Below are 56,181 nucleotides of genomic sequence, written 5' to 3'. Positions count from 1 at the left end.
ACGTCACACAGCGGCGACGTGTATAATAAGCCCGTATGTAGGACTTCTTCGTTAACACATACAAAAGACTCTCATGGCTCAAGGCACGCTTTATATTGTTTCTGCCCCTAGTGGCGCGGGTAAATCCAGCCTTATTCAGGCACTGTTAAAAACCCAACCGTTGTACGATACGCAGGTTTCTGTTTCTCACACCACGCGAGCACCGCGTCCGGGTGAAGTGCACGGTGAACACTATTTCTTTGTGAATCACGACGAATTCAGAGCGATGATTGGCAGAGACGCGTTTCTTGAACACGCAGAAGTATTCGGTAACTACTACGGTACTTCGCGTGAAACCATTGAGCAGGTTCTGGCGACCGGCGTGAACGTGTTCCTGGATATCGACTGGCAGGGCGCGCAGCAAATTCGTAAGAAAATGCCTGATTCGCGCAGTATCTTTATTTTACCGCCATCGAAAGATGAACTGGATCGCCGCCTGCGTGGTCGCGGCCAGGACAGCGAAGAAGTTATCGCGAAGCGTATGGCGCAGGCTGTTGCAGAAATGAGCCATTACGCGGAATATGATTACCTTATTGTGAATGATGATTTTGATTCCGCGCTGAGCGATCTCAAAACTATCCTTCGCGCAGAACGCCTGCGTATGAGCCGCCAGAAGCAGCGACATGACGCATTAATCACCAAACTGTTGGCAGACTGAACCCACTTTCAGTATCATGCCCAGTCATTTCTTCACCTGTGGAGCATTTTAAGTATGGCACGCGTAACTGTTCAGGACGCTGTAGAGAAAATTGGTAACCGTTTTGACCTGGTGCTGGTCGCCGCGCGTCGCGCTCGTCAGATGCAGGTAGGCGGTAAAGATCCGCTGGTACCGGAAGAAAACGATAAAACCACCGTTATTGCACTTCGCGAAATCGAAGAAGGTCTGATCAACAACCAGATCCTCGACGTGCGTGAGCGCCAGGAGCAGCAAGAGCAGGAAGCCGCTGAATTACAAGCTGTTACCGCTATTGCTGAAGGTCGTCGTTAATTAAACCTGCGGGTCGCCCTTGTATCTGTTTGAAAGCCTGAATCAACTGATTCAAACCTACCTGCCTGAAGACCAGATTAAGCGTCTTCAGCAGGCGTATCTCGTTGCACGTGACGCTCACGAGGGCCAGACACGTTCAAGCGGTGAACCCTATATCACGCACCCGGTAGCGGTGGCCTGTATTCTGGCCGAGATGAAACTCGACTACGAAACGCTGATGGCCGCCCTGCTGCATGACGTGATTGAAGATACCCCTGCCACCTACCAGGACATGGAACAGCTGTTTGGCAAAAGCGTTGCCGAGCTGGTGGAAGGGGTCTCTAAGCTTGATAAGCTGAAATTCCGCGACAAGAAAGAGGCGCAGGCCGAAAACTTTCGCAAGATGATCATGGCGATGGTGCAGGATATCCGCGTCATCCTCATCAAACTCGCTGACCGCACCCACAATATGCGCACGCTGGGCTCACTTCGCCCGGATAAACGTCGCCGCATCGCCCGTGAAACCCTCGAAATCTACAGTCCGCTGGCGCACCGTTTAGGTATTCATCACATTAAAACCGAGCTGGAAGAGCTGGGTTTTGAGGCGTTGTACCCGAACCGCTATCGCGTGATTAAAGAGGTGGTGAAAGCCGCTCGCGGTAACCGTAAAGAGATGATTCAAAAGATCCTCTCTGAAATCGAAGGGCGTTTGCAGGAAGCGGGCATTCCGTGCCGCGTGAGCGGTCGCGAAAAGCATTTGTACTCTATCTACTGCAAAATGGTGCTCAAAGAGCAGCGTTTTCACTCGATCATGGATATCTACGCATTCCGCGTGATCGTCCACGACTCGGACACCTGCTACCGCGTGCTGGGGCAGATGCATAGCCTGTACAAGCCACGCCCGGGGCGCGTCAAAGATTACATCGCCATTCCAAAAGCGAACGGATACCAGTCTTTGCACACCTCGATGATTGGCCCGCACGGCGTTCCGGTTGAGGTGCAAATTCGTACCGAAGACATGGATCAGATGGCGGAAATGGGTGTCGCGGCACACTGGGCCTATAAAGAGCACGGTGGTGAAAGCAGCACCACCGCGCAAATCCGCGCCCAGCGCTGGATGCAGAGCCTGCTGGAGCTGCAACAGAGCGCAGGTAGCTCGTTTGAATTTATCGAGAGCGTTAAATCCGATCTCTTCCCGGATGAGATTTACGTTTTCACGCCGGAAGGGCGCATTGTCGAACTGCCTGCGGGCGCGACACCGGTCGACTTCGCTTACGCCGTGCATACCGATATCGGCCATGCCTGCGTAGGTGCCCGCGTCGACAGGCAGCCTTATCCGCTGTCGCAGCCGCTCTTCAGCGGACAGACGGTGGAGATCATTACCGCGCCGGGGGCACGTCCTAACGCCGCCTGGCTGAACTTTGTCGTGAGCTCAAAAGCGCGCGCAAAAATCCGCCAGCTGCTGAAAAACCTCAAGCGCGACGACTCCGTTAGCCTGGGGCGTCGTCTGCTCAATCACGCGCTGGGTGGCAGCCGCAAACTGGCAGAGATCCCGCCAGAAAACATTCAGCATGAGCTGGAGCGTATGAAGCTCGCCTCGCTGGATGACCTGCTGGCAGAGATTGGTCTCGGCAACGCCATGAGCGTGGTCGTGGCGAAGAACCTGCAACAAGGTGAAACGACAGCCGTTCCTGCCACCACGCAAAATCATGGTCACCTGCCGATCAAAGGCGCTGACGGTGTGCTCATCACCTTCGCCAAATGCTGCCGTCCTATCCCGGGCGACCCGATTATTGCGCACGTCAGCCCGGGTAAAGGGCTGGTGATCCACCACGAATCCTGCCGTAACATCCGTGGCTATCAGAAAGAGCCTGAGAAGTTCATGGCGGTCGAGTGGGATAAAGAGACGGCGCAGGAATTTATCACTGAAATCAAGGTGGATATGTTCAACCACCAGGGTGCACTGGCGAACCTGACGGCAGCGATTAACACGGCCTCGTCCAACATTCAAAGCCTGAATACGGAAGAAAAAGATGGCCGCGTTTACAGCGCCTTTATTCGCCTGACCGCCCGTGACCGCGTGCATCTGGCCAATATTATGCGCAAGATCCGCGTGATGCCGGATGTCATTAAAGTCACCCGTAACCGAAACTAGCATTATGAATTCAAAACGTTACGAGCGAATCTGCGAAATGCTCGCCAGGCGTCAGCCTGATCTGACGGTCTGCATGGAGCAGGTCCATAAACCTCATAACGTCTCTGCTATCGTCCGCACCGCAGATGCCGTCGGCGTGCATGAAGTCCACGCCGTCTGGCCAGGCGCACGTATGCGTACCATGGCCTCCACCGCCGCAGGCAGCAACAGCTGGGTATCCGTGAAAACTCACCAGACTATTGGTGAAGCGGTCTCGCACCTGAAAGGGCGTGGCATGCAGGTTCTGGCAACCAACCTCTCTGCTAAAGCCGTGGATTTCCGTGAGATCGACTACACCCGTCCGACCTGTATTTTAATGGGCCAGGAGAAAACGGGGATCACGCAGGAAGCACTGGATTTGGCCGATCGGGACATCATCATTCCGATGATTGGCATGGTCCAGTCACTCAACGTGTCGGTCGCCTCAGCGCTGATCCTGTATGAAGCGCAGCGCCAGCGTCAGAATGCCGGAATGTACGAGCGCAGCAACAGTATGCTGCCGGAAGAGGAGCAGCAGCGCCTGCTGTTTGAAGGTGGCTATCCGGTTCTGGCTCGCGTTGCGAAGCAGAAGAAATTGCCTTACCCCCACGTCAACGCGCAGGGCGAAATTGAAGCCGATGCCGAGTGGTGGTCCACCATGCAGTACGCAGGGTAAATCATGAAAGGCCGCCTGCTGGACGCCATACCGCTCAACAGCCTGACGGGCGTGGGCGCGGCACAAAGCAGTAAACTGGCGAAGATTGGCCTGCACACCGTGCAGGATCTCCTGCTCCACCTCCCCCTGCGTTACGAAGACCGTACTCAGCTTTATAAAATTGGCGATCTGCTGCCCGCTATTTACGCCACCGTTGAAGGGGAAGTGCTGAACTGCAACATCACCTTTGGCGGACGCAGGATGATGACCTGCCAGATCAGCGACGGCACCGGTATTCTTACCCTGCGCTTTTTCAACTTCAATGCGGCAATGAAAAACAGCCTTGCCACTGGACGACGCGTACTTGCGTACGGTGAAGCCAAACGGGGCAAATACGGCGCGGAGATGATCCACCCGGAATACCGCGTGCAGGGCGATCTCAGCTCACCTGAGCTACAGGAGACGCTCACGCCGGTCTATCCAACCACTGAAGGCATTAAGCAGGCTACGCTGCGCAAGCTCACCGACCAGGCGCTGGAGCTGCTCGATACCTGCGCCATTAACGAGCTGCTGCCGCCGGAGCTGGCGCAGGGCATGATGAGCCTGCCAGAGGCGTTGCGCACCCTGCACCGCCCACCGCCAACGCTTCAGCTTGTTGATTTAGAGAGCGGTAAACACCCCGCCCAACGGCGTCTTATCCTTGAGGAATTACTGGCTCACAACCTGAGCATGCTGGCCCTGCGCGCAGGTGCGCAGCGTTTCCACGCGCAGCCATTAAGCCAGCGTGATGAGCTCAAAGATAAGCTGCTGGCCTCACTGCCATTTAAACCCACCGGCGCCCAGGAGCGCGTTACTGCCGAGATCGAACGCGATATGGCGCTGGATGTGCCGATGATGCGCCTGGTGCAGGGCGATGTGGGTTCCGGTAAAACGCTGGTCGCCGCGCTGGCCGCTTTGCGCGCTATCGCCCACGGCAAGCAGGTGGCGCTGATGGCACCGACGGAACTGCTGGCCGAGCAGCACGCCAACAATTTCCGTAACTGGTTTGCCCCGCTGGGAATTGAAGTGGGCTGGCTGGCCGGGAAGCAGAAGGGCAAAGCGCGCCTTGCGCAGCAGGAGGCGATAGCCAGCGGGCAGGTGCAGATGATTGTCGGCACGCACGCCATTTTCCAGGAACAGGTGCAGTTTAACGGCCTGGCGCTGGTGATTATCGACGAACAGCACCGCTTTGGTGTTCATCAGCGTCTGGCGCTGTGGGAGAAAGGTCTGCAACAGGGCTTCCACCCGCATCAGCTGATCATGACCGCCACGCCGATTCCGCGCACCCTGGCGATGACGGCCTATGCCGATCTGGATACCTCCACCATCGACGAACTCCCCCCGGGTCGTACGCCGGTGACAACGGTCGCCATTCCGGACACGCGCCGCAGCGACATCATTGACCGCGTGCGCAACGCCTGCACCCACGAAGGACGTCAGGCTTACTGGGTCTGTACCCTGATTGAAGAGTCTGAGCTGCTGGAAGCGCAGGCTGCCGAAGCCACATGGGAAGAGTTAAAGCTCGCCCTGCCGGAGCTGAACGTCGGTCTGGTTCATGGGCGCATGAAGCCTGCCGAAAAGCAGGCGGTGATGCAGTCGTTCAAACAGGGTGAACTGCATTTACTCGTTGCGACCACGGTTATCGAAGTGGGCGTGGACGTGCCGAACTCCAGCCTGATGATTATTGAGAACCCGGAGCGCCTGGGCCTGGCGCAGCTCCACCAGCTACGAGGCCGCGTGGGCCGTGGCGCGATCGCCTCTCACTGCGTGCTGCTCTACAAAGCCCCGCTGTCGAAAACCGCGCAGATGCGTTTGCAGGTATTACGCGACAGCAATGACGGCTTCGTCATTGCGCAAAAAGATCTGGAGATCCGCGGCCCGGGTGAACTGCTGGGCACGCGTCAGACGGGTAACGCCGAATTTAAAGTGGCGGATTTGTTGCGCGATCAGGCCATGATCCCCGAAGTACAACGCCTTGCGCGTCATATTCATGAACGCTACCCCGAACAGGCGGCAGCGTTAATTGAACGCTGGATGCCGGAAACCGAGCGGTATTCCAACGCCTGACGATCAGCCAAACATCGGCAGCATCAGGTAGAGCTTAATGACCAGCGCGTTGACGATATCAATGAAGAATGCCCCCACCATCGGCACCACCAGAAACGCCATGTGCGACGGACCGAACCGTTCAGTGATCGCCTGCATGTTTGCGATGGCCGTTGGCGTTGCCCCCAGTCCAAACCCACAGTGACCCGCTGCCAGTACCGCCGCATCATAGTTTTTGCCCATCATGCGCCAGGTAACAAAGATGGCATACAGCGCCATAAACACGGCCTGTACCGCCAGGATCGCCACCATCGGCAGCGCCAGCGAGGCCAGTTCCCACAGCTTGAGGCTCATCAGCGCCATCGCCAGGAACAGCGACAGGCTGACGTTCCCCAGCACGGACACTGCGCGCTCAAAGACGCGGTAGAAGCCCATCTGCGCCAGACCGTTGCTCAGGATCACCCCGATAAACAGCACGCAGACAAAGGTTGGCAGTTCGAAAGCCGTTCCCGCCAGCCATTGCGCAACGATTTTGCCCACGGTGAGGCAGATAGCAATCATGGCGATGGTTTCAATCATCACCAGCGAGGTGATACTACGGCCAACGTCCGGTTTTTCAAATGCGGTCGGCACCATTTCATCGTCTGGCCTGCCTTCCGGCGTGGTGGAGTGTTTCACCAGATAGCGCGCCACCGGGCCGCCAATCAGCCCGCCAAGCACCAGGCCAAAGGTCGCGCAGGCCATCGCCACTTCCGTTGCGTTTTCAAAGCCATAGCGTTCGATGAACAGCTTGCTCCACGCCGCGCCAGTTCCGTGGCCACCTGACAGGGTAATCGACCCCGCCAGCAGACCCATCAGCGGATCCAGCCCCAGCAATGACGCCATACCGATGCCGATGGCGTTTTGCATCAGAAGCAGGCCCACCACAACAATCAGAAACACGCCCAGCACCTTGCCACCCGAACGCAGGCTTGCGAGGTTAGCGTTCAGGCCGATAGTGGCAAAGAAGGCCAGCATCAACGGATCTTTCAGGGACATATCAAAATCGATTTCCCAGCCCATGCTTTTTTTCAGTACCAGCAGGGCCAGCGCCACCAGCAAACCACCGGCGACGGGTTCAGGAATGGTGTACTTTTTCAGAAAGGAAACACTGTGTACCAGCTTGCGACCAAGCAGAAGAACCAGCGTTGCGGCAACAAGGGTCGACAACGTATCGAGATGAATCATAAAAGGCTCCTGTTATGCGCGTATTCCATACACACGCGGCGTTATCCTGGGCCGGGTGATGCTCGTCATGAGCCGCCGGCGCGAAAAGTGTAATTTTTTTTTGCTGTTCGTTGTAGAAAAGCTGCTCACACCGGCAGATTTTCTCTCTTTTTTTTGCTGGCAATCGTTTGCTTTTACCAGGTGGTCAGCTAAAATGCCCGCTTTTCCACCGTGGGATTGCCGCCGATGTCTGTTAACACTCTGGAGTCTGCTGATGCGCAACCGATTGCGCAGAAGCAAAACAGCGAACTGATTTACCGCCTTGAAGATCGTCCCCCGCTGCCACAAACCCTGTTTGCCGCCTGCCAGCACCTGCTGGCGATGTTCGTTGCGGTCATCACGCCGGCTCTGCTGATTTGCCAGGCGCTAGGGTTACCGGCGCAGGATACGCAACACATCATCAGTATGTCTCTGTTCGCTTCCGGCGTGGCCTCCATCATTCAAATTAAAGCCTGGGGTCCGGTGGGTTCAGGTTTGCTGTCGATTCAGGGCACCAGCTTTAACTTTGTGGCTCCGCTGATCATGGGCGGTACGGCACTGAAAACCGGCGGCGCAGATGTCCCGACGATGATGGCGGCGCTTTTCGGCACCCTGATGCTGGCAAGCTGCACAGAGATGTTCATCTCCCGCGTTCTGCACCTGGCGCGCCGGGTGATTACCCCGCTGGTCTCCGGCGTGGTGGTGATGATTATCGGCCTGTCGCTGATTCAGGTGGGTCTGACCTCCATCGGGGGCGGCTACGCGGCAATGAGCGACCATACCTTCGGCGCGCCGAAAAACCTGCTGCTGGCAGGCGTGGTGCTGGCGATCATTATTCTGCTTAACCGTCAGCGTAACCCGTACCTGCGCGTGGCATCGCTGGTGATCGCCATGGCGGCCGGTTACCTGCTGGCGTGGGCGCTGGGTATGCTCCCGGAGAACACCACCCCAACCAACAGCGCGTTGATTACCGTGCCAACGCCGCTCTACTATGGCCTGGGCATTGACTGGAGTCTGCTCCTGCCGCTGATGCTGGTCTTTATGATTACCTCGCTGGAAACCATTGGCGATATCACCGCCACCTCCGACGTGTCCGAGCAGCCGGTCTCCGGCCCGCTGTACATGAAACGTCTTAAAGGCGGCGTGCTGGCGAACGGACTGAACTCGTTTGTCTCGGCGGTGTTCAACACCTTCCCGAACTCCTGCTTCGGCCAGAACAACGGCGTGATCCAGCTGACCGGCGTGGCCAGCCGCTACGTGGGCTTCGTGGTGGCGCTGATGCTGGTGGTCCTCGGCCTGTTCCCGGCGGTAAGCGGATTTGTACAGCACATTCCCGAGCCGGTGCTGGGCGGCGCGACGCTGGTCATGTTCGGTACCATCGCGGCCTCCGGCGTGCGTATCGTCTCCCGCGAGCCGCTGAACCGCCGCGCAATCATGATTATTGCGCTGTCTCTCGCCGTAGGGCTTGGCGTCTCCCAGCAGCCGATGATTTTGCAGTTTGCCCCGGACTGGGTGAAAAACCTGCTCTCTTCCGGCATCGCCGCGGGCGGTATTACCGCTATCGTGCTGAATCTCATTTTCCCGCCTGAAAAGAACTGATCCCCACACGGCAGGCTGTCAATGCCTGCCGTGACATCTCTTTACACCATTCCCGCCTTGAGCATTGCGCATAAATCGTGCATAACACCCTTATGTGCGTTTCGCGGGAAGGAAGACCATGAAATTTATTGGAAAGCTGCTTATCTATCTTCTGGTAGCCCTGCTCATTGTAGTGCTCGCCTTTTATTTTCTGCTCCAGACCCGCTGGGGCGCATCGCAGGTCAGCAGCTGGATCACGGTGAATACCGATTACGAGCTCAACTTTGACCTGATGGATCACCGCTTTTCATCCCCTTCTCACATCCTTCTGGAAAACGTTACCTTCGGACGAGATGGCAAACCGGCCACGCTGGTCGCTAAAAAAGTGGATATTGGCTTAAGCAGCCGCCAGATCACCGACCCGCTGCATATGGATGCCATCACCCTGTTCGATGGCACGCTGAATTTATCGCCGCAGACGGCGCCGCTGCCGTTCCAGGCCGACCGTCTGCAACTGAATAACATGGCCTTTAACAGCCCGAATACGGAGTGGGATCTCAGTGCGCAAAAGGTGACCGGCGGCGTCAGCCCGTGGCAGCCCGAGGCGGGGAACGTACTGGGGAAAAATGCGCAAATCCAGATGAGCGCCGGGTCGCTCACCCTCAACGGCATACCGGCCAACAACGTGCTGATTCAGGGACAACTCAACGGCAAAGAGGTGGCGCTGAATACCATCGGTGCCGATATGGCGCGCGGCTCGCTTACGGGCTCGGCTCTGCGTAATGCCGACGGTGGCTGGGTTATCAACACCCTGCGTCTGAATGAGATCCGCCTGCAAAGCGACAAATCGCTGCTGGATTTCTTCGCCCCTCTCTCCACCCTGCCTTCGTTACAGATTGGGCGGCTGGAAGTGACCGATGCCCGTCTACAGGGGCCAGACTGGGCGGTAACCGACCTCGATCTCAGCCTGCGTAACCTCACCCTGAGTAAAGGTGACTGGCAAAGCCAGGAGGGACGGTTATCCATGAACGCCAGCGAATTTATCTACGGCTCGCTGCATCTGTTTGACCCTATCCTGAACGCGGAATTCTCCCCGCAGGGCATTGCGCTGCGTCAGTTCACCTCCCGCTGGGAAGGGGGCATGGTGCGCACCTCCGGCAACTGGCTGCGCGAGGGTCAGGCGCTGGTGCTGGACGACGTTGCGATTGCCGGGCTGGAATATACGCTTCCGGAAAACTGGAAAACGCTGTGGATGGACCCGCTCCCGGCATGGCTGAACAGCGTGACGCTGAAAAAATTCGGCCTGAGCCGCAACCTGGTGATCGACATCGATCCGGCGTTCCCGTGGCAGATCACCTCCCTCGACGGTTATGGCGCTAATTTGCGGCTGGCGCAGGATCACAAGTGGGGCGTGTGGGGCGGTAACGCAACCCTCAACGGGGCGGCAGCGACCTTTAACCGCGTCGACGTGCGTCGCCCGTCGCTGGCGCTGAATGCCAACGCCGCAACGGTAAATATTACCGACCTGAGCGCCTTTACCGAGAAAGGGATCCTGGAAGCGACCGCCACCGTGTCACAGCTGCCACAGCGACAAACCACCGTGAGCCTGAACGGGCGCGGTGTACCACTCAACGTTTTGCAGCAGTGGGGCTGGCCAGTGCTGCCGATTGCGGGCGACGGCAATATTCAGCTCACCGCCAGCGGAAGCGTGCAGGCGAATGCGCCGCTGAAGCCGACGGTGAACGGGAAGCTGAGCGCGGTGAATATGGATAAACAGCAGGTGCAACAGACGATGACGGGTGGTGTGGTGTCGACGGTGGCTCCGGCACAGTAAATAGCCGGGTGGCGGCTTCGCCTTACCCGGCCTACGATCTCATGTAGGCCCGGTAAGCGAAGCGCCACCGGGCATTTTTACGGCTCAGAGGTGCACCACCACCTCATCCCCCTCCGCTTTCACCACCACACCCCACTCGCTGCCCGCATGTGAACCGCCTTTTACGCCGCCGACCTTCTGCACGTTGCGCAAGCACACCGACCAGTTTTGCGCATCTCCCGTGCCGGTAAAGGTCACGACGTCGCCCTGACGTGACGCCTTCAGCGTAAACAACACGGAACCGTCCGCCGCAGGCACTTCACTCACCGCCGTTGCGCCATCGCTCAGGTTGAAAAGCTGGAAGGCCGTCCCCTCGTGCCACGCATAGTCCGGCTTCTGGTTATTATTGCCGAGCGCCAGCAGCGTGTTGTCGCGCACATAGACCGGCAGGCTCATGAAATCGTGCTGCTGCTTATGCCAGCGGCTACCCTCGATTTCGTCGTTGTGCCACAGGTGCGTCCAGCGCCCTTCCGGCAGGTAAAACTGCACATCGCCCGCCTCGGAGAACACCGGCGCCACCATCATTGAATCCCCCAGCATGTACTGACGGTCAAGATAGTCACACGCCGGATCGTCCGGGAACTCCAGCATCATCGCCCGCAGCATCGGCGTGCCGAACTCACGCGCCAGAGCCGCCTGACGATACAGGTACGGCATCAGCTGGCATTTCAGCTGCGTGAAGTGGCGCACCACATCGCAGGACTCGTCATCGTACGCCCACGGCACGCGGTAGGATTTGCTGCCGTGCAGGCGGCTGTGGCTGGAGAACAGCCCGAACGCGCACCAGCGTTTGTAGACGTGCGCCGGAGCGGTGTTTTCGAACCCGCCGATATCGTGGCTCCAGAACCCGAAGCCGGACAGGCCAATCGACAGCCCGCCGCGCAGGCTTTCGGCCATCGATTCATAGTTGGCGTAGCAGTCGCCGCCCCAGTGTACCGGGAACTGTTGCGCACCCACGGACGCGGAGCGGGCAAACAGCACCGCCTCTTCTTCTCCCACCGTCTCTTTCAGCACGTTCCACACCAGCTCGTTATAGATGTAGGCGTAATGGTTGTGCATCTTCTGCGGATCGGATCCGTCGAACCACTGCACGTCCGTCGGGATACGCTCGCCGAAATCGGTCTTGAAGCAGTCGACGCCGATCTCCACCAGGCCTTTCAGTTTGTCCGCATACCACCTGCACGCGTCCGGGTTGGTGAAGTCGTAGATCGCCAGCCCCGGCTGCCATTTGTCCCACTGCCACAGGGAGCCGTCCGGGCGCTTCAGCAGGTAGCCCTTCTCTTTCAGCTCGCGGAAAATCGGGGATTTCTGGCCGATGTACGGGTTGATCCACACGCAGACCTTCAGCCCTTTCTCTTTCAGGCGGCGGATCATCCCTTCCGGATCGGGGAAGGTCACCGGGTCCCACTCGAAATCGCACCACTGGAAGGCCTTCATCCAGAAGCAGTCGAAGTGGAACACGTGCAGCGGCAGGTCGCGCTCGGCCATGCCGTCGATAAAGCTGTTTACCGTGGCTTCGTCGTAGTTGGTGGTGAACGAGGTGGTCAGCCACAGGCCGAACGACCACGCAGGCGGCAGCGCCGGACGGCCAGTGAAGCGGGTATAGCGGTTCAGCACTTCTTTCGGCGTCGGGCCGTCGATCACGAAGTACTCCAGATACTCCCCTTCCACGCTGAACTGCACTTTGGAGACTTTTTCAGAGCCGACTTCAAACGAGACGTTTTCCGGATGATTCACCAGCACGCCGTAGCCGCGGTTGGTCAGGTAGAACGGGATATTTTTGTAGGACTGCTCGGTGCTGGTGCCCCCGTCGCGGTTCCAGGTTTCGACCGTCTGACCGTTGCGCACCAGGGCGGTGAAGCGCTCGCCCAGGCCGTAGACCGTTTCCCCCACGCCCAGATCCAGACGTTCAAACACATAGTTGCGATCGGTATTGCTGTCCTGTACGTAGCCGTTGTTTTTCAGCTGGCTGCCGGTAATGCGCTGGCCGTTGCGCAGGAAATCCAGCGCCCAGAACTCGCCTTTGGTAACGCGCACGCTGACGCTGCCGCTTTTCAGCTCGGCAAATTCGGCGTTGTTTTCAATCTCAACTTTTGCATCCTTCAGAACGTTCAGCGGATAGTGCGGGCCGTTGTTCAGCGTGCCCTGGAAGTGCTCGATGCGCACCCCCACAATCCCTTCCTGCGGAGCAAACAGGCGCACCGTGAACATCAACGTGTCGAGCTGCCAGGTGCGTTCGCGCACGTCACGCGGCGCCACATACACCATCAGGTCATTGCCCTGCTGCTCCACGTCGAATACCTGCACCGGACAGGTCACGTTCAGGCCCGGTTGAATAAGCCAGTTTCCATCACTGATTTTCATGCTCTCGTCCTCTTAGTTCTTTAATTCTTTGCTGACCGGCAGGTTTTCAAACTCCTGCTGATTACGGCGCGCGCCCTGTGCCAGCTCGCCCAGGATTTTGGTCAGGAAGGGGGTTTTCAGCGTGTAGTAGCGTTTGGCGATGATGGCGCTCAGCACCTAGCAGACCGCCGGGGCCAGGGTAAACAGGCCGATAATGATGCTGATGGTCGCGCTGTTCTGGGTTTTGGCCGCCGCGTCGTAGCCGCCGCCTGCCAGCATCCAGCCGATCATCGCCCCGCCCAGCGCCAGGCCGAGCTTCAGCACGAACAGCGTGCCCGCAAAGCTGATGCCGGTCAGACGTTTGCCGTTGGTCCATTCGCCGTAGTCGACGGTATCGGACATCATTACCCACTGAATCGGCGTCACCAGCTGGTGCAGCACGCCGATAACGAAGATGAAGCCGAACATCAGCACGGTGGCATGCATCGGCACGAAGAACATCGCCACGCTGACCACCGCCAGCGCGGCGTTGGTCCACCAGAAGATGCTCACCTTGCACTTCCAGTCGGTGAGCGGTTTCGCCAGCGCGGAGCCGATCAGGTTACCGACGCAGTAGGTGGTGAGGAAGGCGACGAACACCTCCGGCGAGCCCATGATCCAGGTGCAGTAGTACATCATCGCGCCGCCGCGCACGCAGACGGCGAGGATGTTGAGGATGGTGAGCACGCCGACGATACGCCACTGGTCGTTTTGCCAGATGTCGCGCAGATCTTCACGCATGGAGGTGGTGCTCGGCGGCACCTGGATGCGCTCTTTGGTGGTGAAGAAGCAGAACGCCAGCATCAGGAACGCGACCACCGACAGCACGGCGATCCCGCCCTGGAAGCCGAACGCTTTATCGTCGCCGCCAATCAGGTTCACCAGCGGCATCATCAGCACCGTAGAGAGCATGCCGCCCGCCGTCGCCAGCACAAAGCGCCAGGACTGGAGGGAGATACGCTGCGTCGGGTCGTTGGTGATCACGCCGCCCAGCGCGCAGTACGGGATGTTGACCACGGTATAGAGCAGGGTCAGCAGCGTGTAGGTGATGGCGGCGTAAACCATTTTGCCGTTGAGGCTCAGGTCCTGCGTGGTATACGCCAGCACGCAGACGATGCCGAACGGGATAGCGCCAAACAAAATCCATGGACGGAACTTGCCCCAGCGGCTGCGGGTGCGGTCGGCAATCAGCCCCATGCACGGGTCGAAGATCGCATCCAGCGCGCGGGCCAGCAGGAACATGGTGCCGACAAACCCGGCGGGAATACCAAAAATATCGGTGTAGAAAAACATCATATAAAGCATAACGTTATCAAAAATGATATGGCTGGCGGCGTCTCCCATGCCGTAGCCAATCTTCTCTTTTACTGACAGTACATCGCTCATATTTTTATCCTTCACGCTGTAGGGGGCGCTGAGACCGGTTACCGTTTTTTAAACCATTGTTTCAGGAGCGGGTATTGCGTTTTCTGGTTAAGAGATTACGTTTCTTGTTTTTTGTGATCGGGATAAAAGTTGATGAGCACGAAATGCTAACCTGAGGATTTTCTTAAGAATTAGCTGAAACAGGGGGATTCAGGTCAAAAGAGAGGTGAAAAAAGTGGTGTGGGGTATGTGGTAAATGCCTGAAAGTAGCTATAATGCGCCCCGCCTCCATGTAGCAATGCAGGCGCGGAAGATCGTCATCTCCGGTGAGGTGGCTGGACTTCAAATCCAGTTGGGGGCGCCAGCGTTCCCGGGCAGGTTCGACTCCTGTGATCTTCCGCCAAATATTTTACCTACTTCAACGTATCATTCGTTTTGAGTTTTTAATTAATATTTTTACAAGCTCATCTAATTCTTTTCTTAAAGCAGCAGATTTTTCATCGAAAACAATTATGTCTATGGGCGGATTATTATATTGCTGCTGTATCATGAGACTGCCGAGTAGATTGGCTATTAAAGTATTATCTGCAAATCTCATTTTTAAAAGCTTACGCATACCAGAAGCCAAAAGATCTATAACTTGCAAACCGTCATTTTTCATTGAATCCTCATAGCTAATGTCATCCCGTAATATTTTTTGGATGTTAAAAGCGCGGCTATTAGCTAAGGATGTTTTTTTCTCGATCAGATAATTAGGTATCTCTCCTTCATTATAAATAAACTCTCTCATATATTTATAGTTAAAACCATTCACTATACCTAAAGGGTTTTCAAGGGTATACATTTGCAACAAAGCTGGTGAAAATTTTTCAAATATCAACTCATACTTAGTTTTGTGAGACGGCTGTTTTTGATCTAAACGCCATTTGAATTTTTTTAACGTCTGTGGTTGTCGTTGTGCATAGTAATTTACAGATTGGGAGATTATTGTATGCACTAATCTTATTTGGCACATCAACTGAATATAAAGTGGGAGAGATACAGACAATAATTCTTTTGCCATCAAATGTTGAGCAAGTTTCCCCTCGTGATAACGCATCTGCTCAATACTATTTACTATGGTTTTCACATGCGTATCTTTATGATTTTCGATAAAGCTTTTATTATTATAATATGAGTCTGTTACAACACAAAAAAGACTACCGTTCAGCTGCGAAATTTCTTGAAGAAACAAAATATAGTTACTTTCACTAATGTTAACTAATTTTATCTCTTGTCTGCCCAAACCATTCCTTTTTTTTAAATTATTGAGGGCATTCCTATATTTCCTTTTTTCAGTTTCTGGACAAATATAAGCAGCAACTACACTCCAAGAATTTTCTAGTTCACTTTCAGGAGTAAATGAACCTGATTCATCAATTAATATTTCCATATTTACTACTCTCTTTGGCTAGATAATAATCTTAACCTACAAGCCTCCTTCACCCATTTACTAAAATTCCCTTTCCCCGCCGCCTTCTCGATCTGCTCCAAAAGCTCATCCTCGAAACGTATGTTCTTCATCGTGCTCTTAGTGCGGTCAAAATTTGGTTTCTTTTTCTCTTGCATGGTAGGTACCACTTCGGTTAATTTATTCGCACGTGGTACCTACCACATGGATTCGGAATTTTGACAACGCCCAGCAGTGTTGGAGCACTAAAGGGCGTCTAACCTCACCAACTATCAAGGAGTTGATTATGGCTGATTCGCATTCTACCCCAGACACCGACCAATCCGGAACCGAGCGTTCGTTAATTGTGGGATACCGCCCGAATGTTTACGACAAATCTACGCCAAAAATCATCCTTTCCGGCAAGTGGCTGCGCGCGGCGGGTTTTGATACCGGACAGCAGGTCACGGTAAAGGTCATGAAAGGGTGCATCGTTCTGGTAGCGTATAACGAGCAGGAGCAAAGGATTCTGGACGATTACAAACGCACTAAAGCAAAGTTATGCCAGATCGAGAACACGCTGGCGAGCCTGCAATTATCATAACCGTTCCCACTGTTATCAAGTTGGCTGCTGGGCATGCAGCCAACATAAAAAACAATATAGAATGCCAGATTTCTTCCATAACATCCAAAAAGCAATCGAACCCAACATGTAATGCTAACTTACAAGTTCAATATTTGATGACATTCATCATTTCAATACCTGATGCTATTTTTACTTAGCATTTATCTTACGATGGCAACGAAATCATAATTCAATGTTATAATTTTTGTAAATATATTTGAGAAACTTATACATCGCAAAGAGCAATTTTAAGTCCCACTTCCATATTTTATTTTCTTTTCTATTTTGAAATAAATGTCACAATTTAAATCCATAATGAAGCGTAGTTTCCCTCAGTCTATAAAAGGAGATTGAGATGGCTATACCTGTTTACTTATGGCTTGAGGACGATGCAGGCCGGAGAATTAAAGGCTCTGTCGATGTAAAAGATCGCGAAGGCTCAATAGAAGTTATTGAATTTATGCACTCAATCGAACAACCTATTGATAAGCACTCCGGAAAAATCACTTCAAAACGTATTTGTAGCACCTATGCATTCATGAAAGAGATTGATTCCTCATCCTCATATCTATACAAGGCCTTGAGCACTGGACAAACACTAACAAGAGCAGAATTTATATTTTACAGGATCAACTATAACGGGCTCGAAGAGGCTTACTTTAAGACAACTTTAGAAAATGCAAGAGTAGTTCAAATTGAACCACTCATGTTTGACATTAAACTACTGCAAAACGAACGCTATACACATTGTGAATATGTTGATCTAACATATGAAAAAATAACATGGCATTACATGGATGGAAACATCATTCATTCTGATACCTGGAAGGAACGCGCTTAAGGAGAAAGTATGTCCTGGGAATATAATGTAAAAGAGCACAAATTTTATCTTGATGGTGTTTATCAGTTCGATGCAGATTATGCAGGAGCAAGTGGTTACAAAAACGATCCATCTCAAGAATGTGTAAAAAACAGTGGGCCTCTACCTCGAGGGAAATACACAATTGGTTCCCCTCATAATTCTGCCCACACAGGAAAATATACCCTCAGCCTCACGCCCTACTCGACAAATGATATGTGTGGCAGAGACTCATTTAAAATTCATGGCAAAAGCAGTTTGCACCCTGATGACTCTTCAGAGGGCTGCATTATTGCTCCTTTGAGTGCGAGAAGAAGCATCTGGAAAAGCAACGATACGGTGTTGATTGTCAAATGAAGCGTTTAATTTGTTCATTGCCATTACTCGTTGCAGTCAGTTCGCACGTCTCAGCATCAGAAATGACCGGCTTCGCAACACAGTATTACGATGAAGACGGCTCGCTGACGGAAATTTCAACCATAGTGCCCCTTTCCCCGACCATCACGATCGGCAAGAAAACGGTTCAGATGGAAGTTACTCATCTGTCTCAGATTTTCAGTACATACGTGGAGAAAGACAGCTCCGCGCACTGGATCTGCCTTCATGACGACGATGGCACCAATTATTGGTTCATTTCAGATAACGAAATGGGTGCAGGGCTGTTAACTGCGCTAGCCATATCCAGGGATGGCATCCATAAAGAGTGTGTGAATACAACGGAACGAGTCAGTGTCTCAGTCTCTGGCGTTCCATTGTTAAATGCCACTCACGGGGATTTAGTTGAATTGTTCGGCAAAAAAGCAATCGGCAACAGAAAAAAGATCCTGCTTTATCAGGAGACACCTGTACAGGATGGATTTGTTCAGAACAATACCGTCTCTTATTACTTTGATGGCGAAAAATTGCGCGGCGTAATTATCGGGCAAATAACCAGTAACTAGCTTGCAGGCTCCCTCTTTTACAGAAGAGGGCGTTAAGCCTGTCCACTCAACCGCATATGCAACAGCGGAAACGGATTCCCCTGCCCGTCCAGTGCCGAGCGCCCGACCTGCTCAAACCCCATATGACGATAAAACGCCACCCCCTGCGGATTCTGCTCGTTCACATCCACTTCATTTACGCCGAATTCTGCAATGGCATATTGCAGCAGCATTTTCCCGATACCCTTCCCCCGGCTCGCATCATCCACAAACAGCATTTCAATGCGATTTTTATCCACGCCCAAAAAGCCGTGAATAATACCCACGTCATCCCGGGCAATCACAACCCTGAGATTAGGCAAATATGCGTTGAGCAATAACGGACGCAGCGCCGCGATATCGCTTTCCTGCAAAAAGCGGTGCGTGGCGCGAACGGACGACTCCCAGACTGCGACGAGGCGTTCAAATTGTGAAGGGTGTGCGGCTTCTATTTTCATGGTGATATTCCGGTTGAGTAAAGTTTCAGGGCAGCAATGTAATGACATTCAGCTCTGCGACGTGCGCCATACGCCAGGCGTACAGCCATACTCCATCTGGAAATGACGAATAAAATGCGCGCAGTCGCTGAACCCCATCCGCTGCGCAATATCCGTCACGCTTTGCTGCGAGTTCTTCAGCAGCCAGCAAGCATAGCGCAGCCTGGCGCCGCGGATAAATTCGCGGGCCGTTTTGCCGAATTCTGCGTGAAACAGACGGTTGAGCTGGCGTTCACTCAATGCCACTTCTCGCGCAAGCCCGGCGGTGGTGAGCGGCCGGGTCAGGAACTGTTCAATCAGCATGACGGCGCGGCGCAACCGCGAGTCAGGGATAAGCGCAAGATTCGCCGGACGCGGGGTGGCAATTTCATGCGGAACGAGCGACAAACGCTGACAGGTGGTGCTGGCGATATCATCCCCGGCATGGGCGCGGATAAGCTCAGTTGCCAGCGTCAGGGTGGAAATACCGCCCGGGCAGGTCAGCACATCGCCATCGTCGATGAAATCATACCCTTGCTCAGCATAAACCAGCGGGAAAGCCTGCCGAAATGCATCAAGGTGGAAAGGATGGATGGACGCTCGTCGTTCATTCAGCAATCCTTCCTGTGCGAGGACAAAACTGCCGGTGCCAATGCCAATGAGCGGAACCCCGGCATGGTGGGCATGTGCCAGATACGCTTTATCCCCCTGATACCCTAAGTCCAGATACTGCAATTCACCGCCGATAACAGCAAGGTAGTTAAAACTGTCCGGCGGCGCATGGGTGGAATCCGGTCTCATGATAATCCCCGCATTGCTGATAATCGGGATATCAGGAAATTCACTTATCAGGCTGATTTTAAATGCTAATTTATCCTGAGCTTTCGCTGCATAACGCAGCGCCTCCAGCAATCCGGAGACGGCCAGGAGTGAATAACGGGGCCATAATATCAACCCAATATGCAGACACTTTTCCGGTACTGATTTTCCCCCATCGGAGGAGTCAAATACACTTTTCATTTACTTGCCAAATTTAAAATTAATTACATTATCGCAACATGATCTGTCGCACTTTATATTTCTAAGATAATGCTGATATTTTAAATCAAGCATAAATGAGACGGGAGGAAAATATAATGTTTTTCTCGTTTATATCATTCTTTTTTTGAACCACGACACACATATGTCGGTAATGTTCCTAAGGTAAAGATATAGTTACCATTATGTTGTTCATTGATCCGCATATAAATACTCTTGCCCGGATAGACAAAAAATTGCGGTTCATATTTTTCCAGCCAGCTGTCGTCAACATTATCGTCCGGGAACGTCATATTTTTTTCTGACGTCAGCAAATAGAGATGATCTTGTCTCTCCACCCGAAAGGAAATTTTCCTGTCGATGGTTTTACCCGGATCGCTCTTTGCCCGGCCATTCATGCTCAGGGTGCCGAATTTCCCGTCGAAGGTGTAATTCAGCCAGACCGTCAGCGTCTCATCCGGATGGTGCTGGACCAGATTAGCCTGGCATGAAAAAGGCTGAACGTAAGTTCGGTGCCACAGGTAATAGCCCGTCAGCACGCCTGCCATGACGAGGCCCGTCACGATGATATACAGCATCTGCCGAAAACGAGTCATGCTAGCTATCCTTCAGGAAATAATCAGATATACAGCGGTTCGGTTCTTTCATTGGCCGGTCGCAGCGAATAACCGATGCACGAGGAAGCAGAGCGTACCAGCTGATGTAAACCCAGGGATATTGCGCGCATTCAGCCTTGAATTGTTCCACATAGGTCAGCGCGGAAGCGCGTTCAGCGTGAGTCTGAATGTCGTTCGCAAGATAAACGCGACAGGCTCCGACGGATGCCGCAAAACGGTAATCCTCAACAAAACGGTTTTCTGTGGCGTTCATATATCCCGTCACGCCTGCCCCGGCCAGGACGATCAATAGCCCCATGACAACAGCCAGCCAGCGCGTGGGCTTCCTGGCAACGGGCGTTGCTGGCGCGGAGGATGCAGAGACCTCCTCGATCGCTGGCGCCTCCACACATTGTTCCTCTGCGGGTTGAGGCGCGACAGGTGAAGACTCTCTGACGGTTATTTGCGTGTCGCTTGCCAGCGTCAACCCAATCCGCGGAATGGTAACGATAGGGTCAGTTTCAAAACCAATCTTTTTGAGCCCTTTGCGCAGGATGGAGATGTTCTGGTAATAGGTATTGGAGGAGACAAGCATGCCGCGGCTTTGCCAGACAATATCAAGGAACTCTTGCTGAGTGACAATCGACCCCGCTCTGTCGATTAATAACAACAGGCATCGGCCTGCTGGCGAATTTAACACAACCACACGGTCAGGATTGTTGATATCACGTAACGTGCTGGCCGCAGGATGAAATTCGACGATATTATTTATAATGTAATGCTTATGCATAGGGGCAGTATGAATTCTCCGGTTAACAGATGTTGAACCTGGGTCACCGCATGTATGGGATGACATTCACGTCGGGATTAATGTGACTGATTAACGGCATGCTGTATATCTTCGCCATTGGCGAAAAATCTTAATTTATATTTCATCCCTTAAGCTTCACTGAACCTGCATAAGAACTCAACCCTTGTAGAATGCGGCTTGCAGAGCCACTTCATCCGCGATCATCCTCATTATGATGTTTTGTGAAGTGAATTTCCGCTCCACAGAAGTATCTGACTACCGGCAGCATCTCATTTATCAGAGCCTCACCTTTTGGCGCACTCCTCGCCTCTTGACATTGACAAATATCTACATAAAAAAAACATTGTACGCCACGGACATGCGTGTCTGAAATATTCAGCACCCTTAAGCCTTAAGTTTTCTCAACCTGACCAATATCAATAACTTATATGGTTTTTGTATGCTTTTCAGCCACCTTTCTATCAGTTTTTATCGATGATAACATTCGTAAATTGTTATTCCCCGTCAGCAACTTCACACCCGCACTGACACCAGACGACAAACTCCTTACAAAACATTTATCAAAGCTAAATTTTCATTAAAAATAGCGGCTATCATAATTTACAGAAAGCGAAGCGGAATAAGACCAATCAGAGGGAAGCGTCGTAACCGGTCTCGATCTTAGTAATTAATACAATTTTAGATTAATTCAGATTACCTCTTTATTGGCCGACGTATAGTAGGCCTACACTATGCAATACGTCATTGCTTCGAGAATACTGGCGATAACCTTATAAATAATTCGCCTGATTACTATTATAAATCGAGGAATAACATGACGAACAATAGCCAAATAACACAGCATATAACTGTTGCACTGATGGGCGGCGATCATTATGCAAGAAACGGCATTAAAACATTATTAAGCAGCATCCGCGACGACCTTCACATCATTATCATCGAAGGAGGTTATCAGCAACTGGATAAGGCGCTGTCGTCGATTCGTATCGATATCTTATTTATATCTGGCGCAGAGAAATACCATACAGGGTATGACTCACTGAAATATTTAAAAAAAATCAAAGCCACGCAGCCTGAAGTGATGATCTGCCTGTACTCAACCTCTGCCCATTCCCTGTTATGGGTCCGGGAAGATATTGATGCCTATATCTCGCTACAGAACACGGTTTATCAGTGGCGGATAAAGCTAGCAAAAATGGTCGATAGCCATTATCGGCCCCAAAAGCAGCCAGCGGCGTTATCGCTGACGCCTGGAGAAAGGAGGGTATTAAAGGAACTCAGGAACGGACTGGATATACGTTACATCGCAGAACTGGAGAAACTTTCTTATCGCCGCGTGAGCGCCTTAAAAAGCTCAGCGATAAGGAAACTCGGGCTCAGGAATAAGACAGATTTGCTGGTCTTTTTAACCAGTTAGACCTGCCGCTTTCAGAGCAAATCTCGTAATAAAAAAACCAAGGAACTATGAAATGAAAGCACGCCTTACTTGCCATTCTCTGCTGGCATTAAGCATTGCCGCCCTGCTGCCAGCGGGCTCAGCACTGGCCGCCACCACCAGCGGCGGCACGGTTAACTTCAGCGGTAAAGTGGTGACCTCCGCCTGTGCCATCAGCGCCGGTAGCGCCAATATCGACGTCGACATGGGGGAAGTGCGTACCGCCACGCTGGCTGCCGCAGGCAGTGAAGCCAGTACCGCAAAAGCCTTCTCCATCACGCTGGAGGATTGCGAAATCGCCGATACCTCCGCGTCCACGGAAAATAACCCCATCGCCGCAACGACCGTGGCTATCACCTTCACCGGTACGCCGGACAGTACCGATGTCAATAGCCTGGCCGCGGGAGTAAACGGCGGCGCGGGCTCGGCGCAGCATGTCGCTATCCGTCTTTATGACGAACAGGGCAACGTCGTCAGGCTGGGTGAGCCGGCAGCAGCGATCCCCCTGCGTGCGGGGGCGAACACCCTGAACTTCAGCGCGAAATATTACTCCCCACTGGGCAACGCCACGGCGGGTGATGCCAGCGCGGTCGCCACCTACACCGTGACCTATTCGTAATCTTCAGGCCCGGTCTGCTGGCCGGGTCTGACTCAGCTTTCAGGAGACGCACAATGCGCGTAAACACATGGATTTGTCTGGCTGGCACGTTATGTTCATCCGCCGTGTACGCAGGCGGCGTGGGGTTAGGCGCAACGCGGCTGGTCTACGCAGGCGCGGCTACGCAGACGATGATGCAGGTAAGAAATACCCACCCTGATGCCACGTTCCTGATCCAGTCATGGATGGAAGACGAGAAAGGGAGCCGTACCAACGACTTCGTCATCACGCCGCCGCTGTACGTCATGAAGCCCGCCAGCGAAAGCGCGGTGAAAATCATGTTCAGCGGCAACGCCCTGCCATCCGATCGCGAGACGCTGTACTGGATGACGGTCAAAGCTATCCCACAGCAGGTTAAAAACGGTTCCGGCAATTCGCTGCAATTCGCCTCTGCCAACCGCATCAAGGTCTTTTATCGCCCGGAGCGGCTCAGGGAAGGTGCAGGGGAGGCATGGAAAAACCTTGCCGGCGCCTACCGCGCGGGCAAGGTCACGCTGACCAACCCAACGCCGTATTACCTCACCACCATTAACGTGAAAATTGATGGCAGGCCGGTATCGCCCGTCATGGTACCGCCGAAAGCCAGCGTGATGCTGGCAGACACCTTCAGCCATGCGAGCAGCATGAGCTACCAGACGATTAACGATTATGGGGCCTGGACGCCCGTCACCCGCACGTCATTGTCCCAATAATAAAAACAGTAAGGCGTGACCACATGAAAATTAAAATCCTGTGCGCCACGGCGATCGCCCTGGTGATTCGGCAAGCCGTGGCTGCCGAAAGCGAGCTGCAATTTAATCCTGCGTTTCTCAACGGCGAGCGCGCCAACAGCGCCGATCTCGCCTGGGTCAACGCCGGGAGCGCGTTGCCGCCGGGCGAGTACAATCTTAACGTGTATATCAATACCCAGTTCGCGTTCACAGGTAACGTCACGTTTCGCGTCGCTGAAAGCACCGCTGGTGAAGCCCTGCCGTGCCTTACGCCTGCACAATTCGCCGCACTTGGCATCGACAGCCGTCAGGCTAAAGGGGGTGAGCTGCCGCCTGCGCAGCGCTGCATTTTTTTAACCCAGTCATTCGCCGATACCCGGTTTGATTTTGACCAGAGGACGCTTACCCTCAACTTCACCGTACCGCAAAGCGCGATGCGCGCTCTGCCGCGCGGATACGTCAGCCCGGAGAGCTGGGAGTCCGGCATCCCTGCCGCGTGGCTGAACTATGTGGTCAATGGCGCGAATAATGACTACCGGGGCGAGACGCGCACGCGGGAACAACAGCTGTTTGTGAGCCTGAACAGCGGCGCCAACCTGGGCGCATGGCGGCTGCGTGATTTCACCACGTGGACCAAAGAGAGTAACGAGCTCACCCACGTCCAGACCTGGCTACAGCGGGATATCCGCGCCCTGCGTGCCCAGGTTTACGCCGGTGAAACGTTCACCTCCTCGCAGGTGTTTGACGCCGTTGGCCTGCGTGGGATTGCCCTGAAGACCGATGACAATATGTTGCCCGCCAGCCTGAGCGGTTACGCGCCTGAAGTGCGCGGCATCGCGCGCAGCAATGCCACGGTGACGGTTCGCCAGAACGGTAACGTCATCTATCAAACCTCCGTTCCGCCGGGGGCGTTTGTGCTGAAAGATCTCTATCCGACCTCTTCCGGCGGCGATCTCGCGGTCACCATTCAGGAGAGCGACGGTAGCCAGACGCAATACACCCTGCCCTTTGCCAGCGTGCCGAATCTGGTGCGTAACGGTCAGGTCAAATATGCTCTGGGTGCGGGGAAATACCGCCCTGCGGGCAATCAGATCTCGCCCTCCTTCGCGCAGGGCGAGCTGTTCCTGGGCTGGCGATACGGCCTCACGTTTTATGGCGGGGCGCAGTTTTCCGATCGCTACACCGGCCTGGCCTTCGGGATCGGGCAGAATCTCGGCCGCTTTGGCGCCTACTCTCTCGACCTCACCCATGCCCGCAGCCAGCTGGCTGATAACCAGCACTACACCGGTGATTCGGTGCGCCTGCGGTACAGCAAGCTGCTGAACGATATCGGTACGCGAGTCAATTTCTTCTCGCTGCGTTACTCAACGGCAGGGTTTTATACCCTCAGCGATACCACTTACAAAGGCATGGCGGGCGGAGCGCCAGAACAGACCGTGGAAGACGATGGCACCGTCACCACTCACTACGACACGGTTTACAACCTGCATATGTCGCGTAAGGCAAAAAATCAGCTGCTGTTGTCGCAGCCGATGGGCGAATACGGCGCGCTGTCGCTGTCCTGGGATCAACAAACCTACTGGAATACGTCAAAAACCACGCAAAGTTTGCAGTTCGCGTGGAACGCGACGTTTCGTAACCTGTCGCTTGGCATCAGCGCCCAGCGTAGCTCTGGCCTGTACGACAACAAGAAAGACAATATCCTCGCGTTGTCCCTGTCGGTGCCGCTGGGTAATCCGGCGCTGTCGACCCGTCTCCGTTTTACCGCTACCCATGCGGATCCCGCTGGCACCACCGCCAGTACCGGTGTCAGTGGTTATCTGCCGGGGCAGGAGAATCTTTTCTATAGCGTCAACCAGCGCTACAGCGCGCAGCAGCACTACGGCGGCGATGCCGCGCTGCAATACGAGGGCGCGTGGGGAGACTATAACCTGGGCTACAGCTACGCCGGTGACTCCCGCAACCTCAGCTACGGGATGAGCGGCGGAGCGGTGCTGCATGAGGATGGTCTGACGCTGAGCCAGCCGCTCGGGAACACCAATATTCTGGTGAAAGCCCCGGGCGCCAGCCATGTCGCCGTGCTCAACCACAAGGGCATCAAAACCGACAGCCGGGGCTATGCGGTGATCCCGTACGCCACGCCGTATCGCGTTAATCAGGTTGCGCTGGATGTCACCACCGTGGGCAATGACGTGGAACTTGAGAACGCCATCGCCAATAAAATCCCCACCGACGGGGCACTGGTTCGCGCCACCCTCACCACGCGTCAGGGAGCAAAAGCGATGTTTATCGTACGTCACGCTAAAGACGTGCTCCCCTTCGGCACGCTGGTCTCGTCAGAGGATGACAAAGCCAGCGGTATCGTCGGCGACGGCGGCAGCGTGTATCTGACCGGCCTGTCAGCGCAGGGAACCTTGCATGCCGTATGGGGACGCGACAGCGCCCAGCGCTGCACGATCCGCTATGCGTTGAACCCGCAGAATTATCACGCCCGCACCGGGCTTTATTCCCAGGAGGCCATATGTCAGTAACCGTCCGTTTCCTCCCCCTGATCCTGCTGATGGTCATCACCGTCCCCGCGCGCGGCTATGACGTGCTGGTTTCCGTGACCGGCAACGTGATCGGCAATACCTGCATTGTCTCGGAAGATTCGAAGGAGCAAAACGTGCCGCTGGGCACCCTCGGCGTGAAGCAATTTAGCGAGGCGGGGGCGGTCAGCAATATCAAAACGCCCTTCACGCTCACCCTTGAAGCGTGCGGCCCCACCTTTGCTGGCGTGAAAATCCGCTTCAGCGGTACGCCGGATGACGAAAACCCGCAGCTTCTGAAAGTCGCTGACGGTGGCGCGACCGGCGTGGCAGTGCAGATTCTGGATAAAGACAGCGTACTTATCCCGCTGGACACCCAAACCGCTGCTTACGGCGCGGCGGGGGATGACAGCGTAAAAATGACCTTCTATGCGCGACTGACCGCCACGGGTGCGCCGGTCAATGCCGGAGACGTTTCGGCAGTGGCGACCTGGACGACGGAGTATCAATAATGCGTTTACTGTTTTTAGCCCTGTTTTTTATGTCCTCTCAGGCACTTGCCCTCTCCTGGACATCGGATATCACCCTTTCGCCAACACCCATGTCATGGTCCGGCCCGGCAGACTCCATCGTGCCTGGAAAGACGATCGGCTCTGAATGGAGCGCCTCTGCGAGCGTCTCGGAAGTGTTCTGGTGCGGCCTGGTATTTACCTGCTCCAAAGGGACGCTGGAGCCGAGCAGCAGTATAACCGCCACCGGCATCACGGTTATTCTTGATGGCGCAAATTACATGGTATTTGAAACGGGCGTGCCCGGCATCGGCTTCATTCTTGGGCTCAAAGATTATAACGGCACCACCTATGTGCCGATGCAGACGGGCATTACGCAGAGCTATCCGGCCGATGGGACTAACGGTTACGCCACCGCACTGGGCTGGTCAGCAAAAGTGACGTTTATCAAGACCGGCGTTCCGCTGAAATCCGGCGTATACCAGACCCCGACCATTAACGCGGCGATCCTGACGGCCTATAACAACGAAGTGAAAACCGCGCAGGTGATCATCAACCCCACCACCATCACGGTGACGGCAAGCGGCTGCACGGTAGGCACAAAAAGCGCCAACGTCGACCTGGGCACCATTGATGTTCACACGCTGCCCAGCGTAGGCAGCACCTCACCGTCGGGGGAGTTTAACGTCAGCCTGACCTGCGATGAGAACGTGGCGGTTAACGCAGTGATGACCGATCAGACCACACCGTCAAATACCTCGTCGGTCGTGACGCTGACCGGGGACTCCACGGCCTCCGGCATTGGCGTACAGTTTTTCTATAACGGTACCGGGCCGCTGATGATGGGGCCAGACAGCTCGGCCGCAGGCACGACGGGACAGTTTTTCATCCAGACCACCAGCGCAGCACAAACGCTATCCCTGCCGTTCCAGGCGCAGTACATCCGAACCGGAGACCTGGTCCCCGGCTCGGCCAATGCCCTGGCAAGCATCACCTTTTCGTATCAGTAGGTTAGTGCTTCACCCACACCAGCTGATCGACCCGGAAGCCCAGACCGCGTGCGGTGTTCAGGTAGTCCTGTTTTACCGCATCCGGAATGGTCGGGGTGCGCGATAAAATCCACAGGTAGTCACGGTTCGGGCCGCTGACCAGCGCGTACTGGTACTTATCGTCCAGCTTGATCACGTTATAGCCGCCGTAGAACGGGCCGAAGAACGATACCTTCAGCGCAGCCGTAGTCGGTTCGCCGGTAAAGTACGCCTTTCCTTCGCTCTCATTCCATTTGTTCTTCACCGGATCATAGCCGCGGTTCAGTACGCTGATACCGCCATCGCTGCGCTTGCCGTACGTCGCGGTGACCTGTTCCAGACCGCGCTCAAAGCGGTTTTCCAGTCGGGCGACTTCATACCATTTGCCGAGATAGCGGCTGGCATCAAAGCCGGTAATGGGCTGCACGCCTTTCGGCGGCGTGGGAGATTTACAGGCAACCAGAGTCAGCGCAATGGCGACACCGGTAACTACAGGCCATAGCCTCATGAGAACTCCTTTCATTTACGCGGTTGGACGTTAAGTGTAGCGCACCCGTGCGGCGCTTCATCCCGTCGGAGAATATTCGTAGTATATTGAGACAACTCCTTCTCTTCGGATGCAGACATGGCTTACTCCATCGGCGAATTCGCCAGACTCAGCGGCATCACCGCCACCACGCTGCGGGCGTGGCAGCGACGCTATGGCTTGCTCAAACCCGAGCGTACGGACGGCGGTCACCGCCTGTACAGCGATGAGGACGTTCAGCAGGCGCTGAAAATCCTCGACTGGGTAAAAAAAGGCGTACCCATCGGTCAGGTTAAATCACTGCTGGAACGCCCTGCGCCGCGCCGCGCCAATAACTGGCAAACCCTGCAACAGGCCATGATGCAAAAGTTGCAGGAGGGGAAAATTGAATCCCTGCGTCAGATGATTTACGACGCCGGACGCGAATACCCAAGGCCAGAGCTGGTCACTAACGTGCTGCGTCCGTTGCGCAGCCAGATATCGGCCAACGTCGCCGCCGCCATGACGCTGCGTGAGATCCTCGACGGCATCCTCATCGCCTATACCTCGTTTTGCCTTGAGGGCGATAAAAAAGCGCCGGGCGATAACGTTCTCATCAGCGGCTGGTACCTCAACGACCCGTGTGAAATCTGGCTCGAAGCGTTAACGCGCACCGGCCAGGGCCACCGCATCGACATCCTGCCGGTTCCCCCTGCCGCGCTGGCCCCGGAAATTTTCCCGGATCGCAAATGGCTGCTGGTCACCAGCGGCAAACTCACCGCCGCGCGGAAAAAGCAGGTTGCGCAGTGGCAGCAGCAGGTTTCCCTTGAGGTAATTATCCTCTGATTATTTTCTGCTGTGGCAATCTTCACGAAAAGTTGAATATTTTTTCGCGCAGCGAGTGCTAACGTTTTCCTGTCACCGACAACTCAACAGGAAAACACGATGAAAAAGACACTCCCTCTGATGATGCTGGCTGCAATGGCTTTCGCGCCTGCCGCATTCAGCGCCCCGGCAGGCACCCTGAGCGTCCACGTTCTGGACCAGCAAACCGGTATGCCGCCAGCGGATGTGACCGTTACGCTGGAGAAGCAGGAGCAGGACAAGTGGACCCCGATTGCCAGCGGTAAAACCGACCACGACGGGCGCATTAAATCGCTTTATCCGCAGGATCAGGATATGGCACCTGGCGTGTATAAAGTGACCTTCAAAACCGCCGATTACTTCCACGGCAAAAAGCTGGGCTCCTTCTTCCCGGAAGTGCCGGTGCTGTTCACCGTCACCCGCACCAATGAAAAACTGCACATCCCGCTTCTGCTCAGCCAGTACGGTTACTCAACCTACAAGGGCAGCTGATTGCTCTTGATTTTAAAGACGATTAAAAAATAATCCCGCCAATACTTGGACAAACTCGCATTGTTGTGTAACTTTTAGATATAAGATCGGGAGGTGCACACCATGACAACAAAACCTGTGCTGGGTATTAGCGGATGTTTGACCGGTTCCGCCGTTCGCTTTGACGGCGGGCATAAGCGTATGGGCTTTGTGATGGATGAGCTGGCGCAGTGGGTCGCTTTCCGCCCGGTATGCCCCGAAATGGCTATCGGCCTGCCCACGCCTCGTCCGGCGCTGCGCCTGGTGATGACCACCGGCGGCGAGACAGAAATGCGGTTCAGCAAAGCGCCCCACGATGACGTCACGCAGAAGATGGCCGCATTTACGGCAGATTATCTGCCGAAAATCGGCGATCTGTCGGGGTTTATCGTCTGTGCAAAATCCCCCAGCTGCGGCATGGAGCGCGTGCGGCTGTACGACGAAAACGGCAACCGGGGCCGCAAGGAGGGTGTCGGGCTGTTCACCGCCGCCCTCCTTGAAACTTTCCCCTGGCTGCCCGTCGAAGAAGACGGTCGCCTGCACGATCCGGTACTGCGGGAAAACTTTGTTGAGCGCGTTTTTGCCCTCCACGAACTGAACGTAATGCGTAAAAATGGCCTGACGCGCCGTGCTCTGCTGGACTTTCACAGCCGCTATAAGCTTCAGCTTCTGGCGCACCATCAGGCAGGCTACCGTGAAATTGGCCCGTTCGTGGCATCACTGCACGAGTGGGACGATCTGGACGCGTTTTTCGTGGCCTATCGCGACAAACTGATGACCATCCTGAAAAAACCTGCTTCGCGGAAGAATCACACTAACGTGCTGATGCACATTCAGGGCTATTTCCGTAACCAGCTGAACAGCCGCCAGCGCGGAGAACTGCGTGATGTGATCCTGCATTACCGGGACGGACTGCTGCCGATCCTCGCGCCGCTGACGCTGCTTAAGCATTATCTGGCTGAATACCCTGACCGGTATCTGATGACGCAAAACTACTTTGATCCCTATCCTGATGATTTGGGTCTGCGTCTTGCCGTTACCTGATAAGAAAGAAGCGAAGGCCCCATTGACCCACAGAGGCCCAAAGCTGTACCCCGTTTAGACGACACCCTCACTGTCGTCTTTTTTTTGCGCTCAGCGTAAAATACTGTAATTCTGTACAGGTTAAGCGTGCACAGCGGAGTAACACGATGATCAAAAATCTGCATATTCAAAACTACCGCTCAATTCGCGATATGTCGCTTGAGCTGGAACAGCTCAATATCGTGTTCGGCCCCAACGGCACCGGAAAATCCAATATTTATAAAGCGATTTACCTGATGCACAGCGCGGCGCAGGGGCAATTCTCCCAGGCGCTGGCAAACGAGGGGGGCATTTTGAAAGTGTTCTGGGCGGGCAAAACCCGCAGCGACCAGCTGCGGCGCATGAACCTGGCGGTGGAAACGGAAACCTATGAATATGAGCTTCAGGTCGGGTTCGTGGAAAAGCTGCCCTACCCCTCACAGTTTCAGCTCGATCCGGTGATCAAAGAGGAATCTATCTGGCTGAGCGGCCAGCACCGTCGTCCGTCGTCACAGCTGATGAAGCGTAAGAACCAGGCCGTATTCCTGAACAACGTACATCACGAAAAAGTGACCCACAGCGGTACGCTGTATGAGAACGAGTCGGTGTTCGGGCAGCTCGGCGAACCGCACCTCTACCCCGAAGTGTCGCAGATGCGCGAGTCCCTGCGTAACTGGCGATTTTATCATGAGTTTTCCGTCTCATCCGGCTCGGCGATCCGCGCGCCGCAGGTGGGTTTCCGCTCCCCGGTGCTGGCCAGCGACGGCGCGAACCTGGCCGCCGCGTTTCAGACCATTGTCGAAATTGGCGACGAGCTGCTGCTGATGCGCATTCTCGACCAGGCCTTCCCCGGCTGCGTGTTTTACAGCGACAACACCGGCGGGCGCTTCCGCATGATGATGCAGCGCGAGGGGCTGAGCAGACCGCTGGAACCGGCAGAGTTCTCCGACGGCACGCTGCGTTTTTTATGCCTGGCGGTGGCGCTGTTAAGCCCGCGCCCTCCCGCATTTATCGCCCTCAACGAACCGGAAAACAGCCTGCATCCGCAGATGCTGCCCGCCCTGGCAAGCCTCATTGCCGAGGCCAGCCGCTATTCGCAGATCTGGCTCACCAGCCATTCGCCGGAGCTGGCGCATTTGATTGAGAAGCACCGATCGTTTTCGCTGTATCAGCTGTCGATGGCGGAGGGGGAGACACGGATGGAGCGGCTGGGGTAATGCACTTCTTTTATGCTGTCACCACTTTCAAGGTCGCCATCAACGACGAAGATGATTTCCGTCGGTATATACCTTCGGCGAATTCTGCGCTCGCGACAGATTATCCAATTTATTGTTGCCAGTTTCTGATGCCAGGATAATCTGTAAACGTTGGTTATCAGATGAGAAAATTAAAATGGATATTGTACTTTTCCCTGGTCAGAACGCCCGCGCATGGGCTGAAACAATGATAAATCTTGAAGCCCGCAAGCTCATCAATACTGCGAATATTGTCGGAGGGCAACATCTCAGCGACGGACTCGCACGGATTAAATTTATGGATGATATTCGGCAGTTTGTGATGCAACAATTTAGTGCTACCCGGCAGCCAGAAGTGATGAGGAGTGCATAGAATGCCTGAAAAACATCCGGGCTGAGAACGAAAGTCTTCTTGAGCAAAGCAGAATGCTTCGCTCCCGTACAGCTCAGCTTTTTGCTCAGATTGAACTGGTTAAAGAAAATAACAAAGTCGTCGGTTACGTTATCTCATCGATTAAGGTTGTGCTTTCAGGGTTACAGATTGTTGCAGGTGTTGGTGCAATGATGACAATGAATCCAGTGGGTGCGCTTGCAGGAGCGATTCTGGTTATGGATGGTGCAAATGCCATTTCAAAAGAAATTAACAGAACGCTTCAACATCAACCAAACTCCGAAGGTATGCTGGCAGATGGCGTCATGGATATCGCTCAGTTTATGGGATTTAAACGTGAATCAGCACTTGGGGTATTCAATAGCGTAAGCCTGGCAGCAAGCGTCTATACGGTATTTGGCGCCATCCGGAAACCCGAATCATGGCGTCTGTTTCGTTATCTCCCGCTGGATTTCTACCGCAAAGTCGACGGAATGAATCGCGCAGCGCTCACTATGAAAATTGTCGGCTGGGGTGTCTCTGCAAAAGTCTCGTTTGATTTAATTTCTAATGCGTCTGGACAGAACTAATGTATTTCTTTCTGAAGCGCCAGGCTTTGTAGGTAATGATCGGGGGTTGAAAAAACCAGGCAATAATCAATACGATGAAAAGAGAAATGCCACCGGAAACAATATTATAATGTTCAGCGAAAAAAAGAAGCGCCAGGAAAATCAGGGCCACAGTCGCAGTAATACACAGAACCATGATAAATCGCTTACCTAACTCAAGCACTACCTCGAGCAGGGATGAACCATAACGGCTAATGTTTCGGTTCAGATACGCTAATTCTTTTACGGTGAAACCTGATTCAAGTAACTGCGTTTCAATATTGTTCATGCCACTACCTTTTCTTCTGGAAAGTAACGTGGATTATCTTAACCGGAAGAGAAGTGCTTGTAACCCGTCTGATGTATATCCATTGCCGCCAGCTTTAAAGGCAAAGAAGCCGCCCACGTCTTTTTATTCCATCGCGCCAGCATTATTTTTCGCTGCATACGGCTTAACGCGAAACGTCTTACGCCACTCCGCCGGACTGACACCAAAGCGCGCCTTAAACTGCTGCCGATACGTCACCGCTGATAAAAACCCCACCTGCTCAGCGACGCTTTCGATTGGCAGACTGCCGGACTCCAGCAGGATCTGGCTGCGCCGCAGGCGCTCGGCGGTAAGCCAGTCGGCAACGCTCATGCCCGTCGCCTTGATAAAATGGCGGGTCAGCGTGCGTCGGCTCATCGACACCACGTCCGCCAGCGAATCCAGGTTATGCGGCTCGGAAATGTGCTGCTGAAGGTAGTCAATGAGACAGTTAATCCGCCCGTCGCGGGTATCTTTCGGCACAGGTTGCGCAATAAACTGCGCCTGCCCGCCCTCGCGGTGCGGCGGGACGATCATCCGGCGGGCAATCTGATTGGCGACGACGCTGCCAAAGCGCTGGCGGATGATGTACAAACAGCAGTCGAGCGCGGCGGCGGTACCCGCCGAGGTGATCACATTGCCGTCGTCCACGTAGAGCGCGTTGATGTCCAGTCGAACGTCCGGAAACAGCGTCTGAAACTGGTGTTCAAACTCCCAGTGGGTGGCGGCCCGTTTGCCGCTGAGTATGCCCGCATAGCCCAGTACAAACGAGCCCAGACACAGCCCAACAATTTCCGCCCCGTTGTCTCTGGCCTGAACCAGGCTGTCGAGCAGCGTCTGAGGCGGGCGCTCCAGCACGTGCTGCCAGTAGGGTACAACCACAATTTCAGCCGATGCGATTGCAGAAAAATCCTGCGTCGCATGCAGGGCAAAACCGTCTTTCGAGGTCAGGAATCCCGGTTTTTCAGCGCAGATCGTAACGTTAAAGCGCTTTTCCCCGGATACCGTATCGCCAAACAGAATGCAGGGGACGGAGTAGTGGAACGGGCTAAACCCGTCCACCGCGACAATAGCAACGTTAACAAGCGGCATCTGTCTCTCCTTTCCCCTTTAACACTCAGAATATAACGGTTTCGCCGTCCTGAGGAATGCTCACCGCGTCACTTATCTCGTTGGCGTCAACATACTCGCGCAGCGCGCGGCGGGTCAGCAGGCAGTGGTTGATAGCTTCCATATGGGTCGCCACGATTTTCGCCTGCGGCAGCAGGAAATGCACGTTAAGCAGATCTTCTTCCCCCATGATAATCGGCCCAAACCCAATGACATGAGCGTAACCGGCGTTGAGCACGACGATATCCGGCTGGTGCTTTTGCAGATCGGCCGCCACCGCATCGCGCCAGATGGTATCCCCTGCGATATAAAGCGTCTTCTCATCGGGATGACGGAACACCACGCCGCAGGCTTCCCCCAGAAACTCTGCCAGCTCCGGCACGGCGTAAGCGCGGTCAGTACCGTGCTGGCCGCCGTGGGTTTTCACTATCCGGATATCGCCGTATGTTGTTTCCCCGGTCATGATCGTCAGGTTGGTAAATCCCTGGCTGCGCAGCAGCGCGGCATCGCTATCATTTTGCACGTAGATCGGCTTGCCTTTGGCGATCAGCTCAACGGCGTACTGATCCCAGTGATCGGCATGGGTATGGGTGACGATCACCGCGTCAGCATCCAGAAGCGTTTGAACGTCAACGGGAAGCTCGACCATCGGGTTGCGAATATCAGCCCGCGCCGTGCCGGGAAAACCCGGATAAGTGCCTTTTGGCGCCAGCATTGGGTCGATTAAAAAGCGTTTTCCCGCGTAAGTGATCAGTTGGGTGGCATTGCGAATTTGCGTAATGTTCATGGGCTATCCTCCGGTTGGTATGAGAAGGAGAATAGCCCCAGGGTGCCGTTAAGAATGTGGGCCAAAGGGCGATGATCGATGAAATCGGGTCAATCGATAAACCGCTTGCGCACCCTTTCCAGCGGGGCAATCAGCAGATTGATAAGCGGCTTACGATCGATAACGATATCGGCGTTCACCGTCATCCCGCCCATCAGCATGCGCTTTTTCTTGTCCGGGTCGGTAAACCAGGAGGGGACGCGCACTTTAGCCAGGTAGTAGTTCTGCCCTTCCTGGAGCGGGATCAGCGCCGAATGGGCATCAATGTTTACCTCATAGAAATCGGACAGCGTCGCCTCCACCGAACCGTATTTGTCCACGGGCCAGGAGTCGAAGCGCAGCTTAACCTTATCGCCTTTCGCCACGCGCCCCACCCCCGTTGCCGGAACATACAGGTACCCCTCCATCGTCGCCGCGGTATTTTTACGGATCACCACCACCACCTCGCTATTTTGCGTAATGGCCCGGCCAGGCGGGAAGTTAATCGCCACCACGTAACCATCGGAAGGGGCCAGCATCGCCATGGTGGAACTTCCCCGGCTGGACAGGTTGCGATCGATTTCGCTGATGCGGTTTTTCACATACAGCTGCTCTTCGCTCAGAGAGTCAATTTGCGACTGGGTGCTGTCGGTCAGGCTGGTTTTGCGTGCCTCAAGCTCAAGAATAGTGCTCTCCTCCAGCGTCAGGTTGAGCTGCGCATTGAGCACATCATTGTGGCTTTTATCGAGATCCACTCTGGAGACATAGCCCTTCCCGGAGACGGATTTCCACGCCTCGTAGGTGTCGGTGCTGTTTTTTAACAGCGCGCGCAGCTTCTTCACCTTATCGCGGGAAACGGCGATCTGCTTGTCGGTGAGAGCCAGCTGCTGCGCCAGATTTTTGCGATACGACGCAATCGAGTCCTCAATGGCCTGAATGCGCTGCTCGCTGCGCTTCTTCTCCGCTTCCATCTGCTGGCGGTCAAACTGCACCACCGAGCCCTGCTTGCCGCCATAGTCCTGCGACACGGTGAACAGCGGATCGTTTTCCTTCACGTACTGACCGGGCCGGACGGCAAAATCGACAAGGGTACCGGACTCTCTGGCGCGGACTTCCACATCGCCCTGCGCCGGGATCAACACCCCGCGTGCCAGCGTGGTTTCCGAAAAATTAAAGACAATCGCAAAGACCAGCAGGCAGAGAAAAAAGGCGATGAACAAGGTCAGCACGGCTTTCAGCCGTGGCGCGTTGATGTGATAGCTTTTTGAGAAGTGATGCGGGATCAGCGCCCGCCGCTGTCCGCTTCGGTTTTTTAATTTCACGATATGTCATCCATGATAAATCACTGAAAGATCATCCCATGCACTCCAGAGCGTGGGGGTTTTGCGCAGCGCGTTCAGCGTGTCGGCGGCGGCCTGACGGTAATCCTCCGGCGCATACGCCTGACTCTCCAGCCCAAACTCCGCCGCGTGCAGCGAACAGATCGGCAGCAGCGTTCGGACGCTGTAGCCATAGCGCGATAAAAACCGCGTTGAGACGTCCGTTAACCACGCCTTTTGATCCCCTGCCTGGGTGGAGAACAGCGGCGCATCCGGCAGGCGTTCGTCCATCAGCAGCACCGTCACCAGGCGGTGAGGGGCGAAAAACGAGCTGGCGCGTCGGCCTTCGTGCGCGGCCATCAGCTTATGCAGCGCAGGGTGACGGGTAATAAACTGAAAGCGCACATCGGCTGGCGCAGTGGCGAGCAGCGCATCCACGATCAGACCAAAGCCCGCCCAGCGCATGCCCAGTAGCAGGGTGCGAGATGAACTGTAAAATGCCTGCTCCCGCGTCCACTGCGCCACGTACCCGTGCAGATCAAAACGAACGTTGCGCGCCCAAAGCGCGGGCGGGAAGATCTGCTCCACGAAGTTAAACCCGCTCAGCTCATGCGCATTCTGATGCAGAAAATCAGCCGGAACATCGGCCTCCGGGCAGCGCATAAACTGGCTGTAGTTTTGCGTGATCCGGTTTGCCAGCAGCGTGCGCCCGGCCTGGCGCGCGCAGAGTCGCGCATAGAGACGCGGCAAAAGCATCATTGCTCACTCTCCCGCAGGGTGCCGTTTTCCATGGTATAGAGACGCCCCTGACAGCCCACCACGTCCGGCGAGTGGGTGACAAACACCAGGCCAATCCCCAGGCTACGCAGGTTCGCCAGCACTTTCTGCGCGGTCGTTTTATCCAGGTTCGCCGTCACTTCGTCACAGAGCAGAAGCTTAGGCTGGCTGTACAGGGCGCGCGCCAGAACCAGACGCTGCATCTCCCCGGCAGAGAAAAAGGTGTTCCCCGGCAGCATCTCCGTTTCGTAGCCGTGCGGCAGCCGGGCGACGACGTGGTCCACCTCCGCCAGCCGACACGCGGCAATGACCTGCTCTTTATCCGGTGCGCTGTCAAAGCAGGCGATGTTGTCCAGAATCGAGCCGGTGAAGAGAATATCGTCCGCATGGACGATGCGGATGTGCTGACGCAGCGAGGAAAGATCGCACTCCTCAATGGGGATCTTATTGATCCGCAGCGTGCCAGACGATGCCAGCAGCATGCCGGAGATCAGACGCAGCAGCGTGGTTTTTCCCGACCCGCTCTGGCCCACAATCACCGCTTCTTCGCCCTGCTTCAGGGTCATGTTGATATGCTGTAGCGTGGCCTCCCGGCCAGGATAGGCAAATGAGACATCCTCAAATTGCAGACAGACCGGCGAGGTGACAATCCGCTTCCCAAACTGGCTGGTTTCAGAGGGGGCAAACAGCAGGTCGCCCACGCGATCCAGCGGCCCCTTGAGAGCATTTTTGTCCAGCAGCTTCTGCGCCACCTGCACCATGGCATCGGAAAAATAGCGCTTATAGCTGATATAGGCGTAAAGCATCCCGATGCTCATCTGCCCTTCCAGGATCAGCCACGCGCCAAAGCAGACCACCAGCAGCTGCTCGGCATTGATCACCAGCAGCGAAGCCACGTCAAAGCGGGCCAGTAGCCGCTCTTTACGCATCAGCCCGGCGATGTGCTCGCGCTGGGATTTGTCCATCACCGCATCCCGGGCCTGCTCCATGTTGTTCGCTTTGAGCGTTATGATCCCTTTCTGCGTCTCCACCAGCAGAGACTCATACTGGGCGGTGCGCTCGATGGAGTCATCCACCGCGCGTTGATAGGGGCCGATCAGCGAAAAGCGGATCAGAAAAAACACGCCCATCAGCAGCATTGTCAGCAGCGCAATTTTGACGTTATACAGCAGCATAAACAGCAGGCTGGTGACGGCGATCAGGCTGGAAAAGAGAATTTGCACGTAACCATTGCTGATGAACTCCGCGCAGGCGTGGAGCGATTTCTCAATAGCCAGCACGATGCCCGGCGGGCGCGAGCGGAACCAGCTGGTCTGGGTGCGCAGCATGTAGTGGCGCACGGACTGGCTTAAATCGTCATAGGCAATGTTACGCATCAGGATCTCAAGCAGCTGCTTGAGGAATTTACCGATGACTTCAAAGATAAAGACGATAGCGAAGATCGCGGTGAGCAGGATCACCAGATCGCTGTCGCTGCGGGAAATGGCCTCATCCATAATCAGCTGCACGTAGGTGGGGCTTGCCAGCATGGTGATGAGAGTAAAAATACAGAGCACAAACAGCAGCAGCTGGCGCTGGAACAGGCTCGGAGATTTATTGGCTAAACGGCCAAGCGTGAGCGTTTCATCCGGGGATTTCTTTTCGAAGCACGGCGTGGGCTTAAGCTCAAGCACATACCCGGAAAAGAGTTTTTCCGCCTCTTTCAGACGGTAACGACGCACGCCGCTGGCCGGGTCGTGAACGGTCACGCTGCGGCTGTCGATCTTCACGATGACCACGAAATGGTTGCCGCGCCAGAAGGCGATGAGCGGCAGCTCAGACGTTTCTATTTCAGTGATTTCGCCTTTAAGCACCCGGCCAGACATATTTTTATCGCTGGCAAGGGTCATCAATTCCGCCATTGAGGTTCCCGCATCGGCGGAAACGGAAATCTCCCGGCGCAGCTGGCTGACGGAGACATGGTGGTCGTAGTGCCCCAACACCATCGCCAGGCAGGCCAGTCCACATTCGGTAAATTCATGCTGGCGAATAACAGGGGTCTTACCCTGTTTTTTATACTGAAAGAGCGAAAACATAATGATCCGTGGCTGAAATAAAAAAATGGCCCGGCAATGCGGGCCATGCGTACAACGTGCTTCTCGCTTAGGCGCTGAAGAAACCGCCGATGAAGCCGCCCACCAGGCCGAATACGCCGCCGATGGTGCCGCCCAGCGCGCCTAACATCTGGCTGCCCGCGTTATAGCCCGCGCTTGCGCCCTGAATAGCGGCAGCAAACGGATCCCAACCACCGATGATGGCCTGTGCTTTTTTGAAATCGATAACTTGCATGATACTTTTCCTGTTAACGTGAATTAGTTGTAGCTACCAACCAGCGCGCCCAGGAAGCCCATTGCGCCACCCAGAACTCCGCCAACCACACCGCCAACCATGCCCATGATGCTGGCGCCGGTGTCGTAACCCAGCTGTGCACCTTTAACCAGACCAGCGAACGGGTTTAACGCGCCGCCAATAATGTCTTTCGCTTCTACGAATGAAATCGCTTTCATTTTTATCTCCTGTAGTGATGGATCTTTAGCATGATGCTAAAGGCTAATTTCCTTTTATGAAGGAAAGCGGTTGCTACGGGCAGGTGGTCAGCGGAATGATTTTATTGCCATAAATAATCATCCGCCTTGCAGCCTGCCCGGCATTATCTATTTCCAGCCGTTGCCCCGGTGGAATATATTTTGAATTGTTGTATTGCGTACTGCACCCGACCGAGGAAACATATTTAAAATAGGTATTCCCGGTATTACTCACCACCCCGTTGCTAAACGCATAATCAAAATGTCGTGTCCATGGTCGGACAATCAAAATAGCCTCAAGCGAGACCACCACATCCGACTGGATGCGCTGGCCTTTGCGCGTGATCACCTTTGCCTGGAGCGGCGTCTCGGTGAATTTTACGCGATAGTATCGCTCTTTGTTGTCATGCGGGCCGGTATAATAAAATTTAAAACCCGCGCGTTCACCGCTCCCCAGCGTTAATTGCTTAGGCGAATACATGACTTCGCCGTCTTTTATTTCGGTTTCTTTTCCCTTCTCTTTAGGAACGTCTACCTGAATAAGCGACACGGTATAATTCTGACGCTCGCTGGTATCGTTTTTTATCGGCTGAAAAACAACTTCTCTTTCGGGAAGAAAATCAATATTCAGACTTTCGATAATTAAAGCATTTGCCCCTGTGGAAATGAAGCAATTTATTGCAAAAATAGCTAGGAATTTTCCAGTCATGGTTGATTAATTCCAGGATGCGCTAACATCTATTCTTCCCTGCGCGGTCACTTCACCAAACCAGCTATTTCCGTCATAGGTGGTTTTCGATACCGGATTATCCATAACGAACTGGAGGATCAGCGGTGTTTTCCAGACCCACATATCGGTCACGCCGGAACTCATTTTGTCCCACTCTTCCGCATGGGTGGCCGGCGCCGGGATCGACAGTACTTCGCCTTTACAGTTGTGCGCCATCAGCGTCTGGCTTTTCCCCACCAGCACGTTGCCCGGAATGGGAACCGTGAAGCCGTTGCCGCTAAAGGCGCAGTAGTCCACCCCATTCAGGCTTTGGGTAGGCCCGGTGACTTTTACCGTGACCGCAATCGCCGCATCTTTTTGCGCCCCGCTGTAGGTGATGGTGTAGGGGATCTCAATGGGCGCTTCGCCGATAATGCCTTTCCCTGAGCCGCCCAGACCGTCAGGATCGAGGGTGTAATCCGGGTTGTCTGGCACAATTTCCAGCCCGGGTTCGATCGGGTTAATCACCAGGCCGCCCCCCGGCTGGAAGCAGAAATCCGCCGCCAGCGAGCTGTTGCCGGGCGTCAGACACAGGCTGACGATATTGCCAATGTTGCTGCCGTCCCCCGCCTGCGCCACACTCAGAATTAACGCTTTCGGCAAAAAGATTTTAAGGTACGCTTTGCCGCCGTTTTTCTGCGGCGCTGCAAGGAAGGTGTTCGCCAGGACACGCGTATCGCTCAGGATACCGCCGGAGATACTATACCAGGTGTTTTCATCGAAGGTCAGCTCGGCGGCAAGCCCGGTGCCGCCGCTCATGTGCGATTGCAGCACGCTGTTGACGCGGGAAGAGGTGAGCGCCAGCCCTCCGTTGTAACCGGAGATATCTTCCCCAACAAATGTGTATTCGAGCAGGTCGCACAGGACGCCAGAGACCGTGTTACGGGTGTACTTGGTGCAGGTGGCCCCCGTTGATCCATCGACAATCGTCACCTCGCCGCTGATCGGGTCAATACCCAGGTTAAGCGCTCTGGAGTTGGTCATGGTCAGCGTGCCCACCTTGTGAAGCGTATTGGTGGTGGTCACTTTGTTGATGGAGCTGATTTGCGGCGTGGAGGTGATGGTCACTTCATCCCCTGGCGCGGCGTTGAGCAAATAGTTAAAGAACGGATCGCCCAGTACCCAGCGCCCGTATGACGTGCCGGGCTCCATCACCGGCGGCTTAACTACCATCGACGTGTCGGTATAGCTGGTCGTCGGGGTGTACCCCGTGTTGCCGCAGGACGAGGAACACGCCGTCCCTTTAAAGAACGGAGAAGCGCTGGAACCGGTCACCGAAAAGTCGATAGTTAACGCGCTGCCTGCCGGGCCGTTGAAGCTGTTGTCCGGGATGTAAGTGGCGATACCGTTATTCGTTTTCGCACTCAGGGTCGGCCACTCGCGCGAACCGTGTAAAAACGCGGTCGACGTGCTGTTCAGACTAAACAGCCCTGCGCTGTTTCCCGTACCGTTATTGTCCGGGTTATTAATGGCGAAATAGGGCAGCTCCTGCGCCTGGGCCGCCGCGCTCATCAGCAGTAAATTAAGAGCGAATATCTTTTTCATCGTCACGTTCCTGCGTTCCTTTTGCTTCCTGCCAGACGAAATCGCCTTTGTCGCAGGAGATGTCCCCAAGCCACAGCGCACCGCGGTTAGACTCGATGTCCAGGCGCACTTCGCAGACGCTGTCGTCCGGCGTGGCGATACTCAGGACAGGGTTGTTCTTATCAACGTCGATCACGAAGCGTCCGTCGTTTTCCGTCCGGGTCAGCCCGACGTGGTTTTTGATCTGCATGGCGCCAATCGGGGCCCCGTTTGCATCCACAAGACGACCAAACAGAGTGACGATTTTCTTCACCTGCGGCTTCATCACCACGGTATTGCCCGGATAAACCGTGATATGGCGACGCGCATTCGCGCCAATCTCATAGCTTTCCGTACCGGTTTCACTGTTCATCACTTCCAGGTCATAAGCCTGGTATGCCGGCAGCGACAGCCAGGTCTTATCCCCTTTGATGCGTTCTGCCCGGCCGTTAAGCTTCAGGGTCAGCGCTTCATCAGATTTGAGACCGGTACTGACAATCACCCCTGCGCTTTCGGTGCCTTTCCCGGCGGCGATGGCCTCTTTGGACCAGCCCACGCTGCCGTCACTGGTCAGCGTGGAGTTCCAGCCTTTACTCATGCCGCTCTGGACGCTGAGGATGTTGCTGTTCCACGGCGTGTCGAAGTTCACGCTGCCGCCGCCGCTTACGCTGCGATCCTGGCGGCTGTTAAAGGCTTTCGAGACGTTGGCGGTAGCCGATTTCAGGTAATCGCCTTCAAACTGGCGGCTGGCGCTGACGTTCAGCGCCGTGCCGGTATCGCGATTGTGGGAAACGCCAACCGACACGGTATTGCCGAGCGGTATAGCGAAATCGAGCATCACGTAACGATCTTTCTCTTCGTAATACCCGTCGTATTTGTTGCGCGACATTCCCACCCGCAGGCGCGCCGTACCGTAGCGACCGGCGTATAACCCCTGGGAGTAGTCCAGCTGATAGCGTTTATAGCGATAGAGGTCGTCCTCCTGGCGCATCAGGCTCAGGTTGCCCGCCGAGGGCAGACCGAACGACGGCAGGCTAAAGGAGGTGCCCCAGGTATTGCCCTTGCTCTCATAGATATCCAGGAACTTGCCACTGGAGAGCTGTTCATGGGAGTACCACACCGAGCCGATCTGCCACGGCAGGCTGAGATTCGCCCCATAGTTGGCGCGATAGGTTCCGTCGGAGGCGGCCATGGTCTGGGTATTCACCGAGAAATAGCCCGTCAGGTTCAGGGAGGCCCACAGCTCGCTGACGATGTGTTCCCGCATCATGTAGGTGGAGGCGTTCCAGTCGACCATCCCGCTGCGCTTGCTGAACGAGGCTCCCACCAGCGACATGGTGTCTTTATGTTTGGTGTCGTAATCGTAGTAGTAGGTGTTGTCCTGCTCGTTTTTGCGTTTCGCGTATTTTTTATAATTGACGACGGATTTATCGCGGCTATACATCCCGCCCCACATCTGCCAGCGCAGCGTTTCCGACACGTTGCTGGAGAACGGCTTATTTACGGTGTACATGTTACGCGACACGGTGCGGCTTCCGCTCACCACCTCAACTTCGATGCTGTAGATCCCGTAGGGCAGGCTGCTGGTGTCAATTTCATGGTTGCCGACGTCAAAGCGCTGAATGCCGATAAGCTGCCCGTCACGACGAATACGGGCCTCGCCCGCCGTGGGGAAATAGACCACCACCGGCGTCAGAGAGAGCGTGTTATCGCGTTTGCGGGAGTTGGCCTGGTTGCCCATGGAAACGCCGTAGACTTCACCGCCGGAAATCCCGCTGACGCTCGCCAGAGACTGCATCGCCCAGCCGTTCAGCATGCCTGCGGCGTAGCGCATCCCCTGATAGTCGCGCTCCCACATAACCGCATTCATCTGGGTATCGCTGCTGCTCTCGTTGACGTAGCCAGAGCCGTCGATCAGCACATGATCGACGCCCATTGAGATCCAGTTTCTCGCGTTCAGATAGCCCGACGACCAGCTGTCACCGTAGCCGCTCTCGGTGTGATACGCCCCGAGGTTGTAGGAGAACGTGCCGCTCAGGTCGTCAGACTCCGGCGCATCAATGTCCACCTCACGCGGGCGAATATTCACCCCGTAGTCGCTCTGCGACAGATTCAGCAACAGGCGCATTTTTTTCTGATCCAGCTCGAACGCGGACCCCGTACTTACCGGAATGCGCATCTGGTCATCAAACTGCTTATCGTTAATGCTCTGCAATAACGTTCTCATCTCTTTTGACAGACGAATGCCGTTATCAGACTCCTGAACCTGAACGTCCCTCAGCCCCAGCTTCAGACCTTTTGCAAAGAGCGTCACGTCACCGATACGAACATATTCGCTCGCCGTGCCTTCGTGGTTCCCTTGTTGTGCTGAGTGTGGACGCGTATTCACCAGATAGACGGGAATTTTGATCCCCTGCTCCAGCAGTGCATAAAGCGAGTCGGGAAAACGGTAATTAGCGATAACCACGGAGCTTGAGGCTGCATGCGCAAGCGCGGGCAGCGTGCCGGATGCGCAAGCCATCATCACCGGCAACACTAATTTATTTTTCACCATGCATCCTTACTTAACAGGAATGAACTGTTTCAGGTCCCATATTCCGAGATGAAAATGGTTATCCGTAACGTTGATATCCTCGATAGCGCGCGAGGTCTCTGGCATCAGGTAGAAGTTTTTGCTACACGGCGTGCCGGGGGATTCCGGATTCGGCTTCAGGCAGGTCCCGGTCGCATTGACGCGAAACGAGGTGTTCCCTTTATTGGTTATTTTTCCCGCCACATAGACGAAATCAATCTTCTTATCCCGGGGCTGAACCACCAGAATGGTGCTCACCACCGCGCGCGTCATCCCGGTGCCGTTTTTTGGCGAACCGCTGTCCACCTCTTCGCTTACCCCTTCATCCGTGAAGGTAATGCGGTAGTAACGCTCTTTGTTATCGGCGTTCCCGTGATAGTAAAATTTGACGATATTGCTGGTACCGGCGGGCATCACCATGCGCGTGGGCGTCAGCAACAGTTCGTCCACTTTCTCCGGATTAATGACGATCCCTTCATCCATTGGGCTGCTGATCCGCTGTGCGCGAACAGAAACAATACGCACGCTGTCTGCTTCGTTTTTTATTTCCTTGGCGGTGGAGTCAGCATCCGCAGAAATAATGGTGGTGACTTTTCCCACATTAATGGCCAGCGCGGAGGAAGAGATAAATAATAAAAATAAGAAGGCGGATTTGAGGTTAAACATGCTATTTCCCTAAACAGGGGCTTGCGCCCCTGGATCGATCAGGCCTTAGCCCCAGGTTGCGCGGAACGCAACAGACACGGTCCCTTCCCACAGGCTGTTGGTCAGGTCTTTGAACTCTTTCGCCGTACCGGCATTGTCCTGAGCGGAGTCAACGTAGAAGACGAATTTGTCCTGGCCGGTAATTTCGGTATCTGCCGCCGCGCCTGCGCTGGTGGTCAAGTTCCACAGGCCAGAAGAGACGCCGGTGTTAGAAGAGGAATCAACCAGCGTGGTCCATGCGGTTGATTTCGCCCCCACGGTGCCACCGATAGAGCCCAGGTCGTTACCGCCCCAACGCGCACCCACTTTCAGCTTGGTCGCTTCACCACCCACGCTGAACAGCGTGTTGTTTGAATCGTCGAGGATAGCTTCGAGTTTGAAGCTGGTCGCCGTAGAGTGATCGCCACGGATAGCCACATCAAACAGACCGGTGTCGGTGTTGAAAGATTTGGTGTTGGCGCTGTAAACAAAGTTCAGAGCACGCGTTGGCGTAACAACCAGATCGGATTCGCTGTCTTTGGTCGCGGTTGCCTGCCATGTGGCAGAAGCCGTCGTTTCTGCTGCATTAACTGCGCTCAGGGCAGAAACAGACAGCAGGGAGCCCAGAACGATAGCGTTCAGTTTGTTCATTTATTTAGTCCTTCAAAAAAGAATCCACGTGTATAAAAAGGGGAGCCCCTTTTTCGAGGCGGAGTATAGACAGCCGAAAAATAACGAGGCAATACAGAAAAATTCACTCGACGGAGAGCAACAATAAAAATATAAATAAATTTCTCGTATCTTATTGTTACGTATTGAGTAAATTACTCACTTTCCCGAGTAATAGATAAATATCGATTTTTTAATAAAGAGAAATATCAGGACGTCGGGACAGCCACACACATCATTACAGGCAACACCAGCCCCTTAATTAACCACGCATGTTTTTTTACGCTGGTAATATAGAAGAAGTTGATATTATCAAGTAACATTTCGTTTACAACGCCATCCGGCGCCGCATCATCTTCAGATTTATTCAGCTTTTTATCCTTAATATAAAAGATATTGCTTCCATCGACTTTTTCCACGCTGAGCGTGTAATTTCGGTCAATCAGGTAGCTTTTGCCCTCTTTCTTGAGCACGCCTTTATGAATAACCGTCACAACATCTTTGTTGTTAAACAGGAAAAGCGTGGTTAGCGACATATCGGTTGACTCACCCGTGGAATATGTTTTCCAGGAAATGGTATCTGACTGGCAGCCAAACCCCTCATCCTGCGTTCTGGTAAAATAGATCCATAACAACGCGATGACAGACAGCGCCAGTACGATACTGAACAGTACACTCATTTTAGTCCTTGACATATTTTAACTCCCGGTCAGGCTTCTGTAAGAAATGCAGTTCTTATAATCGTCGATACTGTCCTGCTGATAACAGATGGCCAGGAAATAATTTTCTATCTGCGACTTTTTAAACCTGGAATAGTAAGCATCTGCAACCTGATGTTGACAGTCGATATGTTGACTGGCGATGACCTCTTTTACGTGATTAAAGTAGTGCTGTCGCGGCTGATACATATTCTTATCGATCAGGTATACCGTACACCGGTCCACTTTACCGAGCAGATGCATATCAGAATCTTTCAGGCTCTCGGCATAGGAATCTCTTTGGTGCAACAGTAAAACAGCGGTGCCGATAACGGTAATCAGTAATAAGGTGCAGAGAGAAATAAAGAGTCTGTGCAGCGATATTAATTGTTTAGGCGGATCGGCATCTTTCTTATGCGCTAGCGTATCGAATGATTCAGAGGCAGATTGTTCACTAAGCGTTGAAACAACCGGCGGCCTGACCGTGTGGTGTTCAATATGCGCGGCAAGGCTAAATCCCTTGCCACGTATCGTTTTTATCAGTAAAGGGTCGCATCCTAATGTACGAAATGCTTTTCTGATTTCACTTATGGCAACATTCAGACTCACCGAAGAACCAGAGAAACCATGATCCTCCCAGACCTTCTTTATCAGGTCGTCTCTGTCGAGAGTTTTACCATTATTGATGATAAGTTCATAAAGCAGACGACCCGCCTGGTTAGATAACTTAATGGATGACTCTTCCTCTCCATTAATCATGATCATACCGGTGTCGACTTCATAAAGCATTGTAAGATCAATGAGATACTTCATATTATTATTACGCCATTGTTAAAATTATGTGCATTTGCCAGGCAATAATAAGTCTAAAGTTTGTGTGGTCAAGTCGCGTGATATTAATTGAGAGATGAATTCATAAAGCTTCATTAATTAACAATTATTAAATCATTAATAAAAATATTTGAATCAACGCATTTAGGTTAAAACATTAAAAAAAACTAACACACAAGATTATAATCTTAAACTTTAGAAATTGTTGGAATAATGTTTTGTTATGTACTTTTTTAGTGCAACATAATATCGTCAAAGCATTCTCCCGAGTCGCCATGCGTCTAGCCGGTACATCAGGGACATGTGTAGCCGATTAACATTCATTTTAAATAACACAAATCTTCATGGAGTTTATCATGTTCAAATCGATCATGACCGTATCACTGCTGGCCGCCGCTATTGCCTCTACCAGCGCAGTGGCCGCAGACAATTCGGCGGGTGGTATTATTAACTTTACCGGCGCTATTACCGATACAACCTGTACCATTAACGGCGGTAAAAGCGCAGACTTTACCGTTGCGCTTTCCCCTATTTCGGTAAAAGATGCGGGCACCACGGTTGGCCTGATCACTAAGAATAAAAAATCTATTGCGCTGACTTTCTCAGGTTGTTCACCAGCAGCCGGAACGACCGGCACCCCGCTGAAAGTGTATTTCTCCAGCGCGGATAATATTTCCACTGACGGTAAATACCTGCTGAATAACAGCGTGAACGAAAGCGATGCCAGCGTGGCACGTAATGTCGGTTTTGCGCTAGTGGAGCCAGGTTCGTCTACGCCAATTACCCTGAACCAGCCTTACACCACGGATATTATGGGTACAGCGACCGCGCCAGATTCCGAGACGCTGACGCTGGATGTTTATTATTATAAAACGAACGCCGCTGCCGCCACCGTGGGCGAGTTAAGCTCCAACGTAACGTATACCATTTCCTACCTGTAATAATGATTATTCAGGCTCTGTTTTCGCAGAGCCTGTATTTAAGGTTGCAATCATGCGCAAGGCAATTTTGCTGGCAGGCTTACTGCTAAGCACCGGTCACTCATGGGCCAATATTGTCATTAATGGCACCCGTGTCCTTTATCCTGAAAATAACAAAGAGGTGATCGTCCAGTTAATGAATACGGGCGATGCGCCCGCTCTGGTGCAATCCTGGATAGATGACGGTGATATTAATTCCACGCCGGAAACAGCCAATGTGCCGTTTTTGCTGTCGCCGCCAGTAATAAAGGTTAACGAACATAATGGCCAACAGCTTCGTATTAAAAAGCTGCCGTCCAGCTTGCCTGCGGATCGCGAATCCGTCTTTTTCCTGAATGTTCTCGACATTCCGCCCAGACCTGAAAATCTGCAAAATCAGAATACCGTTCAGCTGGCGATTAAATCCCGTATCAAACTTTTTTACCGGCCCGCTGCGCTGAAAGGCACGCTGGATGACGCTGTGGCGAAACTGACGCTCGCCGCCGAAGGCGATCGCTTTCGTATTACAAATAACAGTCCGTTCCATATTACGGTCGCCAATATTTCGCTGGGTAAAACGAAATTGCTCCAGGAGTCCCCTATGGTTTCCCCGTTTGGGCAGCTGACGGTCGCCGCAAAAAATACGGTTAAGCGCGGACAGACCTTCCAGCTGATGTATGTGGACGATCTTGGCGCGTATAAAACCCGGACTTTCACCAGTCAGTGATCGGAAAGACTCACCATGAAAATGAAACAAAACAGACTCTGTCTGCTGGCAGTCTGCACGCTTCTGCTTTCGCATAAATCAGGGGCCGTCTCGTTTGATCCCTCCCTGCTTGCTGGCGCATCCGGTGAGTCCGATCTGTCTCGCTTTTCCGAAAACAACGCCATGCCTGCCGGCAGTCAGGAGATGGATATCTACGTAAACGGCAGCTGGAAGGGACGTTATACCGTCATCTACGGCGAGCAGCGTGACGACATCCGCATTGCCTGGAAAGATGCCCGGTCGCTTGGCATCAACACCACGTCCGTGCCTGCGCCCGCCATTGCGCACGGGCAGGTTCAGCTGCGCGATCTGGTTCAGGGCGGTGAAGTCAAAACCGATACCAGCACTCTGAGTCTGGCGCTTACCGTTCCGCAGGCGGCCGTGCTGCGTACTGAAGAAGGTTACATTGCCCCCCAGTTCTGGGACGAGGGGATACCGGCGCTGATGCTCTCGTGGAACACGACCTGGTACAACACCCGCGCGAAAGGCGCTGCGAAAGACACAAATGATGATTTTTATGCCGGGCTGGATTCCGGCGCCAACCTGTTCGGCTGGCAGTTTCGCGACAGCAGCGCCTGGCGGAAAACGGCCAGCGGAGAGAGTAGCTGGCAGAATAATACCCGCTACCTGCGCCGTCCCCTGGCCTCGCTGAAATCCAACCTGACGCTGGGTGACTTTTATATTCCTGGCGATCTGTTTGATTCCCTGCGCGTGCGCGGCGTGTCGCTGGCGTCGGACATGAAGATGCGCCCAAATTCACAGCAGGGTTTTTCACCGGTGGTTCACGGCGTGGCACGGACGAACGCCCTGGTGAAAGTTATCCAGAATGGCAACGTGATCTATCAGGAGAATGTGCCGCCGGGCCAGTTTACCCTCGACAGCATTCAGCCTACCGGCTCCGCGGGCGATTTGCTGGTGGTGGTGCGTGAAGCGGACGGTTCACAGCAGTCCTTCACGGTGCCGTTTTCCGCCGTACCCGGGATGCTAAAAGAAGGGGTGAGTCAGTACAGCGTGGTGGCGGGTAAAGTGCATCAGAACACGCTCGATGCCGAACCCGCATTCATGCAGGCCACGCTGCGCTACGGGTTTAATAACCTCATCACCGGGTATACCGGGACGATTATTAGCGATAACTACCAGGCCGGGCTTGTCGGTACCGGGTGGAACCTTCCCTTTGGCGCGGTCTCGTTTGATGTCACCCACGCCAAAACCACCCTACAGGATCGCACCAGCAGCGGTCAGAGTTATCGCGTGTCGTACAGCAAATTTATCGATACCACCGCCACCAACTTCACCCTGGCGGCCTATCGCTATTCCACTAAAGGCTATTACAGCTTCAGCGACGCGCTCTATTCGCGCGAAGGGTATCAGCGCCTGAGAGCGCAGTACGACGACTATGAAGATCGGTTTGGCGTTGCGCCCGACATGTCGCTAAGCACCTGGGACGCCATGCGCGCGGCGCAGCCCAAGAATACCTTTACGCTTAACCTTAATCAGCGCCTGCTCAATAACTGGGGCACGGTGTTTGTCTCCGGCACACAGCGCGATTACTGGAACTCACAGCAAACCACGCGCGAATACCAGATGGGCTATTCCAACGCCATCGGCCGCGCCAGCTATACCCTGTCGGCCAGCCGGGTACGGAACAGGGACAGTGAAGAAGAGACGCGCCTTTACCTCTCCCTCAGCCTGCCGTTCTCGCTGTTTGATAATAATGCGTGGATCACCTCCAGCCTGACGGCCAGCGATTCGCATTACGAGCAGAGCAATATCAGCATGAGCGGGAACGCGCTGGAGTCGAACCGACTGAGCTACACCCTCTCCGGCAGTAATGCGCGGGGGGGGAAAAATGCGGCAAGCGTTAACGCCGCGTACCGTTCGAACTTCGCGACACTCGGTGGCTCTTACAGCGAATCCTCCGACTACCGCCAGACCGGGCTCAGCGGACGCGGCAGCCTGGTGGCCTACCCGTGGCACGTTCTCGCCTCAAACGAAACCGGCACAACCATGACTATCGTCGATGCGCCAAAGGCGGAGGGGCTGATGGTGAACGGCGATGAAAGCATTATGACGAACCGCGATGGCGTGGCGCTGGTGCCTTACGCCACCCCGTATCGCAAAAACGCCATTACGTTAACTGAAACTGAAAACAGCGCTGGCGCGGAAGTGATCGGCAATATGGCTAACGTGGCTCCTTACGACGGGGCGGTGAGCTATATCCGCTTTGAAACCGACAAGCGCCAGTCATGGGTACTTCATGCGACGCGCGCCGACGGCAAACCGCTGCCCTTTGGCACCGAAGTGCTGGATGAACATGGTGAATCTGTCGGGTATGTCGGACAGGCCAGCGTACTGTATATCCGTGCTGAACAGCCGCCACGCGCGCTCAACGTGCATCTCCGCGGCGGAAAGTGCGAAATCTCCTCCCCGGCCTGGGGGCTGAACAGCCCCTCATCGGTTTGCCATTAATTACGGATTATCAAAATGTTACGATCATTCATGTTCCTGCTCCTCACCAGCGTTAGCGGGATGAGCTATGCCACCTGCTCCGGCAGCAGCATCGTTTATGGCACACCGATTACCATTGATTTATCGGATAAGCTGAGCCCGGCCACGCCCACATGGACCGGCAGCTTCACCACCCAGTACAGCGGCTCGTTCAACTGTACGACGGGTAATAGCGAATTTTCTTACACGCCGATCCTCTCGACCGACAGCAAATACGCGACCATCCTCGGATTCAGCAACAACAAGTATATGGTGCGGGCGGAGATCACCAATCCCCCGGCCAATAAAACCCTGTCTGCCAGCGGTAGCCATACGGCGTCTGAGCTGAATACACCGTTTACGGTTCGCTTCACCCTCGTTAACCAGAGCGGCACCACCCTGACGGGGGATACGGCGAACATGAGCGACGTTCTGTTCGTCAGCGACATGAGCGGGTTATCTATCTGGGAAATCATCACCTGGCCAATCAATCAGGTCATCAAGATAGCGCAGTGGTTATTCAGCGGGTTCAAGTGGCCTTACGACAACCGCGATATGTTTGGTCAGCCGATGATCATCAAATACGCGCCAAAACTGACTACCTGTTCCTTTGATAATGCGGGGCTGACCGTGGCGCTGCCGACGCTCGGCATTCCCCAGCTCAGTGCATCCTCACAGCCGGGGCTGACGCCTTTTTCACTGAACATGAGCTGTCAGAACGTCGGGGTTAATGGCAATTCCGATCGGGCAATTGAGATGTTTCTGTCCAGCACGCAGCTGCTTTCGACCGACAGCTCGGTGCTGATCGACAGCAGCAGTAGCGCGGCGCAGGGCGTGGGGCTCCGCCTGATAAAACGTGACGCCCCGCAAACGCCGGTGACCTTCTCTACCTCGACCACCAGCCGTGGCAACGCCACAATGATCTTCAGCGTGGCGGCTGGCGCGGCGCTGGACGAACATTTCACCCTTCCGATGGCGGCGTACTATTACGTGTGGGCACCCGCCCAGGTGAGCCAGGGTAAGATCAATACATCGGCTACGCTGAATATTATCTACCCCTGATGTGGACTATTCCTCCATCTTTCCAACCGCCTGCACATACTTAATCAGTTCGCTGTGGTTGGAAAGATTCAGCTTTTTCATCGCATTATGCTTCTGCGTCGCAATAGTACTGACCGAACGGTTTCGATGACGGGCAATCTCCGTCGTTGAAAATCCTTCCACAATAAGATGAAGCACCTCCCACTCTCTGGCCGAGAGGATGGAGCGCGCCCGGGAGCCGGACCGCATTACCCGCCTGAGCCACGAAGAGATCGACGGTTTTTGCCCGTCCGCCATGAGCAACGCGGGTAATTCCTTTTTCAGTTCAGTCAATTCATCCTGCTGACTGATGGTTAATTCAAATTTCATCTCCAGAACTTTTTTTAACAGCCCGTAAGGCAGCTCGGGCACCAACAGAACACGCCTGACGTGATGGGTTTTACATAAAGATGTAAAACGGCTGCTGACCTCCGCACTCCACTCTTTATGATTAAGCAGATAATTAAATTCAGTGAAGAAAACATCCACGCTATTATCCGCCACCGCCGCCAGCGCCTGTTCTGTGGAATCGACCTGAGTAATGTTCAGTACGTAATCGGGTAAAAGATCCTGGAGCGCCCGGAATATTATCTCTTTAAATATATTTATTTTATAAAACACCATTACCCTTACGATACGTTCAGTATTATTCATGTCTTTTCTAAATTCTCGTGACCGGAGGAAAATGATAATAGTTTATGTACTCACCACTCACAACCTCTTCGCGCCAGGATTTTATCCTTCTCAGGCCCAAAAATCTGAACAAGGACATTAAATTTATAGAAAAAATTCTATTTTATTCTGCACGCCGTTTCCTCTCGCAGATTAAGCCCTGTCGATAATCCTGCCACGATCACAACTTTTCTCACAGAAACAGCAATAACCCACTGATAAAACAGTGTATCAACTCCATTAATCAACTACCTGACACTTAATATCCACTCCTTTACAGAATAAAAACCTGTCATGAATATTATAAGAAGATTAAAACAATTACATATACCATTAAAACCATTTTTCAATTTTATCTTCTTCTAATAATTGGCATCAGCTTTACTCGCCGGTTTGTATTGGCTTACATTGATGCCATCGCATCGCGTTATTTAAAAAAGTGCTCGCTATTCTTTTAATAAGAGAGTGCGAACCGCCATTTTCTCTTATATGGACTGTTTACTCAGCGAAAGGAGAATGCCAATGCAAAATAAAAAAACAATTCACGTTGCCGTTGTTGACAGCTGCGAATTCACGATGATTGGCCTGCAATCGCTTGGAAAGCGTGAGCCTGATGAAAAACACGACGTTATTTTCCATGGGTTTACCCATATCGAAGAACTTGCTATGAGTGAACAACTCTTTGATATCATCATTTATGATCCGTTGAATACGCGTCATTTCCGGGTGACGACAAATGACGACATTCTCTGCATTAAACAGAAACAAGTGACGGCGAAGATCTATATCTATTCGTTATCCGCCGGCTATTTGAAATTCAAACATGTTGATGGGGTCATCAGCAAAAGAGTCTCCCTGGGGGATATCAAAGCGCTGTGGCAAATACTGATGAGCCAGACGCCGCAAGAGTCTGGCCGTTACAACGTAGGCATGACGACCCGCTTACGCACCCCGGCGAGGCTGTCCAGCGAGGAGGCCAGCGTATTGCGCGGCTATTCCTGTAATCTCAAAACCAAGCAAATCGCCCGTCAGCTGGGGTGTAACGTCAGGCTGGTTTACTTTTATAAGAACAACGCCATGAACAAGCTTAAAGCCGTGCGTGGCCCCTCGTTTTACCAGAGCATTCGCTGGATCCTGAATTAAGAATTTGACCGTGTGTCGTTTGCCTTTTGTTCCCGTGTCCGCGGGAACCTTTTTTTCATTTCCTGAAGGCTGTTCCATGTATACCGTTCTTCCCTCTCCCCTGTTGCAACGTATCTCAGGGCTGCGCTTCCAGCCGCTTGTCGATCTTCATTCGGGCCAGGTGTTCGCGCATGAAGTTCTCGTGGAGATCCATAACGTCAATCTTGAGGTGCTGTTTGCCTCGCTGCCCTCGCGCAGCGCGCTGCAAATCTGCTTCTGGCAGGCCAACACCCTGTTACAGATACCCGCCCGGGACGCTTACTGGCTAAACCTTCCGGCAGAACACCTTCTCGACGAACGCGCTATCCGGTTGTTGCTGGCGTTACGCCATCAGCAGCGGTTAACGATTGAAATTCAGGATCCCCTGACCATCACACGGCTGAGCGAGGCTGAGCAACGTCGTTTTCATGCCACGCTTGTTCGGTTAAAAGAGGCGGGATGGCAAATCTGGCTGGACGATTTAACCCGGGAGTTGGCTGAGGCGTTCGCGCGGCTTGCGCTACCGCTGGATGGGGTAAAAATTGACCGTTCAGCACTGCGCGAGCGCGCGCCGCTTGCCCCGTTTGTGCAGGAGGTCAGGACAGGTATCGCGCAATCAATTCTTATCGAAGGCATCGAGAATTCGCGGGATCTGGCGCGCGCCCGCGCGTCCGGCGCACAGTCTGGCCAGGGTTTTCTGTGGCCCGAAAGCCGAACCGATGCCCGCGTAACGCTTTGACGGCCAGCGGAGCGCTGGCCTTTTTACCGGGGCTTACCAGCCCGGCACCGCGCCACCGTTAAAAAGGGTCTCTGCCGCTTTCGCCACTTCCGGCGACTGATAGGACTGGATAAATTCCTTCACGTTTTCAGCGTCTTTGTTGTCTTCACGCGTGACCACAATATTCACATAGGGTGAGTTTTTGTCTTCAATAAAGACGCTGTCGTGTACCGGAGACAGCCCCGTTTGCTGGAGATAGGTGGTACTGATGATGGCCACATCCACTTTCGGATCGTCCAGCACGCGCGGCAGCTGCGCCCCTTCCAGCTCCATAATCTGTAAGTTTTTCGGGTTCGCGGTAATATCCAGCGCCGTTGGCAGCAGGCCAACATCCGGTTTAAGGGTAATCAGCTTCTCTTTTTGCAGCAGCAACAGCGCGCGACCAAGGTTGGTGGGATCGTTTGGAATCGCAATGGTTGCGCCGTCCTTCAGC

At 54.0% G+C, this 56,181-nt stretch carries 55 protein-coding genes, 1 tRNA gene and 1 pseudogene (1 of these 57 only partly in view); 30 read left to right on the top strand and 27 right to left on the bottom strand.

What is annotated here, in order from left to right; all coding sequences use genetic code 11:
* Positions 1-73: 73 nt before the first annotated feature.
* From gmk to recG, 5 genes are read left to right on the top strand one after another with little or no spacing between them, the layout of a single operon-like run.
* Complete coding sequence (gene gmk / locus ACOTX4_RS16055; protein WP_045332968.1) at positions 74-697, top strand: guanylate kinase; 624 nt, start codon at positions 74-76, stop codon at positions 695-697.
* A 54-nt stretch (positions 698-751) separates the two neighbouring features.
* A complete protein-coding gene (gene rpoZ, locus ACOTX4_RS16050) occupies positions 752-1,027 on the top strand; it encodes a DNA-directed RNA polymerase subunit omega (RefSeq protein ID WP_000135058.1) in 276 nt (91 codons plus the stop codon).
* A gap of 19 nt (positions 1,028-1,046) precedes the next feature.
* Positions 1,047-3,161, top strand: a complete 2,115-nt coding sequence (gene spoT, locus ACOTX4_RS16045; protein WP_003860921.1) for a bifunctional GTP diphosphokinase/guanosine-3',5'-bis pyrophosphate 3'-pyrophosphohydrolase — start codon at positions 1,047-1,049, stop codon at positions 3,159-3,161.
* 4 nt (positions 3,162-3,165) lie between these two features.
* Positions 3,166-3,855 carry a tRNA (guanosine(18)-2'-O)-methyltransferase TrmH gene (gene trmH / locus ACOTX4_RS16040; protein WP_003860922.1) on the top strand — a complete coding sequence of 230 codons (690 nt, stop codon included), beginning with the start codon at positions 3,166-3,168 and terminating at the stop codon, positions 3,853-3,855.
* A 3-nt stretch (positions 3,856-3,858) separates the two neighbouring features.
* Positions 3,859-5,940, top strand: a complete 2,082-nt coding sequence (recG, locus tag ACOTX4_RS16035; protein ID WP_045332969.1) for an ATP-dependent DNA helicase RecG — start codon at positions 3,859-3,861, stop codon at positions 5,938-5,940.
* A gap of 3 nt (positions 5,941-5,943) precedes the next feature.
* Here the strand turns inward: recG and gltS are convergent, their stop codons facing one another.
* Entirely contained in the window at positions 5,944-7,146 is a 1,203-nt protein-coding gene (gene gltS, locus ACOTX4_RS16030; protein ID WP_006812438.1) for a sodium/glutamate symporter, read from the bottom strand.
* A 225-nt stretch (positions 7,147-7,371) separates the two neighbouring features.
* Between gltS and xanP the strand changes: the two genes are divergently transcribed.
* Both xanP and ACOTX4_RS16020 read left to right on the top strand, forming a co-directional pair.
* Complete coding sequence (gene xanP / locus ACOTX4_RS16025) at positions 7,372-8,763, top strand: xanthine/proton symporter XanP (protein ID WP_003860925.1); 1,392 nt, start codon at positions 7,372-7,374, stop codon at positions 8,761-8,763.
* A 118-nt stretch (positions 8,764-8,881) separates the two neighbouring features.
* Complete coding sequence (locus ACOTX4_RS16020) at positions 8,882-10,576, top strand: AsmA family protein (protein ID WP_045332970.1); 1,695 nt, start codon at positions 8,882-8,884, stop codon at positions 10,574-10,576.
* An 84-nt stretch (positions 10,577-10,660) separates the two neighbouring features.
* On the opposite strand, the gene yicI is transcribed toward ACOTX4_RS16020, so the two are convergent.
* Positions 10,661-12,979, bottom strand: coding sequence for an alpha-xylosidase (yicI, locus tag ACOTX4_RS16015; protein ID WP_063937969.1), 2,319 nt, complete (start codon positions 12,977-12,979; stop codon positions 10,661-10,663).
* 12 nt (positions 12,980-12,991) lie between these two features.
* A pseudogene (locus tag ACOTX4_RS16010) lies at positions 12,992-14,383 on the bottom strand (glycoside-pentoside-hexuronide family transporter).
* A gap of 287 nt (positions 14,384-14,670) precedes the next feature.
* Here ACOTX4_RS16010 and ACOTX4_RS16005 point away from each other — a divergent pair.
* Positions 14,671-14,765, top strand: a tRNA-Sec gene (locus ACOTX4_RS16005).
* Positions 14,766-14,780: 15 nt separating this feature from the next.
* Here ACOTX4_RS16005 and ACOTX4_RS16000 read toward each other — a convergent pair.
* Positions 14,781-15,794 (bottom strand): DUF3800 domain-containing protein, encoded by a 1,014-nt coding sequence (locus ACOTX4_RS16000; protein ID WP_023323950.1) that lies wholly within the window; start codon positions 15,792-15,794, stop codon positions 14,781-14,783.
* Positions 15,795-15,799: 5 nt separating this feature from the next.
* Positions 15,800-15,970: a YlcI/YnfO family protein gene (locus ACOTX4_RS15995; RefSeq protein ID WP_065186978.1), complete on the bottom strand. Its 171-nt coding sequence runs from the start codon at positions 15,968-15,970 to the stop codon at positions 15,800-15,802.
* 128 nt (positions 15,971-16,098) lie between these two features.
* On the opposite strand from ACOTX4_RS15995, the gene ACOTX4_RS15990 reads away from it, so the two are divergent.
* The 4 genes from ACOTX4_RS15990 to ACOTX4_RS15975 all read left to right on the top strand — a co-directional run bounded on the left by ACOTX4_RS15990 (position 16,099) and on the right by ACOTX4_RS15975 (position 18,216).
* Positions 16,099-16,395: a SymE family type I addiction module toxin gene (locus ACOTX4_RS15990; RefSeq protein WP_023323949.1), complete on the top strand. Its 297-nt coding sequence runs from the start codon at positions 16,099-16,101 to the stop codon at positions 16,393-16,395.
* 376 nt (positions 16,396-16,771) lie between these two features.
* The gene (gene tssD / locus ACOTX4_RS15985; protein ID WP_045332973.1) at positions 16,772-17,257 is read left to right on the top strand and encodes a type VI secretion system tube protein TssD; all 486 of its coding nucleotides are present in this window, start codon (positions 16,772-16,774) and stop codon (positions 17,255-17,257) included.
* 9 nt (positions 17,258-17,266) lie between these two features.
* Positions 17,267-17,632, top strand: coding sequence for a tlde1 domain-containing protein (locus tag ACOTX4_RS15980; protein WP_072031505.1), 366 nt, complete (start codon positions 17,267-17,269; stop codon positions 17,630-17,632).
* Complete coding sequence (locus ACOTX4_RS15975; protein ID WP_023295690.1) at positions 17,629-18,216, top strand: hypothetical protein; 588 nt, start codon at positions 17,629-17,631, stop codon at positions 18,214-18,216. The genes ACOTX4_RS15980 and ACOTX4_RS15975 overlap by 4 nt, the downstream gene beginning before the upstream one ends.
* Positions 18,217-18,248: 32 nt before the next feature.
* Here ACOTX4_RS15975 and ACOTX4_RS15970 read toward each other — a convergent pair whose 3' ends face one another.
* The 4 genes from ACOTX4_RS15970 to ACOTX4_RS15955 all read right to left on the bottom strand — a co-directional run bounded on the left by ACOTX4_RS15970 (position 18,249) and on the right by ACOTX4_RS15955 (position 21,134).
* A complete protein-coding gene (locus ACOTX4_RS15970) occupies positions 18,249-18,692 on the bottom strand; it encodes a GNAT family N-acetyltransferase (protein WP_045332974.1) in 444 nt (147 codons plus the stop codon).
* A gap of 48 nt (positions 18,693-18,740) precedes the next feature.
* Entirely contained in the window at positions 18,741-19,511 is a 771-nt protein-coding gene (locus ACOTX4_RS15965; RefSeq protein ID WP_323372555.1) for a GlxA family transcriptional regulator, read from the bottom strand.
* Positions 19,512-19,864: 353 nt separating this feature from the next.
* Positions 19,865-20,344 carry a hypothetical protein gene (locus tag ACOTX4_RS15960; RefSeq protein ID WP_045332976.1) on the bottom strand — a complete coding sequence of 160 codons (480 nt, stop codon included), beginning with the start codon at positions 20,342-20,344 and terminating at the stop codon, positions 19,865-19,867.
* 1 nt (position 20,345) lies between these two features.
* A complete protein-coding gene (locus ACOTX4_RS15955; RefSeq protein ID WP_022650133.1) occupies positions 20,346-21,134 on the bottom strand; it encodes a winged helix-turn-helix domain-containing protein in 789 nt (262 codons plus the stop codon).
* Positions 21,135-21,969: 835 nt separating this feature from the next.
* On the opposite strand from ACOTX4_RS15955, the gene ACOTX4_RS15950 reads away from it, so the two are divergent.
* The 6 genes from ACOTX4_RS15950 to ACOTX4_RS15925 are packed head-to-tail and all read left to right on the top strand — an operon-like array spanning position 21,970 to position 28,005.
* Entirely contained in the window at positions 21,970-22,572 is a 603-nt protein-coding gene (locus tag ACOTX4_RS15950; RefSeq protein ID WP_045332977.1) for a helix-turn-helix domain-containing protein, read from the top strand.
* A gap of 52 nt (positions 22,573-22,624) precedes the next feature.
* On the top strand, positions 22,625-23,209 hold the full coding sequence (locus tag ACOTX4_RS15945; protein WP_023315123.1) for a fimbrial protein: 585 nt from the start codon (positions 22,625-22,627) through the stop codon (positions 23,207-23,209).
* Positions 23,210-23,262: 53 nt separating this feature from the next.
* Complete coding sequence (locus ACOTX4_RS15940) at positions 23,263-23,940, top strand: fimbrial biogenesis chaperone (RefSeq protein WP_045332978.1); 678 nt, start codon at positions 23,263-23,265, stop codon at positions 23,938-23,940.
* A 23-nt stretch (positions 23,941-23,963) separates the two neighbouring features.
* A complete protein-coding gene (locus ACOTX4_RS15935) occupies positions 23,964-26,489 on the top strand; it encodes a fimbria/pilus outer membrane usher protein (RefSeq protein WP_045332979.1) in 2,526 nt (841 codons plus the stop codon).
* Complete coding sequence (locus ACOTX4_RS15930) at positions 26,480-26,998, top strand: fimbrial protein (RefSeq protein ID WP_023323943.1); 519 nt, start codon at positions 26,480-26,482, stop codon at positions 26,996-26,998. The genes ACOTX4_RS15935 and ACOTX4_RS15930 overlap by 10 nt, the downstream gene beginning before the upstream one ends.
* Positions 26,998-28,005, top strand: a complete 1,008-nt coding sequence (locus tag ACOTX4_RS15925; RefSeq protein WP_023315120.1) for a fimbrial protein — start codon at positions 26,998-27,000, stop codon at positions 28,003-28,005. Before ACOTX4_RS15930 ends, ACOTX4_RS15925 begins: the two co-directional genes overlap by 1 nt.
* A 1-nt stretch (position 28,006) precedes the next feature.
* Here ACOTX4_RS15925 and ACOTX4_RS15920 read toward each other — a convergent pair whose 3' ends face one another.
* A complete protein-coding gene (locus ACOTX4_RS15920) occupies positions 28,007-28,531 on the bottom strand; it encodes a lipocalin family protein (protein ID WP_003860954.1) in 525 nt (174 codons plus the stop codon).
* Positions 28,532-28,648: 117 nt separating this feature from the next.
* Here ACOTX4_RS15920 and ACOTX4_RS15915 point away from each other — a divergent pair, with 117 nt between their 5' ends.
* From ACOTX4_RS15915 to ACOTX4_RS15890, 6 genes are all read left to right on the top strand, one after another.
* Entirely contained in the window at positions 28,649-29,374 is a 726-nt protein-coding gene (locus ACOTX4_RS15915) for a MerR family transcriptional regulator (RefSeq protein ID WP_022650127.1), read from the top strand.
* Positions 29,375-29,473: 99 nt separating this feature from the next.
* Positions 29,474-29,884, top strand: coding sequence for a hydroxyisourate hydrolase (uraH, locus tag ACOTX4_RS15910; RefSeq protein WP_045332980.1), 411 nt, complete (start codon positions 29,474-29,476; stop codon positions 29,882-29,884).
* Between the two features lie 102 nt (positions 29,885-29,986).
* Entirely contained in the window at positions 29,987-30,946 is a 960-nt protein-coding gene (locus ACOTX4_RS15905) for a YbgA family protein (RefSeq protein ID WP_022650125.1), read from the top strand.
* A 146-nt stretch (positions 30,947-31,092) separates the two neighbouring features.
* A complete protein-coding gene (locus ACOTX4_RS15900) occupies positions 31,093-32,181 on the top strand; it encodes an AAA family ATPase (RefSeq protein ID WP_006812462.1) in 1,089 nt (362 codons plus the stop codon).
* 175 nt (positions 32,182-32,356) lie between these two features.
* The gene (locus ACOTX4_RS15895) at positions 32,357-32,572 is read left to right on the top strand and encodes a hypothetical protein (protein ID WP_310851638.1); all 216 of its coding nucleotides are present in this window, start codon (positions 32,357-32,359) and stop codon (positions 32,570-32,572) included.
* A 53-nt stretch (positions 32,573-32,625) separates the two neighbouring features.
* Positions 32,626-33,159 carry a DUF4225 domain-containing protein gene (locus tag ACOTX4_RS15890; RefSeq protein ID WP_321220989.1) on the top strand — a complete coding sequence of 178 codons (534 nt, stop codon included), beginning with the start codon at positions 32,626-32,628 and terminating at the stop codon, positions 33,157-33,159.
* On the opposite strand, the gene ACOTX4_RS15885 is transcribed toward ACOTX4_RS15890, so the two are convergent.
* The 15 genes from ACOTX4_RS15885 to ACOTX4_RS15815 form a co-directional block, all read right to left on the bottom strand.
* Entirely contained in the window at positions 33,137-33,466 is a 330-nt protein-coding gene (locus ACOTX4_RS15885) for a hypothetical protein (RefSeq protein WP_023315117.1), read from the bottom strand. The genes ACOTX4_RS15890 and ACOTX4_RS15885 overlap by 23 nt on opposite strands.
* Before the next feature lie 123 nt (positions 33,467-33,589).
* Complete coding sequence (locus ACOTX4_RS15880; protein WP_022650122.1) at positions 33,590-34,576, bottom strand: GlxA family transcriptional regulator; 987 nt, start codon at positions 34,574-34,576, stop codon at positions 33,590-33,592.
* Between the two features lie 25 nt (positions 34,577-34,601).
* Positions 34,602-35,381 (bottom strand): MBL fold metallo-hydrolase, encoded by a 780-nt coding sequence (locus ACOTX4_RS15875; RefSeq protein ID WP_022650121.1) that lies wholly within the window; start codon positions 35,379-35,381, stop codon positions 34,602-34,604.
* An 89-nt stretch (positions 35,382-35,470) separates the two neighbouring features.
* Positions 35,471-36,721, bottom strand: a complete 1,251-nt coding sequence (locus tag ACOTX4_RS15870) for an HlyD family secretion protein (protein WP_022650120.1) — start codon at positions 36,719-36,721, stop codon at positions 35,471-35,473.
* A 6-nt stretch (positions 36,722-36,727) separates the two neighbouring features.
* Positions 36,728-37,477 (bottom strand): hypothetical protein, encoded by a 750-nt coding sequence (locus tag ACOTX4_RS15865; protein WP_045332981.1) that lies wholly within the window; start codon positions 37,475-37,477, stop codon positions 36,728-36,730.
* Entirely contained in the window at positions 37,474-39,570 is a 2,097-nt protein-coding gene (locus ACOTX4_RS15860) for a peptidase domain-containing ABC transporter (protein ID WP_045332982.1), read from the bottom strand. The genes ACOTX4_RS15865 and ACOTX4_RS15860 overlap by 4 nt, the downstream gene beginning before the upstream one ends.
* A gap of 67 nt (positions 39,571-39,637) precedes the next feature.
* On the bottom strand, positions 39,638-39,823 hold the full coding sequence (locus ACOTX4_RS15855; protein ID WP_001196016.1) for a hypothetical protein: 186 nt from the start codon (positions 39,821-39,823) through the stop codon (positions 39,638-39,640).
* A gap of 23 nt (positions 39,824-39,846) precedes the next feature.
* Positions 39,847-40,041 (bottom strand): hypothetical protein, encoded by a 195-nt coding sequence (locus tag ACOTX4_RS15850; protein WP_022646586.1) that lies wholly within the window; start codon positions 40,039-40,041, stop codon positions 39,847-39,849.
* A gap of 73 nt (positions 40,042-40,114) precedes the next feature.
* Positions 40,115-40,768 (bottom strand): hypothetical protein, encoded by a 654-nt coding sequence (locus tag ACOTX4_RS15845; protein ID WP_006812468.1) that lies wholly within the window; start codon positions 40,766-40,768, stop codon positions 40,115-40,117.
* Positions 40,769-40,774: 6 nt separating this feature from the next.
* Positions 40,775-42,373, bottom strand: a complete 1,599-nt coding sequence (locus tag ACOTX4_RS15840; protein WP_045332983.1) for a hypothetical protein — start codon at positions 42,371-42,373, stop codon at positions 40,775-40,777.
* Positions 42,351-44,945: a CS1-pili formation C-terminal domain-containing protein gene (locus tag ACOTX4_RS15835; RefSeq protein WP_421635399.1), complete on the bottom strand. Its 2,595-nt coding sequence runs from the start codon at positions 44,943-44,945 to the stop codon at positions 42,351-42,353. The genes ACOTX4_RS15840 and ACOTX4_RS15835 overlap by 23 nt, the downstream gene beginning before the upstream one ends.
* A gap of 6 nt (positions 44,946-44,951) precedes the next feature.
* On the bottom strand, positions 44,952-45,629 hold the full coding sequence (locus ACOTX4_RS15830) for a hypothetical protein (RefSeq protein WP_022650117.1): 678 nt from the start codon (positions 45,627-45,629) through the stop codon (positions 44,952-44,954).
* Positions 45,630-45,674: 45 nt separating this feature from the next.
* Complete coding sequence (locus ACOTX4_RS15825; protein WP_003860995.1) at positions 45,675-46,298, bottom strand: common pilus major fimbrillin subunit EcpA; 624 nt, start codon at positions 46,296-46,298, stop codon at positions 45,675-45,677.
* Between the two features lie 227 nt (positions 46,299-46,525).
* Positions 46,526-46,996 carry a hypothetical protein gene (locus tag ACOTX4_RS15820; RefSeq protein WP_003860998.1) on the bottom strand — a complete coding sequence of 157 codons (471 nt, stop codon included), beginning with the start codon at positions 46,994-46,996 and terminating at the stop codon, positions 46,526-46,528.
* Positions 46,997-47,014: 18 nt separating this feature from the next.
* Positions 47,015-47,827, bottom strand: coding sequence for a winged helix-turn-helix domain-containing protein (locus tag ACOTX4_RS15815; protein ID WP_022650116.1), 813 nt, complete (start codon positions 47,825-47,827; stop codon positions 47,015-47,017).
* Positions 47,828-48,201: 374 nt separating this feature from the next.
* Between ACOTX4_RS15815 and ACOTX4_RS15810 the strand changes: the two genes are divergently transcribed.
* The 4 genes from ACOTX4_RS15810 to ACOTX4_RS15795 are packed head-to-tail and all read left to right on the top strand — an operon-like array spanning position 48,202 to position 53,119.
* Entirely contained in the window at positions 48,202-48,786 is a 585-nt protein-coding gene (locus ACOTX4_RS15810) for a fimbrial protein (protein ID WP_022646579.1), read from the top strand.
* Between the two features lie 52 nt (positions 48,787-48,838).
* Positions 48,839-49,531: a fimbrial biogenesis chaperone gene (locus ACOTX4_RS15805; RefSeq protein WP_001223973.1), complete on the top strand. Its 693-nt coding sequence runs from the start codon at positions 48,839-48,841 to the stop codon at positions 49,529-49,531.
* A gap of 15 nt (positions 49,532-49,546) precedes the next feature.
* On the top strand, positions 49,547-52,039 hold the full coding sequence (locus ACOTX4_RS15800) for a fimbria/pilus outer membrane usher protein (RefSeq protein WP_023315107.1): 2,493 nt from the start codon (positions 49,547-49,549) through the stop codon (positions 52,037-52,039).
* 15 nt (positions 52,040-52,054) lie between these two features.
* Positions 52,055-53,119, top strand: a complete 1,065-nt coding sequence (locus ACOTX4_RS15795) for a fimbrial protein (protein WP_022650114.1) — start codon at positions 52,055-52,057, stop codon at positions 53,117-53,119.
* A gap of 6 nt (positions 53,120-53,125) precedes the next feature.
* Here the strand turns inward: ACOTX4_RS15795 and ACOTX4_RS15790 are convergent, their stop codons facing one another.
* Positions 53,126-53,761, bottom strand: a complete 636-nt coding sequence (locus ACOTX4_RS15790; protein WP_045332986.1) for a LuxR C-terminal-related transcriptional regulator — start codon at positions 53,759-53,761, stop codon at positions 53,126-53,128.
* A gap of 570 nt (positions 53,762-54,331) precedes the next feature.
* On the opposite strand from ACOTX4_RS15790, the gene ACOTX4_RS15785 reads away from it, so the two are divergent.
* Together ACOTX4_RS15785 and ACOTX4_RS15780 are read left to right on the top strand one after the other, a co-directional pair.
* On the top strand, positions 54,332-54,952 hold the full coding sequence (locus ACOTX4_RS15785; RefSeq protein ID WP_015570093.1) for a LuxR C-terminal-related transcriptional regulator: 621 nt from the start codon (positions 54,332-54,334) through the stop codon (positions 54,950-54,952).
* Positions 54,953-55,028: 76 nt separating this feature from the next.
* A complete protein-coding gene (locus tag ACOTX4_RS15780; RefSeq protein ID WP_045332987.1) occupies positions 55,029-55,709 on the top strand; it encodes an EAL domain-containing protein in 681 nt (226 codons plus the stop codon).
* A gap of 33 nt (positions 55,710-55,742) precedes the next feature.
* Here the strand turns inward: ACOTX4_RS15780 and nlpA are convergent, their stop codons facing one another.
* Positions 55,743-56,181, bottom strand: the 3' portion of a protein-coding gene (gene nlpA / locus ACOTX4_RS15775) for a lipoprotein NlpA (protein WP_023323935.1). Its footprint extends 362 nt past the window's final position; 439 of the gene's 801 nt are visible here — the last part of the coding sequence; its start codon lies off the right edge, out of view — the gene reads right to left on this strand; the stop codon is at positions 55,743-55,745.

The organism is Enterobacter cloacae complex sp. IR5459, from assembly GCF_049238005.1.
Classification (GTDB): Bacteria; Pseudomonadota; Gammaproteobacteria; order Enterobacterales; family Enterobacteriaceae; genus Enterobacter; species Enterobacter hormaechei_C.
The sequence above is the reverse complement of the archived record's forward strand: the minus strand, read 5'-3'. Positions and strand labels throughout refer to the sequence as shown.

What these genes read in the sequence shown, in the direction of transcription:
- gmk (WP_045332968.1), top strand. Translation starts at nt 74, where the DNA reads ATGGCTCAAGGCACGCTTTATATTGTTTCTGCCCCTAGTGGCGCGGGT.
- rpoZ (WP_000135058.1), top strand. Translation starts at nt 752, where the DNA reads ATGGCACGCGTAACTGTTCAGGACGCTGTAGAGAAAATTGGTAACCGT.
- trmH (WP_003860922.1), top strand. Translation starts at nt 3,166, where the DNA reads ATGAATTCAAAACGTTACGAGCGAATCTGCGAAATGCTCGCCAGGCGT.
- recG (WP_045332969.1), top strand. Translation starts at nt 3,859, where the DNA reads ATGAAAGGCCGCCTGCTGGACGCCATACCGCTCAACAGCCTGACGGGC.
- gltS (WP_006812438.1), bottom strand. Translation starts at nt 7,146, where the DNA reads ATGATTCATCTCGATACGTTGTCGACCCTTGTTGCCGCAACGCTGGTT.
- xanP (WP_003860925.1), top strand. Translation starts at nt 7,372, where the DNA reads ATGTCTGTTAACACTCTGGAGTCTGCTGATGCGCAACCGATTGCGCAG.
- ACOTX4_RS16020 (WP_045332970.1), top strand. Translation starts at nt 8,882, where the DNA reads ATGAAATTTATTGGAAAGCTGCTTATCTATCTTCTGGTAGCCCTGCTC.
- yicI (WP_063937969.1), bottom strand. Translation starts at nt 12,979, where the DNA reads ATGAAAATCAGTGATGGAAACTGGCTTATTCAACCGGGCCTGAACGTG.
- ACOTX4_RS16000 (WP_023323950.1), bottom strand. Translation starts at nt 15,794, where the DNA reads ATGGAAATATTAATTGATGAATCAGGTTCATTTACTCCTGAAAGTGAA.
- ACOTX4_RS15995 (WP_065186978.1), bottom strand. Translation starts at nt 15,970, where the DNA reads ATGCAAGAGAAAAAGAAACCAAATTTTGACCGCACTAAGAGCACGATG.
- ACOTX4_RS15990 (WP_023323949.1), top strand. Translation starts at nt 16,099, where the DNA reads ATGGCTGATTCGCATTCTACCCCAGACACCGACCAATCCGGAACCGAG.
- tssD (WP_045332973.1), top strand. Translation starts at nt 16,772, where the DNA reads ATGGCTATACCTGTTTACTTATGGCTTGAGGACGATGCAGGCCGGAGA.
- ACOTX4_RS15980 (WP_072031505.1), top strand. Translation starts at nt 17,267, where the DNA reads ATGTCCTGGGAATATAATGTAAAAGAGCACAAATTTTATCTTGATGGT.
- ACOTX4_RS15975 (WP_023295690.1), top strand. Translation starts at nt 17,629, where the DNA reads ATGAAGCGTTTAATTTGTTCATTGCCATTACTCGTTGCAGTCAGTTCG.
- ACOTX4_RS15970 (WP_045332974.1), bottom strand. Translation starts at nt 18,692, where the DNA reads ATGAAAATAGAAGCCGCACACCCTTCACAATTTGAACGCCTCGTCGCA.
- ACOTX4_RS15965 (WP_323372555.1), bottom strand. Translation starts at nt 19,511, where the DNA reads ATGAGACCGGATTCCACCCATGCGCCGCCGGACAGTTTTAACTACCTT.
- ACOTX4_RS15960 (WP_045332976.1), bottom strand. Translation starts at nt 20,344, where the DNA reads ATGACTCGTTTTCGGCAGATGCTGTATATCATCGTGACGGGCCTCGTC.
- ACOTX4_RS15955 (WP_022650133.1), bottom strand. Translation starts at nt 21,134, where the DNA reads ATGCATAAGCATTACATTATAAATAATATCGTCGAATTTCATCCTGCG.
- ACOTX4_RS15950 (WP_045332977.1), top strand. Translation starts at nt 21,970, where the DNA reads ATGACGAACAATAGCCAAATAACACAGCATATAACTGTTGCACTGATG.
- ACOTX4_RS15945 (WP_023315123.1), top strand. Translation starts at nt 22,625, where the DNA reads ATGAAAGCACGCCTTACTTGCCATTCTCTGCTGGCATTAAGCATTGCC.
- ACOTX4_RS15940 (WP_045332978.1), top strand. Translation starts at nt 23,263, where the DNA reads ATGCGCGTAAACACATGGATTTGTCTGGCTGGCACGTTATGTTCATCC.
- ACOTX4_RS15935 (WP_045332979.1), top strand. Translation starts at nt 23,964, where the DNA reads ATGAAAATTAAAATCCTGTGCGCCACGGCGATCGCCCTGGTGATTCGG.
- ACOTX4_RS15930 (WP_023323943.1), top strand. Translation starts at nt 26,480, where the DNA reads ATGTCAGTAACCGTCCGTTTCCTCCCCCTGATCCTGCTGATGGTCATC.
- ACOTX4_RS15925 (WP_023315120.1), top strand. Translation starts at nt 26,998, where the DNA reads ATGCGTTTACTGTTTTTAGCCCTGTTTTTTATGTCCTCTCAGGCACTT.
- ACOTX4_RS15920 (WP_003860954.1), bottom strand. Translation starts at nt 28,531, where the DNA reads ATGAGGCTATGGCCTGTAGTTACCGGTGTCGCCATTGCGCTGACTCTG.
- ACOTX4_RS15915 (WP_022650127.1), top strand. Translation starts at nt 28,649, where the DNA reads ATGGCTTACTCCATCGGCGAATTCGCCAGACTCAGCGGCATCACCGCC.
- uraH (WP_045332980.1), top strand. Translation starts at nt 29,474, where the DNA reads ATGAAAAAGACACTCCCTCTGATGATGCTGGCTGCAATGGCTTTCGCG.
- ACOTX4_RS15905 (WP_022650125.1), top strand. Translation starts at nt 29,987, where the DNA reads ATGACAACAAAACCTGTGCTGGGTATTAGCGGATGTTTGACCGGTTCC.
- ACOTX4_RS15900 (WP_006812462.1), top strand. Translation starts at nt 31,093, where the DNA reads ATGATCAAAAATCTGCATATTCAAAACTACCGCTCAATTCGCGATATG.
- ACOTX4_RS15895 (WP_310851638.1), top strand. Translation starts at nt 32,357, where the DNA reads ATGGATATTGTACTTTTCCCTGGTCAGAACGCCCGCGCATGGGCTGAA.
- ACOTX4_RS15890 (WP_321220989.1), top strand. Translation starts at nt 32,626, where the DNA reads ATGCTTCGCTCCCGTACAGCTCAGCTTTTTGCTCAGATTGAACTGGTT.
- ACOTX4_RS15885 (WP_023315117.1), bottom strand. Translation starts at nt 33,466, where the DNA reads ATGAACAATATTGAAACGCAGTTACTTGAATCAGGTTTCACCGTAAAA.
- ACOTX4_RS15880 (WP_022650122.1), bottom strand. Translation starts at nt 34,576, where the DNA reads ATGCCGCTTGTTAACGTTGCTATTGTCGCGGTGGACGGGTTTAGCCCG.
- ACOTX4_RS15875 (WP_022650121.1), bottom strand. Translation starts at nt 35,381, where the DNA reads ATGAACATTACGCAAATTCGCAATGCCACCCAACTGATCACTTACGCG.
- ACOTX4_RS15865 (WP_045332981.1), bottom strand. Translation starts at nt 37,477, where the DNA reads ATGATGCTTTTGCCGCGTCTCTATGCGCGACTCTGCGCGCGCCAGGCC.
- ACOTX4_RS15860 (WP_045332982.1), bottom strand. Translation starts at nt 39,570, where the DNA reads ATGTTTTCGCTCTTTCAGTATAAAAAACAGGGTAAGACCCCTGTTATT.
- ACOTX4_RS15855 (WP_001196016.1), bottom strand. Translation starts at nt 39,823, where the DNA reads ATGCAAGTTATCGATTTCAAAAAAGCACAGGCCATCATCGGTGGTTGG.
- ACOTX4_RS15850 (WP_022646586.1), bottom strand. Translation starts at nt 40,041, where the DNA reads ATGAAAGCGATTTCATTCGTAGAAGCGAAAGACATTATTGGCGGCGCG.
- ACOTX4_RS15845 (WP_006812468.1), bottom strand. Translation starts at nt 40,768, where the DNA reads ATGACTGGAAAATTCCTAGCTATTTTTGCAATAAATTGCTTCATTTCC.
- ACOTX4_RS15840 (WP_045332983.1), bottom strand. Translation starts at nt 42,373, where the DNA reads ATGAAAAAGATATTCGCTCTTAATTTACTGCTGATGAGCGCGGCGGCC.
- ACOTX4_RS15835 (WP_421635399.1), bottom strand. Translation starts at nt 44,945, where the DNA reads ATGGTGAAAAATAAATTAGTGTTGCCGGTGATGATGGCTTGCGCATCC.
- ACOTX4_RS15830 (WP_022650117.1), bottom strand. Translation starts at nt 45,629, where the DNA reads ATGTTTAACCTCAAATCCGCCTTCTTATTTTTATTATTTATCTCTTCC.
- ACOTX4_RS15825 (WP_003860995.1), bottom strand. Translation starts at nt 46,298, where the DNA reads ATGAACAAACTGAACGCTATCGTTCTGGGCTCCCTGCTGTCTGTTTCT.
- ACOTX4_RS15820 (WP_003860998.1), bottom strand. Translation starts at nt 46,996, where the DNA reads ATGAGTGTACTGTTCAGTATCGTACTGGCGCTGTCTGTCATCGCGTTG.
- ACOTX4_RS15815 (WP_022650116.1), bottom strand. Translation starts at nt 47,827, where the DNA reads ATGAAGTATCTCATTGATCTTACAATGCTTTATGAAGTCGACACCGGT.
- ACOTX4_RS15810 (WP_022646579.1), top strand. Translation starts at nt 48,202, where the DNA reads ATGTTCAAATCGATCATGACCGTATCACTGCTGGCCGCCGCTATTGCC.
- ACOTX4_RS15805 (WP_001223973.1), top strand. Translation starts at nt 48,839, where the DNA reads ATGCGCAAGGCAATTTTGCTGGCAGGCTTACTGCTAAGCACCGGTCAC.
- ACOTX4_RS15800 (WP_023315107.1), top strand. Translation starts at nt 49,547, where the DNA reads ATGAAAATGAAACAAAACAGACTCTGTCTGCTGGCAGTCTGCACGCTT.
- ACOTX4_RS15795 (WP_022650114.1), top strand. Translation starts at nt 52,055, where the DNA reads ATGTTACGATCATTCATGTTCCTGCTCCTCACCAGCGTTAGCGGGATG.
- ACOTX4_RS15790 (WP_045332986.1), bottom strand. Translation starts at nt 53,761, where the DNA reads ATGGTGTTTTATAAAATAAATATATTTAAAGAGATAATATTCCGGGCG.
- ACOTX4_RS15785 (WP_015570093.1), top strand. Translation starts at nt 54,332, where the DNA reads ATGCAAAATAAAAAAACAATTCACGTTGCCGTTGTTGACAGCTGCGAA.
- ACOTX4_RS15780 (WP_045332987.1), top strand. Translation starts at nt 55,029, where the DNA reads ATGTATACCGTTCTTCCCTCTCCCCTGTTGCAACGTATCTCAGGGCTG.